The sequence below is a fragment of the Sphingorhabdus sp. genome, from assembly GCF_046154385.1.
GTDB lineage: Bacteria > Pseudomonadota > Alphaproteobacteria > Sphingomonadales > Sphingomonadaceae > Sphingorhabdus_B.
The window spans coordinates 1-53,040 of the sequence record NZ_JBJXFW010000036.1; the positions used below are offsets into that span (position 1 = coordinate 1).

General features: G+C 55.8%; 52 protein-coding genes. 27 read left to right on the forward strand and 25 right to left on the reverse strand.

Going from position 1 to position 53,040, the window contains the following annotated elements:
* Positions 1–396 precede the first annotated feature (396 nt).
* The gene (locus ACKVOS_RS06360; RefSeq protein ID WP_409211178.1) at positions 397–555 is read left to right on the forward strand and encodes a hypothetical protein; all 159 of its coding nucleotides are present in this window, start codon (positions 397–399) and stop codon (positions 553–555) included.
* Positions 556–940: 385 nt separating this feature from the next.
* On the opposite strand, the gene ACKVOS_RS06365 is transcribed toward ACKVOS_RS06360, so the two are convergent.
* Entirely contained in the window at positions 941–1,585 is a 645-nt protein-coding gene (locus ACKVOS_RS06365; RefSeq protein ID WP_409211179.1) for a hypothetical protein, read from the reverse strand.
* A gap of 233 nt (positions 1,586–1,818) precedes the next feature.
* On the reverse strand, positions 1,819–2,055 hold the full coding sequence (locus tag ACKVOS_RS06370; protein WP_409211180.1) for a hypothetical protein: 237 nt from the start codon (positions 2,053–2,055) through the stop codon (positions 1,819–1,821).
* A gap of 161 nt (positions 2,056–2,216) precedes the next feature.
* Between ACKVOS_RS06370 and ACKVOS_RS06375 the strand changes: the two genes are divergently transcribed.
* A complete protein-coding gene (locus ACKVOS_RS06375; RefSeq protein WP_409211181.1) occupies positions 2,217–2,606 on the forward strand; it encodes a membrane lipoprotein lipid attachment site-containing protein in 390 nt (129 codons plus the stop codon).
* A 155-nt stretch (positions 2,607–2,761) separates the two neighbouring features.
* Here the strand turns inward: ACKVOS_RS06375 and yghX are convergent, their stop codons facing one another.
* Genes yghX through ACKVOS_RS06390 form a run of 3 tightly spaced genes read right to left on the reverse strand, consistent with a single transcriptional unit; the run spans position 2,762 to position 5,620 of the window.
* Positions 2,762–3,670, reverse strand: a complete 909-nt coding sequence (gene yghX / locus ACKVOS_RS06380; protein ID WP_409211182.1) for a YghX family hydrolase — start codon at positions 3,668–3,670, stop codon at positions 2,762–2,764.
* A 16-nt stretch (positions 3,671–3,686) separates the two neighbouring features.
* Positions 3,687–4,487, reverse strand: a complete 801-nt coding sequence (locus ACKVOS_RS06385; protein ID WP_409211183.1) for a LytR/AlgR family response regulator transcription factor — start codon at positions 4,485–4,487, stop codon at positions 3,687–3,689.
* Positions 4,484–5,620 carry a sensor histidine kinase gene (locus ACKVOS_RS06390; protein WP_409211184.1) on the reverse strand — a complete coding sequence of 379 codons (1,137 nt, stop codon included), beginning with the start codon at positions 5,618–5,620 and terminating at the stop codon, positions 4,484–4,486. The genes ACKVOS_RS06385 and ACKVOS_RS06390 overlap by 4 nt, the downstream gene beginning before the upstream one ends.
* Before the next feature lie 89 nt (positions 5,621–5,709).
* On the opposite strand from ACKVOS_RS06390, the gene ACKVOS_RS06395 reads away from it, so the two are divergent.
* The 3 genes from ACKVOS_RS06395 (at position 5,710) to ACKVOS_RS06405 (ending at position 7,537) form a co-directional block, all read left to right on the forward strand.
* Positions 5,710–6,309, forward strand: coding sequence for an HD domain-containing protein (locus tag ACKVOS_RS06395; RefSeq protein WP_409211185.1), 600 nt, complete (start codon positions 5,710–5,712; stop codon positions 6,307–6,309).
* A 183-nt stretch (positions 6,310–6,492) separates the two neighbouring features.
* Entirely contained in the window at positions 6,493–7,392 is a 900-nt protein-coding gene (locus tag ACKVOS_RS06400) for a beta-1,6-N-acetylglucosaminyltransferase (RefSeq protein ID WP_409211186.1), read from the forward strand.
* 16 nt (positions 7,393–7,408) lie between these two features.
* A complete protein-coding gene (locus ACKVOS_RS06405) occupies positions 7,409–7,537 on the forward strand; it encodes a hypothetical protein (RefSeq protein WP_281347000.1) in 129 nt (42 codons plus the stop codon).
* A gap of 4 nt (positions 7,538–7,541) precedes the next feature.
* Here ACKVOS_RS06405 and ACKVOS_RS06410 read toward each other — a convergent pair whose 3' ends face one another.
* A complete protein-coding gene (locus ACKVOS_RS06410) occupies positions 7,542–12,191 on the reverse strand; it encodes an NAD-glutamate dehydrogenase (protein ID WP_409211187.1) in 4,650 nt (1,549 codons plus the stop codon).
* Between the two features lie 185 nt (positions 12,192–12,376).
* Here ACKVOS_RS06410 and ACKVOS_RS06415 point away from each other — a divergent pair, with 185 nt between their 5' ends.
* Positions 12,377–13,720 carry a dicarboxylate/amino acid:cation symporter gene (locus ACKVOS_RS06415; protein ID WP_409211188.1) on the forward strand — a complete coding sequence of 448 codons (1,344 nt, stop codon included), beginning with the start codon at positions 12,377–12,379 and terminating at the stop codon, positions 13,718–13,720.
* 2 nt (positions 13,721–13,722) lie between these two features.
* On the opposite strand, the gene ACKVOS_RS06420 is transcribed toward ACKVOS_RS06415, so the two are convergent.
* Entirely contained in the window at positions 13,723–14,460 is a 738-nt protein-coding gene (locus ACKVOS_RS06420; RefSeq protein ID WP_409211189.1) for a class I SAM-dependent methyltransferase, read from the reverse strand.
* 184 nt (positions 14,461–14,644) lie between these two features.
* On the opposite strand from ACKVOS_RS06420, the gene ACKVOS_RS06425 reads away from it, so the two are divergent.
* Positions 14,645–15,943, forward strand: coding sequence for a spinster family MFS transporter (locus tag ACKVOS_RS06425; RefSeq protein WP_409211190.1), 1,299 nt, complete (start codon positions 14,645–14,647; stop codon positions 15,941–15,943).
* Positions 15,944–16,238: 295 nt separating this feature from the next.
* On the opposite strand, the gene ACKVOS_RS06430 is transcribed toward ACKVOS_RS06425, so the two are convergent.
* Positions 16,239–17,528 carry an adenylosuccinate synthase gene (locus tag ACKVOS_RS06430; protein WP_409211191.1) on the reverse strand — a complete coding sequence of 430 codons (1,290 nt, stop codon included), beginning with the start codon at positions 17,526–17,528 and terminating at the stop codon, positions 16,239–16,241.
* Between the two features lie 162 nt (positions 17,529–17,690).
* Between ACKVOS_RS06430 and ACKVOS_RS06435 the strand changes: the two genes are divergently transcribed.
* Positions 17,691–18,542, forward strand: a complete 852-nt coding sequence (locus ACKVOS_RS06435) for an alpha/beta hydrolase (RefSeq protein ID WP_409211225.1) — start codon at positions 17,691–17,693, stop codon at positions 18,540–18,542.
* A 315-nt stretch (positions 18,543–18,857) separates the two neighbouring features.
* On the opposite strand, the gene ACKVOS_RS06440 is transcribed toward ACKVOS_RS06435, so the two are convergent.
* The 5 genes from ACKVOS_RS06440 to ACKVOS_RS06460 form a co-directional block, all read right to left on the reverse strand.
* Positions 18,858–19,976 carry an ATP phosphoribosyltransferase regulatory subunit gene (locus ACKVOS_RS06440; protein ID WP_409211192.1) on the reverse strand — a complete coding sequence of 373 codons (1,119 nt, stop codon included), beginning with the start codon at positions 19,974–19,976 and terminating at the stop codon, positions 18,858–18,860.
* A gap of 41 nt (positions 19,977–20,017) precedes the next feature.
* Complete coding sequence (gene serA, locus ACKVOS_RS06445; RefSeq protein ID WP_409211193.1) at positions 20,018–21,601, reverse strand: phosphoglycerate dehydrogenase; 1,584 nt, start codon at positions 21,599–21,601, stop codon at positions 20,018–20,020.
* A gap of 125 nt (positions 21,602–21,726) precedes the next feature.
* Positions 21,727–22,851 carry a phosphoserine transaminase gene (locus ACKVOS_RS06450; protein ID WP_409211194.1) on the reverse strand — a complete coding sequence of 375 codons (1,125 nt, stop codon included), beginning with the start codon at positions 22,849–22,851 and terminating at the stop codon, positions 21,727–21,729.
* A gap of 103 nt (positions 22,852–22,954) precedes the next feature.
* On the reverse strand, positions 22,955–23,269 hold the full coding sequence (locus ACKVOS_RS06455; RefSeq protein WP_409211195.1) for a PepSY domain-containing protein: 315 nt from the start codon (positions 23,267–23,269) through the stop codon (positions 22,955–22,957).
* A 2-nt stretch (positions 23,270–23,271) separates the two neighbouring features.
* On the reverse strand, positions 23,272–23,859 hold the full coding sequence (locus ACKVOS_RS06460) for a sulfite oxidase heme-binding subunit YedZ (RefSeq protein WP_409211196.1): 588 nt from the start codon (positions 23,857–23,859) through the stop codon (positions 23,272–23,274).
* Positions 23,860–24,018: 159 nt separating this feature from the next.
* Between ACKVOS_RS06460 and ACKVOS_RS06465 the strand changes: the two genes are divergently transcribed.
* Together ACKVOS_RS06465 and ACKVOS_RS06470 are read left to right on the forward strand one after the other, a co-directional pair.
* Positions 24,019–24,681, forward strand: coding sequence for an extensin family protein (locus ACKVOS_RS06465; RefSeq protein WP_409211197.1), 663 nt, complete (start codon positions 24,019–24,021; stop codon positions 24,679–24,681).
* Between the two features lie 40 nt (positions 24,682–24,721).
* The gene (locus tag ACKVOS_RS06470; RefSeq protein ID WP_409211198.1) at positions 24,722–25,582 is read left to right on the forward strand and encodes an LOG family protein; all 861 of its coding nucleotides are present in this window, start codon (positions 24,722–24,724) and stop codon (positions 25,580–25,582) included.
* A gap of 66 nt (positions 25,583–25,648) precedes the next feature.
* Here the strand turns inward: ACKVOS_RS06470 and ACKVOS_RS06475 are convergent, their stop codons facing one another.
* Positions 25,649–26,266 (reverse strand): c-type cytochrome, encoded by a 618-nt coding sequence (locus ACKVOS_RS06475; protein WP_409211199.1) that lies wholly within the window; start codon positions 26,264–26,266, stop codon positions 25,649–25,651.
* Between the two features lie 145 nt (positions 26,267–26,411).
* On the opposite strand from ACKVOS_RS06475, the gene ACKVOS_RS06480 reads away from it, so the two are divergent.
* Positions 26,412–27,305, forward strand: coding sequence for a prephenate dehydratase (locus tag ACKVOS_RS06480; RefSeq protein ID WP_409211200.1), 894 nt, complete (start codon positions 26,412–26,414; stop codon positions 27,303–27,305).
* Here the strand turns inward: ACKVOS_RS06480 and ACKVOS_RS06485 are convergent.
* From ACKVOS_RS06485 to ACKVOS_RS06500, 4 genes are all read right to left on the reverse strand, one after another.
* Entirely contained in the window at positions 27,302–28,360 is a 1,059-nt protein-coding gene (locus ACKVOS_RS06485; RefSeq protein ID WP_409211201.1) for a glycosyltransferase family 4 protein, read from the reverse strand. The genes ACKVOS_RS06480 and ACKVOS_RS06485 overlap by 4 nt on opposite strands.
* Entirely contained in the window at positions 28,357–29,181 is an 825-nt protein-coding gene (locus ACKVOS_RS06490) for a UDP-2,3-diacylglucosamine diphosphatase (RefSeq protein WP_409211226.1), read from the reverse strand. Before ACKVOS_RS06490 ends, ACKVOS_RS06485 begins: the two co-directional genes overlap by 4 nt.
* 207 nt (positions 29,182–29,388) lie before the next feature.
* On the reverse strand, positions 29,389–30,699 hold the full coding sequence (locus ACKVOS_RS06495) for an ammonium transporter (protein WP_409211202.1): 1,311 nt from the start codon (positions 30,697–30,699) through the stop codon (positions 29,389–29,391).
* Positions 30,700–30,802: 103 nt separating this feature from the next.
* Complete coding sequence (locus ACKVOS_RS06500; RefSeq protein WP_409211203.1) at positions 30,803–31,801, reverse strand: 2-hydroxyacid dehydrogenase; 999 nt, start codon at positions 31,799–31,801, stop codon at positions 30,803–30,805.
* A 95-nt stretch (positions 31,802–31,896) separates the two neighbouring features.
* Between ACKVOS_RS06500 and ACKVOS_RS06505 the strand changes: the two genes are divergently transcribed.
* Positions 31,897–32,382 carry an SH3 domain-containing protein gene (locus ACKVOS_RS06505; RefSeq protein ID WP_409211204.1) on the forward strand — a complete coding sequence of 162 codons (486 nt, stop codon included), beginning with the start codon at positions 31,897–31,899 and terminating at the stop codon, positions 32,380–32,382.
* 84 nt (positions 32,383–32,466) lie between these two features.
* Here ACKVOS_RS06505 and ACKVOS_RS06510 read toward each other — a convergent pair whose 3' ends face one another.
* Together ACKVOS_RS06510 and ACKVOS_RS06515 are read right to left on the reverse strand one after the other, a co-directional pair.
* Positions 32,467–33,279 carry a sterol desaturase family protein gene (locus ACKVOS_RS06510; protein ID WP_409211205.1) on the reverse strand — a complete coding sequence of 271 codons (813 nt, stop codon included), beginning with the start codon at positions 33,277–33,279 and terminating at the stop codon, positions 32,467–32,469.
* A gap of 92 nt (positions 33,280–33,371) precedes the next feature.
* The gene (locus ACKVOS_RS06515) at positions 33,372–34,415 is read right to left on the reverse strand and encodes a helix-turn-helix domain-containing protein (RefSeq protein WP_409211206.1); all 1,044 of its coding nucleotides are present in this window, start codon (positions 34,413–34,415) and stop codon (positions 33,372–33,374) included.
* A 108-nt stretch (positions 34,416–34,523) separates the two neighbouring features.
* On the opposite strand from ACKVOS_RS06515, the gene polA reads away from it, so the two are divergent.
* Positions 34,524–37,340, forward strand: coding sequence for a DNA polymerase I (gene polA, locus ACKVOS_RS06520; protein ID WP_409211207.1), 2,817 nt, complete (start codon positions 34,524–34,526; stop codon positions 37,338–37,340).
* Between the two features lie 19 nt (positions 37,341–37,359).
* On the opposite strand, the gene ACKVOS_RS06525 is transcribed toward polA, so the two are convergent.
* From ACKVOS_RS06525 to ACKVOS_RS06540, 4 genes are all read right to left on the reverse strand, one after another.
* Entirely contained in the window at positions 37,360–38,520 is a 1,161-nt protein-coding gene (locus ACKVOS_RS06525) for an acyl-CoA dehydrogenase family protein (protein WP_409211208.1), read from the reverse strand.
* A 58-nt stretch (positions 38,521–38,578) separates the two neighbouring features.
* Positions 38,579–38,914 (reverse strand): PilZ domain-containing protein, encoded by a 336-nt coding sequence (locus ACKVOS_RS06530; RefSeq protein WP_409211209.1) that lies wholly within the window; start codon positions 38,912–38,914, stop codon positions 38,579–38,581.
* Between the two features lie 60 nt (positions 38,915–38,974).
* Positions 38,975–40,378, reverse strand: coding sequence for an NAD(P)H-dependent flavin oxidoreductase (locus ACKVOS_RS06535; protein WP_409211210.1), 1,404 nt, complete (start codon positions 40,376–40,378; stop codon positions 38,975–38,977).
* 81 nt (positions 40,379–40,459) lie between these two features.
* Positions 40,460–41,608, reverse strand: coding sequence for a glycosyltransferase family 4 protein (locus ACKVOS_RS06540; protein ID WP_409211211.1), 1,149 nt, complete (start codon positions 41,606–41,608; stop codon positions 40,460–40,462).
* Between the two features lie 37 nt (positions 41,609–41,645).
* Between ACKVOS_RS06540 and ACKVOS_RS06545 the strand changes: the two genes are divergently transcribed.
* The 7 genes from ACKVOS_RS06545 (at position 41,646) to ACKVOS_RS06575 (ending at position 48,736) form a co-directional block, all read left to right on the forward strand.
* Positions 41,646–43,031 (forward strand): protein adenylyltransferase SelO family protein, encoded by a 1,386-nt coding sequence (locus tag ACKVOS_RS06545; RefSeq protein ID WP_409211212.1) that lies wholly within the window; start codon positions 41,646–41,648, stop codon positions 43,029–43,031.
* An 86-nt stretch (positions 43,032–43,117) separates the two neighbouring features.
* Positions 43,118–44,548, forward strand: coding sequence for a succinylglutamate-semialdehyde dehydrogenase (gene astD, locus ACKVOS_RS06550; protein WP_409211213.1), 1,431 nt, complete (start codon positions 43,118–43,120; stop codon positions 44,546–44,548).
* Between the two features lie 217 nt (positions 44,549–44,765).
* Positions 44,766–45,533, forward strand: coding sequence for a uroporphyrinogen-III C-methyltransferase (gene cobA, locus ACKVOS_RS06555; RefSeq protein WP_409211214.1), 768 nt, complete (start codon positions 44,766–44,768; stop codon positions 45,531–45,533).
* The gene (locus ACKVOS_RS06560; protein WP_409211215.1) at positions 45,530–45,826 is read left to right on the forward strand and encodes a DUF2849 domain-containing protein; all 297 of its coding nucleotides are present in this window, start codon (positions 45,530–45,532) and stop codon (positions 45,824–45,826) included. The genes cobA and ACKVOS_RS06560 overlap by 4 nt, the downstream gene beginning before the upstream one ends.
* A gap of 1 nt (position 45,827) precedes the next feature.
* Positions 45,828–47,456, forward strand: coding sequence for a nitrite/sulfite reductase (locus tag ACKVOS_RS06565; RefSeq protein ID WP_409211216.1), 1,629 nt, complete (start codon positions 45,828–45,830; stop codon positions 47,454–47,456).
* Positions 47,449–47,871 (forward strand): DUF934 domain-containing protein, encoded by a 423-nt coding sequence (locus tag ACKVOS_RS06570; RefSeq protein WP_409211217.1) that lies wholly within the window; start codon positions 47,449–47,451, stop codon positions 47,869–47,871. Before ACKVOS_RS06565 ends, ACKVOS_RS06570 begins: the two co-directional genes overlap by 8 nt.
* 112 nt (positions 47,872–47,983) lie before the next feature.
* Positions 47,984–48,736, forward strand: coding sequence for a phosphoadenylyl-sulfate reductase (locus ACKVOS_RS06575; protein WP_409211227.1), 753 nt, complete (start codon positions 47,984–47,986; stop codon positions 48,734–48,736).
* Positions 48,737–48,833: 97 nt separating this feature from the next.
* Here the strand turns inward: ACKVOS_RS06575 and ACKVOS_RS06580 are convergent, their stop codons facing one another.
* Positions 48,834–49,235 (reverse strand): acyl-CoA thioesterase, encoded by a 402-nt coding sequence (locus ACKVOS_RS06580; RefSeq protein ID WP_409211218.1) that lies wholly within the window; start codon positions 49,233–49,235, stop codon positions 48,834–48,836.
* A gap of 171 nt (positions 49,236–49,406) precedes the next feature.
* Between ACKVOS_RS06580 and ACKVOS_RS06585 the strand changes: the two genes are divergently transcribed.
* The 7 genes from ACKVOS_RS06585 to yihA all read left to right on the forward strand — a co-directional run.
* Complete coding sequence (locus ACKVOS_RS06585; RefSeq protein WP_409211219.1) at positions 49,407–49,745, forward strand: hypothetical protein; 339 nt, start codon at positions 49,407–49,409, stop codon at positions 49,743–49,745.
* 115 nt (positions 49,746–49,860) lie between these two features.
* Positions 49,861–49,995, forward strand: a complete 135-nt coding sequence (gene rpmH, locus ACKVOS_RS06590; RefSeq protein ID WP_125230634.1) for a 50S ribosomal protein L34 — start codon at positions 49,861–49,863, stop codon at positions 49,993–49,995.
* A gap of 23 nt (positions 49,996–50,018) precedes the next feature.
* Positions 50,019–50,354 (forward strand): ribonuclease P protein component, encoded by a 336-nt coding sequence (rnpA, locus tag ACKVOS_RS06595; RefSeq protein WP_409211220.1) that lies wholly within the window; start codon positions 50,019–50,021, stop codon positions 50,352–50,354.
* Complete coding sequence (gene yidD / locus ACKVOS_RS06600) at positions 50,351–50,563, forward strand: membrane protein insertion efficiency factor YidD (RefSeq protein WP_409211221.1); 213 nt, start codon at positions 50,351–50,353, stop codon at positions 50,561–50,563. The genes rnpA and yidD overlap by 4 nt, the downstream gene beginning before the upstream one ends.
* Before the next feature lie 36 nt (positions 50,564–50,599).
* Complete coding sequence (yidC, locus tag ACKVOS_RS06605; RefSeq protein WP_409211222.1) at positions 50,600–52,369, forward strand: membrane protein insertase YidC; 1,770 nt, start codon at positions 50,600–50,602, stop codon at positions 52,367–52,369.
* On the forward strand, positions 52,366–52,515 hold the full coding sequence (locus tag ACKVOS_RS06610; RefSeq protein ID WP_409211223.1) for a hypothetical protein: 150 nt from the start codon (positions 52,366–52,368) through the stop codon (positions 52,513–52,515). Before yidC ends, ACKVOS_RS06610 begins: the two co-directional genes overlap by 4 nt.
* Before the next feature lie 10 nt (positions 52,516–52,525).
* Positions 52,526–53,040: ribosome biogenesis GTP-binding protein YihA/YsxC (gene yihA / locus ACKVOS_RS06615; protein WP_409211224.1), on the forward strand; the 515-nt coding region annotated here is incomplete at its 3' end.

Consider the following 53,040-nt stretch of genomic DNA (forward strand, 5'->3'; position numbering starts at 1 on the left):
TCCAGTTAGTCCGCTTTTGTTGCAAATTGCTCGATAGCCGACATTCGTTCATATGATGAACAAACGGCAGGTAACGAGGTCTTGAAATTGTTGTCTGTATGGCTGGAAAGTTGTGGGGAGCGGACATCGACAAGGTTTTGATGCCGAGCGTAATTTCAGTTATCTATAGTGTGAGTAAAGCTATGACCGGATTACGTTTTTGTTGGTGGTTCCAATTACTGCTGATCAGTAGCAGCAACACAAGTGAGGCGTGCAATGCCATTTAAAATATTTGCAGTACTCGGATGTATATCGCTCTGTTTCGGATGCACCAGTCCCAAAATAACGGCGGCCGCTGGTAACATCTCACAACTTCAGGTGGACGAAATTCTTCGCAAGTGTGATGCCCCAATATCGATGATGACCTTAGATGATGGCAAGCTGACCATTTACCCAAGCGAAGGCGATAAAGAGCTGGTTACCTTCGGATGTATATTTGATGCACTTATCGCGACGGGGGAGACAGACTTGAAGAAAGTTGGAAACGAGATGCATGTTGTTGGGAAAAAGTCTTAAGGTTTCACGCGCCGGATAGACAAACGTAATGTCACACTAGGCGAACATCCACTTTGTTGTCGTGTCCGGCATGTCTGCTTTGGGAAAACATTGCCAGGAGCCAGTCATAGCCACCAAGTTACGAAGACGTAAAGCAATCCGATGGTGATAGATACCATTGCAATTGCGCATATCCAGGCCGCAAGCAGCCCATATTGCCGCTTGACGTTAGTGATAGTGATTTCGAAGAATGCTTGAACGAGATTGTCCATGGGGTCTCCGCTTTCTACTAGGTCACAATTGCTTCGTTGCCGAAGAATAGCGTGATTGTTAATGTCCGCAATGTTGTCGTTTGCTGACAGTCTGCTTTGGCAGCTTTTTTATGGGGAACTGACGGACCGCTGCCTCAGAAGGCGTTACAATTTTGGCTTTGGGCGTATGATTCTGCCGCCGGTTCAATCAACTCGGCAATGTTTGGCACATAGCCAGAGAGGTCTCGGGCGAGTGCATTAGTTATTACGGCATAATGACATGGCGAATTACCCATCCCAGACACAATACGACCGCCTCTTTTCCTTTCGAAAGCGAGAGATGTTCCGTCAGTCCACCCGCGCGCTTCTCCCCAATAACCGTCAACCTGATTGTCAAAGGCACCAGTCATCCGCAAATAGACAGGTAGAGGAATGGAAAATTGCGAGGTCGATTTAGTTTTGGTCTCTTGATCCCAAATAATTGCTGAGCCTTCGACCTTCTTGCCATTATTCGACAACGCCACAGCGAACCACCTTTTGCCAAACGAAGGCATTGCAGCGAAACGGAGGGAGTCATTAGACAAATCGCGAATTTCGGGAACACCTGCCAGCAGTTGGTGTGCCTCAGATAAAACGGCGCTTTCGTTGCCCTTCGGCAGTGGACCATTTCGCGTGCTATGCGCCTGCATAGTGGCAAAAAGATAAACGATGTAAATGATAGCAACTAAAGCGACGAGGACGCCGAAGGACTTGAGCGAGGTAACCGCAACCTTGCGAAGGCGTAATGACAGCATGCTCACATTGATAATGTGACAGATGTTTCCAATGTCCGCAATGTTGTCGTATCCTGAAAGTCCGCTTTTGTTGCAAATTGCTCGATAGCCGACATTCGTTCATATGATGAACAAACGGCAGGAAACGAGGTCTTGAAATTGTTGTCTGTATGGCTGGAAAGTTGTGGGAAGCCGGCATAGTCCCTTGTTAAAACCTTGGCCTATGTCTTTTGCAAACCCACGGCTAACCTAACGGATTTTCAGCTTTCGCTGTGAATATCAACACCGTTTTCAGTGTTAGTTTCGGTTCCGCGTCCCCATATCGCATGAAGCAGCGCGGTAATTGCAAAAACAATAAACGCTCCAATGGCAACAGGGCCTTTATTCTGGCCCGTCAATATTGTAACCATTATTACTAACCACGCCGGTATTGAAACGAAGAGATAAACCAGTTTCAGCCAGAGCGGCAGAGTTGCCCACCACGTCTTAGTCACCACTTCGGTTTCTCCACAGTGTTATGTTTCACGGCCTTCTTTAGGCGCTTATTCCATGCGGCTTCAATGTCCGCAATGTTGTCGTTTGCCGACAGTCCGGTTCGGCGCATTTGTTGTGGGAAGCTGACGTTGACAAGTTATAGGACCGACGGTTACCGTTAGACATGAAAAAAAGCATAACGACTTTAGTGGGGCTGCTGTTTTTGGCAGGATGCTCGGATGAATGTAACACTACACCCGTCAAAATCTCTAAAGCACCGGACGGCCTTCACACCGCCGTAATTTTTCAGCGCGACTGCGGGGCAACGACTGATTTTTCCACTCAAATTTCGGTATTGGGGGACGGCTACAGCCTGTCCGGAAGTGGGAACGCTTTCGTAGCTGACGCGGACCATGGAACCGCAACTACTGGGGATTGGGGCGGCCCATGGGCGGAAATAGAATGGGTTACGAGCGATCATCTGGTGGTGCGTTACGCGCAGAACTCGCGCATCTTTGAACAAGACGAGCAGGTTTCAGGCGTTCGGATCAGTTACGAACAAACTAACCGTTGAATGTCCGCAATGTTGTCGTTTGCCGACAATCCGCTCTCAGAGAAGATTTCAGATTTCGAGACATAATCCCCTCCCCGGAAAGGGGCAGTGATAATCTTCTAAAACCTTCTTCCTTGTTTCCTTCTTCCTTCTGACGAAAAAAGAAACCGTCCCTCTCAACCCGCCAAATTCGCTTTGAAAAAAGTCAGGGTCCGCGACCAGCTCAACTCGGCCGCCGCCTTGTCATATCGCGGCGTGCTGTCGTTGTGGAAACCGTGCTGGGTGTCTGGATAGAAGTGCACTTCATAACGTTTCTGGCCCGAAATCAGCGCGGCCTGATAGGGGAGCCAGCCTGCATTGATACGTTCATCCGCTTCGGCATAATGGATCAACAGCGGCGCTTTGATCGCGGCGACCTCCTCTGCCCTTGGTTGACGGCCATAATAAGGGACCGATGCGCCAAGGTCGGGATAGGCCACGGCAAGCGCATTGCACACGCCGCCGCCATAGCAAAAACCGACCGCGCCGACTTTTCCGGTGCTGTCACTATGGTCGCGCAAATATTCGAAGCTGGCGAAGAAATCTTCCAACAACATGGCCGGATCAAGCTTTGCCTGAAATTCGCGGCCCATGTCGTCATTGCCGGGATATCCGCCCGCCGATGTCAGCCCGTCCGGTGCCAATGCCAAAAAACCGGCCTTGGCCAAACGGCGTGCCACATCTTCGATATAGGGGTTCAGCCCCCGATTTTCGTGAATCACCAGAACCGCAGGCAGCTTGCCCTTGGCATTTGCCGGGCGCGCGAGCAGGCCGTTGATGGTGCCATGGCCTTCGGGGCTGGGGATGATTACCTTTTTCGTGACGATCGACGGGTCATCCGCCTTCACCTGCTGCGCCAGCGCATAGTCCGGCGCAAGTTGGTTCAGGATCATCAATCCGGTGACGCCGGCAGCGGCAAATTTACCCGCTTCTGTGATAAATTCGCGCTTGGTCAGCTTGCCATGCACATAGCCGTCAAAGATTTCGAGGATATAGGGATGAAAGTCGCTGGCTTTCATCCGGGGTGCGGCGTCGGTTTCGGTCATCCCAATTCTCCTTGGTTCAGTGAACGAAACGCGCAACCACGTCGCGGTAGGACCGGCTTACCTTCACCTGCGCGCCTGATTCGAGCACGAGGAAGCATTCGCCGTTGGTGTGCGGTTTGACCTGACGCACCTGATCCAGATTGACGATGGTGCTGCGGTGCACCCGCTGGAATGTGCGGGGGTCGAGCCGCTTTTCCAGATCTTTCATCGTTTCGCGCAGGATCAGCGAGTTGTCGGCGGTGTAAATGCACATATAATCACCCGCCGCATCAATCCGTTCGATGCTTTCCACATCGACGCGGAAAATCTGCCCGCGATCCTTTACATTGATCAGCTTTTCAAAGCGTGTCGACGTCAGGTCATCTTCCATCGATGGCAGATTATCGGCAGCATTGGGCGCCACTTCGTTGATGACGTTGCGAAGCCGTTCGAGTTCGTCCGTCGTGCGTTTTGTCGCAAGCCGCGTGCGGACGCGTTCCATAGTATCGGCCAGACGGTCCGGTTCAACCGGCTTCATAAGATAATCAATCGCCTGCGCTTCAAACGCCTTTATCGCGTGCTCGGAATAAGCCGTAACAAATACAAAAAGCGGCGGGTCGATATCCATCACCCCTTGCACCACCGAAAAGCCGTCAAAGCCCGGCATCTGGATATCGAGAAACACGAGATCGGGTTTCAATGTTTTAATCTTGCGAATGGCCTCGCGCCCGTTGTGGCACGTGGCGACAATTTCGATATCCTCGAAATCCTGAAGCCTCAATTCCATGCCTTGAATGGCCAATTTCTCGTCGTCGACCAATATTGTACGAATGCTCATGCGGTTATCATTCCTTGCGTTTTTGCCCCCGCTTGATTTTCTTCGACCGGTATGTTCCGTGTTTGATAAGGCAGTTCCAACAAAACTTCAAATCCGCCACTCGCTTTCACGTAAAATTCGAAACGCTGGTCCTCTCCATAGGCCTGCGAAAGCCGCTCGCGCGTGTTCGCCATGCCGACCCCTGTGGACAGGCTGTGGTCTTGTTGCCCGGGCTGCAACCCCGGACCGGTGTCCGATACGGTAACCCGAAGGCGTTGGCCGACGAGTTGCGCTATTACGGATATATCGGCCCCTTCTTCTTTCGGCGTGACCGCATATTTTATAGCATTTTCCACCAGCGGCTGGAGCAACAGCGACGGCACCAGCGCATTTTCAACCGCCGGATCGATCTCGAAAAATGTCCGCAACCGCTCTTCAAAACGCATTTTCTCGATATCGAGATAGAGCTTCAGCGTCTCGATTTCCTGCGTCAACGGCACCTTAGCCGCGGCCTCGTTAATCAAGGTGAAGCGCAGGAAGGACGACAGGCGCGACAGCATCGCGTTCGCCTGCTCGGTCTGTTTCAGCAGGACCAGCGTGGAAATACTGTTCAGCGTGTTGAACAGGAAATGCGGGTTGAGCTGATAGCGCAGCATGGTCAGCTGCGCGCTTGTGGCCTGCGCCTCCAGCCGCATCATCTGGTCCGCCTGCTCTTCGGCGCGGACGAAATAGTTGATCGCGTAATAGAGCGCCGACCAAGCCGCCAAAAGCACCGAGTTGATATAGATCGCCGCCAGCCAAAGCTGCGCAAAGGGCGTTTCATCAACGCCGTCGCGTATCGTCTGCAGCACCCACACGTCGATATACGCATAGCCAATCGTTGCGACCGACATGGCGAGGAACGTCACGCTCCACGTGATGAACGGCCGTTGATCGATCAGGAAACGGTAGACCACCGACAAAACAAGCGTGATGGAATAGCCGGTAACGGCGGAGATCAGGATGGGGACAAGGAAGCTGACAGGCTGCCCTTGCGCAATGCCGGATGCGGCGCGCAAGATAACGGCCCCTGCCCAACCGGCGGAATGCAGGTTCCAGAAAGCCCGGTTCTTGTCCGCGAAAAAGGGTTTATCAGTAAGCTCTAGAACCGCCATTTTTTGGGTCTAGCCGCATTTTGCGCGCGCATGAAGCCCTTGTTTCACACAAAAGCCATGATAGCATGGCGGACGAGAGGAAGAGTCACATGGACAATCACGACGATCGCGCCAGTTTTCACGACATGTCGCTGAGCACGCAGGAAGATTGGCAGATCATCATGCGGCACAATATTCCGTTCGCGCAAAATGGCGGAAAGCGGATCCTGGACCATTTGAAGCTGCTCGACGGCGACTTTGGCGGCTTTGCGGTAGACCGGTTGACTCATTCGCTGCAGACCGCGACCCGCGCCTATCGCGACGGGCGGGACGAGGATTATGTGGTGATGGCCTTGCTGCACGATATCGGCGACACGCTGGGCGCGGCAAACCATCCCGATATCGCGGCGGCGATCCTGAAACCCTTTGTGTCCGAAAAGCTCCTCTGGATTGTCCAGCATCATGGCATCTTCCAGGGGCATAATTTCTTCCACCATCTCGGCCTTGACCGCGACATGCGCGAACAGTTCCGGGGGCATGAATGGTTTGCCGATACCGAAGAGTTTATCGACAAATATGATTGCCCGGCTTTCGACCCCGAATATGACACCCTGCCGCTCGAATTTTTCGAACCCATATTGATGAAGCTGTTCAAATATCCGCTGAACAGCATCTACAAACGGGCAATGGAGACCGAAGCCGCCGAATAATCGGCGGTGGGGCCTTATATAAGGGCGCTTTCATCCCTATATAGGTGGGACTGACAGCCGCCCCGCCCGTGCTGGCCAGTGTCTCTTTCCGGTCGAACTTTCTTTCGCTTGGCGTCCCGAGACGGGTGATACCCGCCGCGCGTCGTCCCTGCAGGTCCGGCGCGCGCACATGGAGTGCGCCTTTTGATCGCCTATTTCATTCTCGTCCATCGCTTTCCCGAACAGTTCAAACGCATGTTCCGCGCCATCTATGTTCCCGGCAACCAGTATCTCATCCACATCGACCGCACCTCCGGCCCCGAAATACAGGCCGACATCACCGCCTTTCTGAAACCCTATCAGGGCACTGCCATATTGGAACCGCGCCCCATGCTATGGGGTGGATACAGCCTGGTCGATGCAGAGCTGCGCGGCATGGCGATGCTGCTGAAGATGAGCAAAAGCTGGACCCATTATATCAATTTGAGCGGACAGGATTTCCCGCTGAAGTCGCAGGAATATATCCGTGGCTTTCTCCGGTTGAACCGCGGCAAACAATATATCCGTGCCGTAAACCAGCATCTGGTCCGGCCCGACACCGTCAACCGGATCAGCCATTATTTTATTGAGGCTTTGGGCCGCATCTTTCGCACGGGCGTCAAACGCCGCCCCATGGCGGATGTCACACCCTTTATCGGCACCCAGTGGAAAGTCGTCACCCGCGCCTTTTGCGAATTCGCTTGCACCGACGCCCGGGTGAAGCCGTTCCGCACCTTTTACCGCCGCTCGCTGATTGCCGACGAAGGCTTTTTCCAAACCCTGATCATGAACAGCGGAAAGCATGGCGAAGTGATCAATGACGATTTGCGCACGATCGACTGGATCCCCGACGGCGACATCAAGCTGCGCCCGCGCACCTTTGTCAAAGCCGATGCCATGCGCTTGAGCCTCAGCCCCGATTTCTTTGCCCGCAAATTTGATGCCGACGAAGATTCGGAAATCTTCACCTTGCTGGAGGCGCATCTGCTGACGCCAGCCGCCAGCCAGTACCGGCCAATTGCGAACAGCAGCCCTCTTACCCCCAAGCCGGCGCTAGCCGCCTAACCACAGGAGAGACGATATGGCGAAGAGCCAAAAGAAAACGAACCGCGAAGCCCGCAAGCCAAAGGCCGAAAAGCCGAAGAAGCAGAACGCCTCCAATCCGTCGACAAAGGGTAGTGTCGCCGGACTGATGGCATCCAAATCCTAACCGCTTAACGCCCCAGCAGCACCCGCGCCTGCCCGGCAATTTGTGCCAGCATGGCGGGGGTGGGCATACCGGCCATCCGCGCACGGTCGACCATCGCTTTAAAGGACCGGACACGATCTTCATTGTCTGCGACCCAGTTTTGTGTGTCGGCGAGCGGCTTCTTCGCGGCGCGGCGGCGGAGGAAATCCAGGCGCATTGCCTGGAAATCACGCGCCAGCCCGGCAACCAGCAGACGCTCCCACGGGTCATGCGGATCCATTTGCATCGCTGTGCCCTGTGCCCAGCCGATGCCCAGCGCGTCGCCCAGTGCGGTAAATGCTTGAGTCAGCGTGGTAACCTCTGCCTTTTGTGTTGTTGACAGGGCCGCCAGTCCAATTGCCCCGTCGAGCTGGGCCATTTTGACTAGCCGGTCGGCAATCTTACGTGGCGCGCCATTTTCGACAAGTCGCGCGCCAAAGCTTTCTGTCTGATGCCTGACATCTGCAGGCAACAGATTATCGAGCGATACGGACAATTTCTGCACCACAGGTGCATAGGCATTGGTTGTCGCCCCAATGTTTCGACCTTCGGCGGAGTTCCGGATGATATCGGCCATTTGGGCGCGCACTTCGACTGCGGTTTGATTGAATAGCAATAGCCGGGTTGCCTCTGGCATTTCGGCGCTATCGATGGCCTGCCACAAGGACGGCAAGTCATAAATTCGCTCCGCTATTGCAAAAGCCGCTGCAACATCGCCGATATCGCAACCTTCTTCTTCGGCCAGTTCAAATGGATGCAACAGACCCAAACGGTTTATCATGCGATTGGCGAGCTTGGTCGCAATAATTTCCTTACGCAAACGGTGCGCCAGGATTGCCGATTTGTGCTTTTTGACCATCGCCTCGGGAAACGCGGCGAGAAGCTCTCCTTCCATGGATACATCGGTGGCCAACGGTGCATATTCGACGCCGTCTTGCGCGGCGAGCTTTGCGGTTGAAAGCAACACAGCCAGTTCGGGTCTGGTCAACCCTTTGCCTTCGCTGGCCCGACGGAAAAGTTCTTCATTGGCGGCAATACCCTCGACCGCGCGATCAAGTCTTCCGTTATTTTCAAAAGTTTCAATCAACCGAACATAAGCCGGCAAGTCTCCAGGTCCGCCAGTTTCCGCGATTGAAAGCGCAAGAGTTTGAAGACGATTGTCCTCCAATACCAAATGGGCGACGGCATCGGTCATGTCCACGAGCAACTTGTTCCGCACCGGCTCCTTCAACTTACCCGCACGCATTTCGGCATTCAGGGCAATTTTGATATTCACTTCATTATCGGAACAATCCACGCCGGCACTGTTGTCGATAAAGTCGGTGTTGATCCGCCCGCCACGCAGCGCAAAGCCGATCCTTCCGGCCTGCGTTACGCCCAAGTTCGCACCTTCTCCAATGACGTTCGCACGTATATCAGAACCGTTGACGCGGATTGCATCATTGCCAGGGTCACCCACATCGAGATGACCCTCGCTCTTATCCTTGATATATGTTCCTATGCCGCCAAACCACAGAAGCTGGACCGGCGCTTTCAATATCGCGGTCATCAAATCGGAAGGTTCAAGCTCTTTGGCATCTATACCCAGTAATGCCCTGATCTCAGGAGTTGTTTTTATGCTCTTCTCGCTGCGCGCAAAAACACCGCCGCCTTTGGAAATCAATTTGGAGTCATAGTCCAGCCAGCTGGATCGCGGCAGGTTGAACAATCGCTGCCGTTCTTTCCAACTGATGGCAGGATCGGGGCTAGGGTCGAAAAAGATGTGGCGGTGGTCAAATGCCGCTACCACTTTCAAGGTTTTAGACAACAGCATTCCATTGCCAAAAACGTCGCCCGACATGTCGCCGACACCTGCAACTGTAACGGGCTCTTTTTGAACATTGATGCCCATTTCGGCAAGGTGACGCTGCACCGAAAGCCAGCCGCCCTTGGCCGTGATGCCCATCGCCTTATGGTCGTAGCCGACCGATCCGCCGCTGGCAAATGCATCGCCAAGCCAGAAATTATGTTCAAGCGCGATAGCGTTGGCCGTGTCCGAAAAGGTCGCCGTTCCCTTATCTGCGGCGACTACGAAATAAGGATCTTCGCCGTCATGGATCACGACAGCTTCGGGGTGCACCACTTTGTCGTTGATGATATTATCGGTTATCGACAACAATGTGCGGATGAACAAACGATAGCTTTCAGTCCCTTCGGCAAACCATGCGTCGCGGTCCACCCGCATATCGGGAAGGCGTTTGGGGTAGAACCCGCCTTTGGCACCTGTTGGAACAATTACCGCATTTTTGACGCGCTGTGCCTTCATAAGACCAAGAACTTCGGTGCGGAAATCGTCGCGCCTGTCCGACCAGCGCAAGCCCCCACGCGCCACCGGACCGGCGCGCAAATGAATACCTTCGACGCGGGGCGAATACACGAAAACTTCCCGCCAGGGTAAAGGCGCGGGAAGCCCGGGAACTTTTGCGCTATCCAGTTTGAACGCGAGCGCGTCGGCCGCAGCAGGCGCAAATGCATTAGTCCGCAGCGTTGCCCGAACAACGCCCAGATAACGGCGCAAAATGCGATCTTCATCAATCGCAGAAACAGCTGCAAGACCTGTATCTATTACCTTGATATATTTTGCGGACTCTTTTTCACGGTCGCCCTTTGCCGCGGGGTCATGCATGACATTGAACAAGGATATTATGGCACGCGTCACGGCGGCATTTTTGGCTAACGCAGCGACAGCCGTAGGCATGCCATAGGTCACCCCCGTTTGACGGAGATAGCGATACCAGGCACGCAACAGGATGACAGACTGCGGCTGCAGCGCCGCCACCGTAACAAGTTGATTGAATACATCATTTTCGGCATCACCGTCCAACACTTGACTGAGTGCACTTTCCAGAACCTGAGCACGCTCCATCACGCTGGCAACGTCGCCGCCGCGCAATCCCAGTTTGAAATCATGAATATAATTGCCGTCATTCAAAGCCGTTGGCGATTCTTCCAACACGTCGAAACCGAAATTCTCAAGTGCGGGAACCATGTCACTCAGAGGCATCGCGCCACCTTCGCTGAATACTTTAAGGCGGAGCATTTCACCGTCGGTCGATAATCGGGTAATCTTGCTATGGTCGCGCTCCATTTGCAAAAGTCCAAGCATATCGCGCGCCGCCTCTTCCGAAGAATAGCGGGTGCGATAGTTGGCCGGAAATTGCGCGCCGTAACGGACAATCATGGCAGCGGCCCGCTTTTCGTCGGTCATCACCGATAGTGCGGCCTCGACCGCTGGTTCCCAACCACGCACCATCAATTCCAACCGGTCGTCGAGTTGTGTTTCATCAACCTTTTGGTTCCGGTCCGGCAGATCAAGGGTATAGCGCAACAGCGCAATACCGCCATCTTCAAGGCCTATGGTCCAACCGAGCATTGCACCGCCCGTCGCTGCGACAAGCATATTTTCGATCTGCTTGCGCATCCCTGTGGAAACATCGTCGCGTGGCAACCAGACGAAAATATATAGATGACGCCCCAAAGGAGACCGTATCGCCAATAATTTGGGCCTTGGGCGGTCGGTCAAGGACATGGCGGTCAATGTAACCCGCTCAAGCTCTGCAAGCTTAAGCGATACCAGCAAATCATGCGGTAACGACGTTAAAACGTGCGTCATCGCTTTACCGGCATGACCCGATGGATCGAATCCGAACCGTTCCATCAAGGTCGCCAAATGGGTCCGCAATACCGGAATGCGATCCGGCGCTGTCGCCAATGCCGCGCTGGTCCAAAGTCCGGCTGAAACGGACAGGCCGGTGATAGCACTGCCGTCGCGCACCGGCACGACCACAAGGTCAAGCTGGACATGGCGGTGAACGCTCGAGACGCGATTGGCCTTGAGGATGAGCGGAGCACGGCCGCCTTCTTCGAACCATTTGATCGCGAGCCCGACACTCAGTTCCGACAGAAGCGGAGCGTTGCTGACACGCGACAGGCCAAGGCGTTTGGAGCTTTTGCCATCACGCGACAATGTTTCATGGCCGAGCACAGTCATGTTGTTTTCGAGGAACCAGCGAACCAGCGCCGCGCCCTCACCATCAGGCAAGCTATCGGCGTCCTCGGACATCGCACCGAGCATCTTGCGCCAATCGGTCACCGCGCCGCGCACATCGCGCAGAACCGCCCGCAGATCATCCTCCAACGCACGCCGCTCTTTTGCATCAACCCGGTCGGTTTCCAAATAGATGAAGGATTCGCGGGTAATCGATGCATCGCGTTTGCGGCTGACGGATTTCAACACCCCGGATTCGTCTCGGGTGGTGCTTAATACCGGATGGATCAGGCGTCTGACGCCGATGCCTTTGGAGGCGACTGCGGCTGAAATCGAATCAACAAGAAACGGCATGTCATCATTGTTCATGGCTATGCGCATTGCCATGCGGCCTTGGGGGTCGGTAAAGCTATCAAGCGCAACCACCGCTGTGCCGATTTTCCGGTCAAGCGACAGCAGAAGCGTAAAACGCGCCGCCTCTTCGCATGCCTTTGTGTCAAACCCTTCATTTTCCCCCGGCAACGCGCTGTCGGCGAAGGCGGTGGCCATTGCTTTCAACAAGCTGTTTTCAATGTTTGAAGTTGGTTTTGACATTTTGGCAGCAGCCATGAAAGTTTCTCCTAAACCCTTAACAATCGGGATTCGCCCATATTGATACGACGCAATCTATTGTAATTTTATTTCAATGCTTATGCCTTCGTTCGGATGGCGATACAAGTTACGACCGTAACTGGTTGCGATGAGCATTCTGCCTGTGTAGCGTCAGCCCAGCCAAAGGGGCCGGAGGGAAGTCTATGGATAAGCGTCTGACATTATGGATATTGATCGGGATGATCGCCGGGATCATCGTTGGATATGCGGTCCATATCGGCGTGGCGCCTGATAGCAGCACTTTTGAAAATTTGACGAAAACGTTCAAATTGCTGTCGGATATTTTCCTGAATCTCATCAAACTTCTGGTCGCACCGCTGATCCTGTCGACGATTGTCGTGGGCATCGCGCATATGGGCGACAGCAGCGCGCTAGGCCGGATCGGGTTTCGCGCAATTACGTGGTTCATTATCGCCAGCTTTATTTCCATTGGCTTAGGGCTTTTGATGGTCAACATCTTCCAACCGGGAGTTGGCGTGCCCTTGGGTGCGGCCGCCGAAGCTGCCGCATCGGTAGGCGAAGTCAAAAAACTGGATGTTTTTGAATTCATATTGTCGGTGTTTCCCAAAAATGTTTTTGAAGCAATGGCGGCTAACAACATTCTGCAGATATTGGTCTTTTCGCTGTTTGCCGGTGTCGCTCTGTCGGCGCTCGGCGAAAAGGGTGCACCGCTGGTCCGCGCGGCCGATGCCCTTGCCGAAATGATGCTGCAAATCACCCATTATGTCATGCGCTATGCACCGGTCGCCGTATTTGGCGCGTTGGCAAAGGTCGTGGCCACCAGCGGGCTCGCTATTCTGTTAAGTTATGCCACGCTGCTCGCCGAATTCTATATGTCGCTTATCATCCTGTGGGTGCTGTTGCTTTCCATCGGCTGGATATTCCTGCGCAACCGGATCTGGACACTGATCCGTTATATCCGCGAACCGCTGCTGATCGCCTTTTCCACCGCATCGTCCGAAGCCGCGCTGCCCAAGCTGTTTGAACAACTCGACCGCTTTGGCGTGCCGCGCCGCATCTCGGGCTTCATGCTGCCTTTGGGCTATAGCTTCAACCTTGACGGCTCGATGATGTATATGAGCTTCGCGACGATCTTCATCGCGCAGGCCTATGGCATTGACCTTCCGATCATGACGCAGATCCTGATTTTGTTGACGCTGATGATCTCGTCCAAGGGCGTGGCGGCGGTTCCGCGTGCTTCGCTGGTCGTGATTACCGGCACGCTGGCGATGTTCGGGCTACCGGTCGAGGGCGTCGCCCTGATCCTCGCCATTGACCAGTTCCTCGACATGGGCCGCACCGCGACCAATGTCGTCGGCAACGCCGTTGCAACCTCGGTCATCACAAAATGGGAAGGCATGCTGGAGGTCGAAGAGCCGGAATTTGTCGAACCCCCGCACGCCCCTGCCCACACCGCAGCTGCAGGCAAGCGCGGGCTGGACCTCGCCGAAGATATGGTCAGCGATACGCGCAGCACCAAAAGCTGAGTTTAGGCGGGAAGCTTGTGTCCGATCAGGGTGCCTTTTGCGCCCTTGCTATCGAGCGTGAAGCGCATCATATGATGTTCACGCCGCCAGCGCCTTGCAACCACGCGCTCGCCGGGGCGGGCCGCATCGTCAAGCAGCACCCGGCCGCCGGGCCGGATGCGCGCAAACAGGCTCGCCGCCGCACCGCGCACATAGGGATGGATGGCCCAAGGCGGGCCGTCGACGATCAGCAAATCTATATCGGTGGGCACATCGCTCAGCTGATACCAATGTCCGGGCCAACCCGCAGGCGATGGCCCCAAGGGCGCATGCCGTATTTCTGCCATCAAACCGTTCTCGCGCACCCATTGCTGCGTGATCGAGGCAAATTCGCCATGCTGATCATAGCTGACCAACGATCCCCCGCCGAACTTCTGGAGCGCGCGGGCGATGATGAATGTCGACGCGCCGCAGCCCAGTTCCACGACCTGCGCCGGACGCATTTCTTCGATGGCGTGCGTGATGTACCACAGGAAATGCGTATCGGCTTTCCAGCTTCCCAAATTGGGCAAGGCATCGGCCGGCAAGTCCAGATATTCCAGCAACGCCGCCTTGTCCGCCTTGCGCCCGCCATGAAGGCTGCGCAACAGCCATGGCCATTGGATCGCACCATAAGCGGTCACCATGGCACGGTCACCCAAAGTGAGATCGAGCCCAATATCGTCAAGCGGCAGCAGGGCCGTAGTTTCGCGTGTTGTCATGTTCCTCGCCCATGCGCCCCGACACCAGATCGAGCAACAAGCTATTTCCGCCCCAGCGTGAATACAGAACGGTTCGAAGCGGATCGTACCGCGAAATCGGGTGGCGCAGCAACAATTTTGGCGCGCACGCTTTGACAAAGGCAAAAATTGCCCGATAACCGTCATGAGAGACAAGGAGAGTTTAATGGACCAAGCGGCATCGATGCGCGGCAAAGTGGCAACGACTCCGCGTTTGATGCTATGGATGCTGCTGATTGTCTACACACTGAACTTTCTGGACCGCCAGATCATCAACATTTTGGCCGAGCCGATCAAGCGAGACCTCGCATTGAGCGACACTGCTCTGGGCTTGCTGGCGGGCCCAGCCTTTGCGGTTTTCTATGCTGTGCTCGGCATCCCCATCGCCCGCTATGCCGACCGCGCCTCCACCAACCGCGTTGCGCTGATATCGGTGTCGCTTGCCCTCTGGTCTGCCATGACTGCCCTATGCGGCGTTGCGCAGAATTTCGTTCAGCTCCTGCTGGCCCGTATCGGCGTCGGCGTCGGCGAAGCGGGATGCACACCTGCGGCCCATTCGCTCATCACCGATAGCGTCCCGCCCGAAAAGCGGTCCTCAGCCATCGCCTTTTTCGGCCTTGGCGTTCCCTTAGGCAGCCTGTTTGGGCTGATCATCGGCGGCATCGTCAACGATCTTTATGGCTGGCGCGCCGCGCTCTTTCTGGTGGGCGCACCGGGATTGTTGCTGGCGCTCATCCTGCCGATGATCATCCGTGAGCCCCGCCGCACTGATGGCCCTGTCCGCGACGCGGCGCAGAACGGGCCAAAGAAAGTCGAGCTGCGCGTCGGCGAGGCGTTTCGCGAAGTCTTCTCCTCGCGCGCCTATCTCTACATCTTCATCGCGGCGTCTTTCACCGCCTTTCTAAGCTACGGCAAGGGTCTGTGGACGATCAGCTTTTTCATCCGCAGCCACGGGCTTTCGACGACCCAGGCCGGTCTCGCTATGGCGGTTGCCTTGGGTATTGCCGGGGTTATCGGCACCCTGCTCGGCGGGAAAATGGCGGACAAATTCGGCAAGGATAACAAGCGCCATCTGCTGACCTTCCCGGCCGTCGGCATGGCGATTGCCGCGCCCATCCTGTTCGCCGGCTATTGGGTGGACGACTGGCGCATTGCGGTTGCGTTGCTGATCGTGCCGACCATCCTCAACTCCGCCTATTACGGACCTGCTTATGCCTGTGTGCAAGGCCTCGTCCGCCCCGAAGCCCGCGCCATGGCCGCATCTATGGTCGTGTTCGGCCAGAATCTGATCGGTCTGGGCATGGGCCCGTTGCTGTTCGGCATGCTGTCCGACGCGCTGATTCCCGTGGCCGGCCAGGACAGCGTCCGCTGGGTCCTGTTCGGCGCAGCATGGCTGGGCATCATCCCCGCCTTCTTCTTCTGGCGCGCAAGCCTGCGCCTGAAGGCGGAGTTGAAGAGCGGTTAGTTCGAAGTAAGTCGAGTGACCTACCCCTACGTTAGACTGCACCCCAGGCTCTCCTGCCCCTTCGTCACCCTGAACTCACACCCCGCCGTCACCCTGAACTTGTTTCAGGGTCCATCGTGCAGCTGCCCCGTTGGCATGTTTAAAAACCAAGCTGTGCGTCACTGCGTGGCGTGTCACTGACTGGACGGAGTGGGCTGACAAATGGACCCTGAAACAAGTTCAGGGTGACGATCAAAAACACTCCGGTTGCTAAACGCGGGCACAGGACACTTTTGCTTCTGGCGTTGATCGCCCCTTAATCCGCAAAAGGATCGCGCACCAAAATCGTGTCTTCGCGTTCGGGCGAGGTGCTGACCAGTGCCACCGGTGTTTCGATCAACTCTTGCACGCGGCTGATATATTTGATCGCCTGCGCCGGAAGGTCGGCCCAGCTGCGCGCGCCTGCGGTGGTTTCCTGCCAGCCGGGCATCTCTTCATAGATCGGCTCGACCGAAGCCTGATCCGCCGCATGGGCAGGCAGATAGTCATATACTTTGCCGTTGAGGCGATAGCCGGTGCAAATCTTGATGGTTTCAAGGCCGTCGAGCACGTCCAGCTTGGTCAGCGCGATTCCGGTCACGCCCGAAACGGCGCAGCTTTGCCGCACGATGACGGCATCAAACCAGCCACAGCGGCGCTTGCGTCCGGTGACGGTGCCAAATTCATGGCCGCGCTCGCCCAGACGCTGGCCGGTTTCGTCTTCCAACTCGGTCGGGAAAGGACCCGATCCCACCCGGGTTGTATAAGCCTTTACAATGCCCAGCACGAACCCGGCAGCGCTTGGTCCCAGACCTGACCCTGACGCAGCAGTGCCCGACACGGTGTTGGAGCTTGTGACAAAGGGATATGTGCCGTGATCAACGTCGAGCAGGACGCCCTGCGCGCCTTCGAACAGGATGCGTGCACCCGCCTTGCGCACCTTGTTCAATCGCTTCCATACCGGCTGCGCATATTCGAGAACGAAGGGCGCAATTTCCTTGAGGTCCGCAATCAGCCGCGCCCGGTCCACAGGCGGCTCGCCGAAACCGGCACGCAGCGCATCATGGTGTGCGCACAGACGGTCAAGCTGCGAATCCAGAGCATCGAGATGCGCCAAATCGCATACGCGGATGGCGCGGCGGCCGACCTTGTCTTCATAAGCCGGGCCAATGCCGCGTCCGGTCGTGCCGATTTTGCCTGAACCCGCCGCTGCCTCACGCAAACCGTCGAGGTCGCGGTGGATTGGCAGGATGAGGGCGCAGTTATCCGCCAGCGCGAAATTTTCTGTCGTAATGGACACGCCCTGCCCGCGCAGCTTCGCCATTTCGTCGCGCAACGCCCATGGGTCAAGCACCACGCCATTACCGATGATCGACAATGTGCCGGTGACTATGCCCGACGGCAGAAGCGACAATTTATAGACATTTTCGCCGACCACCAATGTGTGTCCGGCATTATGGCCGCCCTGGAAACGGACCACGGCATCGGCCCGCTCGGCCAGCCAATCAACAATCTTGCCTTTACCCTCGTCGCCCCATTGGGCGCCGATCACGGTTACGTTCGCCATTCAAAATTCCCTGACTGAAGGGCCTTTTTCTGCGCAGAAGGATTTTTCTGCGAAGGGATTCGCCGTGCGTCCCGTTATGACTATGGACGCAAAACGTCCACCCTAAAGCGTCAAAGGAGGCAAAAGATGCGTAAATGGATTTTAGGTGGCGTGGCACTGACCATGGTTGGCACCTGTGCAGTGGCCCAACGTGGACAGCGGGACGAGGGCAATGCAATTGCCTTGCGCGCCGCAGCAGGCGTCAAAGAAATGGCTTATGGCAGCCATGACTTGCAAAAACTCGATTTCTGGCGTGGCACGAAGGACAAGGCTCCCTTGGTGATTTTCGTCCACGGCGGCGGATGGAAACGCGGCGACAAAAATAACGCCACCGGCCAAAGCAAGGCCCCGCATTATCGCGCGCAAGGCTATGCCTTTGCCAGCATCAATTACCGCCTGGTCCCTGACGCAACGGTCGAACAACAGGCGAGCGACGTCGCCGCAGCTATCGCCTATTTGCGGAACAACGCGCGGCGGCTGGGCATCGACCCCGACAGGATCGTCCTGATGGGCCACAGCGCAGGCGCGCATCTGTCGGCATTGGTCGGCACTGACCCTGTATATCTGCAAAATGTCGGCCTGCGTCCGTCTGCCTTGAAAGGTGTCATCCCGCTGGATGGCGCGGCCTATGATGTTCCCGCGCAAATGCGGGACGGCGTGGCATTTATGGCGAAAACCTATCAACAAGCTTTCGGCCTCGACCCCGCGCGGCAAAGGGCGCTGTCGCCCTATTGGCACGCCCCATCCCCCAACGCGCCCGCCTTCCTGATCCTACACGTCGACCGCAAGGACGGTGCCCGCCAATCCACCGCCCTCGCCGATGCCCTGCGGAAAAACGGCACAGCCGTGAAACTTCAGGCGTTCGAAGGTAAGGGCATGCGCGGACATATGGAGATCAACCGCAAGCTGGGGGAAGCCGACTATCCCGCGACGCCGGTCGTGGATGCGTGGTTGCGGGAGGTTTTTGGGCGATAGGGTGACGTTTCTCTCTTTTCTTTCCGAAACCCCCATGACCCAAAACCCACTGCCCCTTCACCCGAACCCACTCCCCGTCACCCGAACCCACTCCCCGTCACCCTGAACTTGTTTCAGGGTCCATCGTGAAGCGACACCCCTTGCGCCAAAGTACGTACAACCGTGCATCACTGTGTGGCTTGACACGATAGGGCAGGAATGGACTGAAAAATGGACCCTGCAACGAAGTCACCGGAGGTGAAACAAGTTCAGGGTGACGGACAGAGAAAGGACAACCCAGTTACGCTCACTTATTCAGCGGAGGTGGGTTCGACGCTAGACCGGTTCTGCCCGGCCGCTCTTCAGCATAAAAGCACAGTCCAAGGCCTCTGCATCGTCCGCCTCATCGAGCGCCGCGACTGTAATCCAGCCTTCGTTCCGCATTTGAGCTGCTTTGGACGCCAGCGTTCCCAACGGCAGGAACAGGCGGCGGTTTTCTTCTTTTTCCGTTACAAAGTCGATCAACGGGTCAGGATAGAGCGAAAAGCCGGTGGCGACTTCGGCGTCGCGGTCGGTGCGGGAGATGGCATAAGTGCCGCCGCGTCCGAGTGCAGCGGTATAGCCCTTGGCAAAGAGCGTGAAGCCGAACCAGCTTTGATATTCAAAGCCATGCCGCTCGGTAGGGTCGAGGGTGATGGTGGCGCGGTCGCCGAGCGATTCTGCAATAGCTTCCAGCGCGCCAATCCGTGACGCCAGCGCACCGCCAGCGTCGATTGCGCGCAGTTTCTGCACTGCCTCTGCAAAAGGTCCGGTTGCCGCGAGCAGAGGCAAATAGGCATCCGCCCCCAGCGCGCTTAATCCGCCTGCATCTTTCATGTCCAATTCGGACCGCACCGCGTCGATTTTGTCGGGCGAAAGCGGCAATGCCTTGGCGGCCAGCGTTTCGACCAGATCGGGCAAGGTGAAATCGACGGTGATATCCTTGACCCCCGCAGCCTCCAGCGCCTCGATTGCGACGGTCACAATTTCCGACGCGGCAGCGACGCTGTCATTGCCGATCAGTTCGGCGCCCAATTGGGTGATTTCCCGTTCGGGGCGCAATTGGCGCGCACGCAGGCGCAGGATTTGGCCGTGATAGCACAGGCGCAGCGGGCGCGGTGCATCGGCCAACCGGGTTGTCGCAATGCGGCCGACTTGCACGGTGATATCCCCGCGCAAAGCCAGCGTATGGCCCGAAACCGGGTCAGTGAAGCGCAACAGGCTGTTGCGTGTTGCGCCACCGCTGCGGGCCGACAGGCTGGCTTCGAATTCGGCAATGGCGGGGCTAACCCGTGCATAACCGTTCGACGTCATGACGTCGAGCATCGCCCTTGCCACCCGAACCGCGACCTCTGCCTGTAAAGGCAGTCGGTCGCGAAATCCTTCGGGTAGTAAATCGGGGGATATGCTGGTCATGCGGGCTCTTTACGCGAAAACGCCTGTCGGGAAAGCCCCGATCAGAATTTAAGCGCCTTTACCGTTTTCACGCCGGGCAATTTGCATACTTGCCACAAGACTGGCTCTTCGATTTTGGAGTCCATCGACAGCAGCAAAACCGCTTCACCCCCTGCGCTGCGGCGGCCAAGGTGGAAGGTGCCGATGTTCAACCCTGCCTCGCCCAAAGTCGAGCCAACGCGGCCGATGAAGCCGGGCGCGTCTTCGTTGACAATATATAGCATATCACCTTCAAGCTCCGCCTCCAGGCTGATGCCGAAGATCTCGACCAAACGCGCCTCACTATTGGCAAAGAGGGTCCCGGCAACTGAGCGTGGACCTTGGCTGGTGTTAACTGTCACACGGATCAGCGTGTGATATGCACCGGTCTTGTCGTGGCGCACTTCGCGGATATCAAAGCCACGTTCCTTGGCGAGATAGGGCGCGTTGACCATATTCACCGCATCCGAAAAACGGCGCATGAAACCTGAAAGAACCGCAGCTGTAATCGGTTTCATATTGAGCTCCGCCGCCGCTCCTTCGACTTCGATCGCAATGTTGTCGAGATCATCATGCGCGAGTTGGCCGACCAGCGACCCCAGTTTTTGGGCCAAAGTCATATATGGTTTAAGCTTCGGCGCCTCTTCGGCAGACAGGCTGGGCATATTGAGCGCGTTGGTAACGCCGCCGGTGACCAGATAATCTGCCATTTGTTCAGCCACCTGTAGCGCAACATTGACCTGCGCTTCATTGGTCGATGCACCCAGATGCGGGGTGCAGATAAAGTTTGGCGTACCGAACAGCGGCGATTCCTTGGCGGGTTCGATTGCGAACACATCAAGCGCCGCGCCTGCCACTTGGCCACTATCCAGCGCTTCTTTCAGCGCCACTTCGTCAACAAGGCCGCCGCGCGCACAGTTGATGATGCGGACGCCCTTTTTGGTCTTGGCAAGATTTTCCTTCGACAGGATATTGCGGGTCTGGTCGGTCAGCGGCGTGTGCAGCGTGATGAAGTCAGCCTTTGCCAGCAATGTGTCGAGGTCGGCTTTCTCAACGCCCATTTCGACGGCACGCTCTGCGGTCAGGAACGGGTCGAAGGCGACAACCTTCATCTTCAGGCCGAGCGCGCGGCTGGCGACGATGCTACCGATATTGCCGGCACCGATCAGGCCCAGCGTCTTGCCGGTGACTTCAACACCCATGAAGCCGTTTTTCGGCCACAGGCCCGCCTGCGTCTGGGCATTCGCCTCGGGCAATTGGCGCGCGAGGGCGAACATCAAGGCGATGGCGTGCTCGGCGGTGGTGATCGAGTTGCCGAACGGCGTGTTCATCACGACCACGCCCTTGGCCGATGCGGCAGGGATATCGACATTGTCGACCCCGATACCGGCGCGGCCGATGACCTTCAGATTGGTCGCAGCATCCAAAATGGCCTTGGTCACTTTGGTCGAGCTGCGGATGGCAAGACCGTCATAGTCGCCGATTATGGCGGCCAGTTCTTCGGGGGTCTTGTCGGTGATAACGTCAACGTCACAGCCACGCTCGGCAAAGATCTTGGCGGCGTTGGGGTCCATTTTGTCGGAGATAAGTACGCGAGGTTTTGTCATTTTTTTGTTCCGTTCTGAAATGCCGTCATGCTGAACTCGTTTCAGCATCTTAATTTCACCGGCGAAAGTAAGGCCCTGGAACGCAGTCACCGAAGGTGAACCAAGTTCAGGGTGACGGCTTGGAATTAAGAGGTGAGCTGCGAATAGGCCCAGTCGAGCCAGGGTCCGAGCGCCTCGATATCGGCGGTGTCGACGGTCGCACCACACCAGATCCGCAGACCCGGCGGCGCATCGCGGTATCCCGCAATGTCATAGGCGGCACCTTCGGCTTCGAGCAAAGCGGCGAACTTCTTGATGAACGCTTCATCCGCGCCTTCGACCGTCAGGCAGACCGAGGTTTTCGACCGCGTCGCTTCGTCGGCGGCAAGATGGCCAAGCCATGTCCGGTCGGCAACAATCTTGCCAAGCGCAGCGGCATTGGCATCCGAACGGCCCATCAGACTTTGCAATCCGCCCACGCTTTTTGCCCAATCCAGCGCAAAGATCACATCTTCGACTGCGAGCATTGAGGGGGTGTTGATGGTTTCGCCCTTGAACACGCCTTCCGCGAGCGCGCCTTTCGACATCAGACGGAACACCTTCGGCAGCGGCCATGCAGGGGTGTAGTTTTCCAACCGCTCCACAGCGCGTGGGCCGAGGATAAGCACGCCATGCGCGCCCTCGCCGCCCAAAACCTTCTGCCAGGAGAAGGTCGTTACATCGAGCTTGTCCCAAGGCATGTCATAAGCAAACACCGCCGAGGTCGCATCGTTGAAGGTCAGTCCTTCGCGGTCGTCCGCGATCCAGTCGCCATTGGGAACGCGTGCACCCGAGGTGGTGCCGTTCCAGGTGAAGACGACGTCATTGCTGAAATCGACCGCCGACAGATCGGGAATTTCGCCATAAGGCGCATTCAGGACGGTGGCGTTCAGCTTGAGCTGTTTGTTGACATCGGTAACCCAACCTTCACCGAAGCTTTCCCACGCAAGCATCGTGACCGGCCGTGCGCCGAGCATCGTCCACATCGCCATTTCGATGGCGCCGGTGTCCGAACCGGGCACAATGCCGATCCGGTGCGTATCGGGCACCTGCAGCACTTCGCGCATCAGGTCGATCGCAAGTTGCAAACGCGACTTGCCGATCTTGGCGCGGTGCGAACGGCCCAGTGATTCGGTTGCTAATTTGGAAGCTTCCCAACCCGGCGGCTTCGCGCAGGGACCGGAAGAAAAAAACGGACGCGCCGGTGTGTTGGCGGGTTTACTCATAGTCATGTAAGCGTCTCCTTGCAGAGAGCAGCGCGGCGTTGGGACCGCGTGGCCCGAAGCCGCGTTTAAGCGCGGCCCCGGTTTTGTCAACGACTATCGACGCAGACGCTCAATAACCCTGCTTGCGGAACAGCACTTCGCCACGGCGTCCGACATAGAGTTTTTCGAGCGTGACAGGGTGGAAATAGGCTTCGACCCGGTCGCCTTCGGGGGTGGTGCCATAAACTTCATAGCAACCGCCATCGACCTTAGACTTGCGAACAGTCCAGCCTTCCTTGGTCAGCTTCTTAGTCAGTTCGTCCTGTGTTTTCCAGCTGGATACAGGGCCAGCCTTGCACGTGATAACGCCTGTGGCCGAAGCGGGCGCGGATACCAGCGCAACAGCGGCTGCGGCAGCAAGGGTAAGGGGGATAAAGACGCGCATATTCATGCTCCTTTGGGTTGGGGTTTGGGGGAAAGAAAAAAGCGTGCGGCCACCAATAGCGCCAAAGGCACAAAGTGGACGAGCGCCGGAACCAGGTTGTTGTGGATGAATATCCAATGGACCAGAACAAGGACTGCCGCCGGATAGACAAGACGTTGGAGTTGCTTCCAACCAGCCTTCAGCTTCCGCACCGACGCATCATTGCTGGTCAGCGCCAGCGGCACGAACAGCAGCATTGCGGCCCATCCAGTCCAGATGCCCAGCGCCCAGAATTCGGCCAGTATGTCGTCCAAATTGCCCATATCAATCACATAGAAAATCAGATGCAGCACCGCATAAGCAAAGGCTGCCACGCCTAAAGCACGGCGTCGCTGCACCAGCCAGCTTAGCCAGGGCTTCGGTCCCAAAACGGCAACGAGCGGGCTCAATAACATGGCAAAAATCATCAGGCGGGCAGACCATTCGCCCGTCGGGTGCAGCATGTCCATCGCCAGGACATCACTCGACAAGAACCGTTGAAGCATCAACAGCGCAGGAATGCTGAGCAAAAGCCAAAAGAACGGCTTCTTATTAAGAATGAATCGCAACATGGAGCAGGAATAGGAGCCGTACGCAATGCTGGCAATGACGAATTTGTAACAATTTATGTCCGCCATTTTGCGTCCAACGGTTTCTACTGTCGGTCAATCCCATCCTCGGTGTCGATAAATTTAGTGACCAAATTACCGCGATTTGCTAACGTTGAAGTGATGTTGAAGTGCAACTTTCATATCCTGGTGCTGGTCGCCATATCGCTCGTTATTTCTGGATGCGGTGGCAGGGATGGGCGTGATGTACCACGCGCGACAAATGACAGCTTCCGAACCGCTGAATCGCGAAAATGCCTATCGGATTTGCGAGCGAAAGACGTTCGGTTTTCGGTTCTTCCAAATCAAAACAAGGGCGGCGGATGCCGCATGATCGACACTATAAGGATAATGGACTTGGGAACCGAAACCAGCAACCTTGGGCCCATAACATGTCCGCTTGCCGCCAATTTTGCCGCTTGGGCAAAGCACGCTGTTCGACCTGCGGCACAACAATATCTCGGTTCGGACGTGGTCAGGATAGAGACATTTGGCACTTACAGTTGCCGTAACGTCAACAATGGTCGATCGGGTAAATTATCCCAACACGCTTATGCCAACGCGATTGATGTCTCGGCCTTTGTATTGCGTGACGGCCGCCGCGTCACTTTGCTAAGTGGGTGGAACGGCACATCGCAGGAACGCAATTTCCTGAGAAGATTACACCAATCGGCCTGCAAACGCTTTGGCACAGTTCTTGGTCCTGACTATAATGGCGCGCATGCCAACCACTTTCATTTCGACATGGCTAAATCCATGACAGATGGCTCTGCTTATTGCCGATAAGGGGTGGCAAAAGATTGATGGCGCGGCTAAACCCGTCTTGATGACTGACACCAAAATTACCGATCGCCGCTTCTACAAAGCCCAACAAGAAGCCGACTTCGCAGAGCAACAGCTTTCTACTCCGCAAACGTGCAGCAAATCCTATCGGCTTGCATTTCAGGACGCTGAATTTCTTCTTCGCGAAGATTTAAGGCCCGTCCGTTTTCAGTTGGAGCTGCTCAAAACCGAAATGCTTCTGGATGAAGCGAACATCGGATCGATGTTGGTCATTTATGGTTCGGCGCGTATACCGGAACCCGACAAAGCCGAGGAATTGCTGGCTGCGGCGACCGATGACCGATCCAGAATTATTGCCGAGCGCATGCAAGAAAAATCGCGCTTTTATCACGAAGCACGGCAACTTGCTCAATTGGCCAGCCAAGCACACATCACCGATGCAGAGGGGCGTCGCCATTTTGTGGTCTGCTCGGGCGGTGGACCATCGATCATGGAGGCCGCCAATCGCGGTGCACATGATGTCGGCGCTGAATCGGTCGGACTGAATATTGTCTTGCCGCATGAACAAGCCCCCAATCTATACGTGACCCCGCGTTTGAGTTTCCAGTTCCATTATTTTGCCTTACGTAAAATGCACTTCCTCTTGCGCGCGCGCGCCGTTGCGGTTTTCCCGGGCGGCTTTGGTACATTTGATGAATTTTTCGAATTGCTGACGCTGGTACAGACCGGAAAGGTCAAGAAAATGCCGATCCTTTTGTTCGGCAAAGAGTTCTGGAACCGCGTTGTCAATTTCGAAGAACTGATGCTCGAAGGCGTCATCAGCCCGCCTGACCTCGAACTGTTTCGTTTTGTCGAAACCGCCGACGAAGCGTGGAACGCAATCTGCGAATTTTACGAAGTATAGGTTTTCGTGACGACCGCTCGTTAAGGTCTCACCTCCCCTTCAACGAAGGAGAGGCATTTTAAGCCATTATTTCGCCGGAGCTTCGTCCGTCTTTGGCGCGTCCGCAGCCGGTGCAGCTTCACCGCCTGCTTCCTCCGCTGCCGCATTTGCGACCGCAGCTTCAACCGGGGTCGGAAGCGGTATGTTTGAACCCTGGCTGTTCAGATAAAGAAGTACAGCGGCACGCTCTTCCGGATTACCAAGGCCTGCGAAGGTCATCTTGTTTCCGGGCGCATATTTTTTGGGGTTCGATAACCATTCGTTCAACGCCTCGAACGTCCAGGTTCCACCTTTTGACTTCAGCGCATCGGAATAAGCAAATCCGGCATGGCCGGCGAGCGGTTTGCCGACCGTACCCCACAAATTTGGTCCAATACCATTTGCCCCGCCTTGCGCAATCGTATGGCAAGCAACGCATTTTTTAAAAATCGTTTCGCCCTTGGACATATCGGCAGTGGCCATCATATTTCCGATTGGAACGGCCGCAGCCGCACCGGCGCCATCGGCCTCTGCACCTTGAATGGCATAACCGGGTTTTTCAACTTCACCGCGGTGGAAATACATGCCCGACGCGATGGTCAAACCCAAAGCGGCGATGCCACCTGCCAACACCCAACCTGCGATTGTGTTACTGCGATCATCCATTGATTGTCTGCCCTGTTATGCTGTTCACTGCATGCGGCCATGAAGCCGCTGGATTCCCTGCCCCTCTAATAGCCGAACGGAAGCCGTGCAAGAGCGGAAATCCGGTCTTGCCCGATATGTCTCCGTCCCGTAACACGGCGTTACCATGAACAGCTATCCCGCCCCCGCCCTTGCCAAGGTCAAGGAAATGACCGCCGCCGTACATGCCGAACCAGCCCGTGCGGTTGCATTTCAGGGCGCTCCCGGCGCAAATTCGCATTTGGCGGCGCTTGAATTTGACAAAGACTGTTATCCTCTGCCCTGCTTTTCCTTCGAAGATGCCATTGATGCCGTGAAAGACGGAAAGGCCGCGCGCGCCATCATCCCCATCGAAAATTCGTTGCATGGCAGGGTTGCAGACATCCATTTTCTTCTGCCCGAATCGGGGTTGAGCATCATTGCCGAGCATTTCATGCCCATCCGCCATTGCTTGATGGCCAAAGCGGCGGACGCAAAGCTGACCACTGCCATGAGCCACCCGCAAGCGCTTGGCCAATGCCGTCATTATTTGCGCGAGCATGGGATTATCCCGGTCGCATATGCCGACACAGCCGCGGCTGCCGCTTTTGTTGCGGCTAGTGATGACCCGAGCGCAGGCGCAATCGCGCCGCCGATTGCCGCTGAAATGTACGGGCTGGTTGCACTGAACGATGCTGTGCAGGATGATGCGAGCAACATGACCCGCTTTGTCATTTTGTCAAAACAGGCGGTTGACCCGGCAGGTTTGGACGGCACGCTAATGACGACTTTCATCTTTGAGGTAAAAAACATTCCCGCCGCGCTTTACAAGGCAATGGGCGGGTTTGCCACGAACGGTGTCAATATGACGAAGCTGGAAAGCTACCAAAATGGCGCAAGCTTTGCCGCAACCGAATTTTTTGCCGACATCGAAGGCGCGCCGGGCGATATAGCCGTTGACCGGGCGCTTGATGAACTGCGTTTCCATTGCAATTCGGTTCGGCTTTTGGGCACATATCGGCAAACCCGACCCCGCGGTTAAGCCGTCTCCAATATATGCTGGCGGGCCGAATGCAGCGCCGCGAGAAACTGATCGAGCGCATTGTCCCACGTGAAAAGGGCGCCATAAGCGGCGGCATTGTGCCGGTCACACAGCAGGGCATTTTTAATCGCAGTCGGCAAAGATTCCGACACATATCCGACGGGTTTGGACAGGTCATCATAAGGACCACGCCCCTGTCCGCCGATGATATCCAATGGACCGGGTACAGGATATCCAGCAACCGGAACACCGCAGGCCAATGCCTCAATCATCACAAGACCAAATGTATCGGTCTTGCTGGGAAATACAAACACATCCGCCGCGCAATAGGCCTGCGCCAGCTCGTCACCGCTCAGACTGCCGGTAAATATGGCGTCTGGATAGCGCGCTCTCAGTTCCTCCAACGCAGGACCATCCCCCACCACGACCTTCGTACCGGGGACGTCCGCATCAAGAAAACTCTCAAGATTTTTCTCGATGGCGACACGGCCGACCGACAGCAAAATTGGGCGGGGCAAATTGGCCAATGCAGGATGCGGTGCCAATCCCGGTTTGAATATGCCGGTGTCGATGCCTCTGGTCCAGGGGCGGGTATGCGAAATACCCCGGCTTGCAAGCTCTTCGCTTAATCGCGGTGTGGCCGACAAAACCGCACGCGAAGATTTGTGGAAAATTCGCATCACCGGCCAGAAAAAATCCGGTGAAAGCCCGGTTCGCACCGATGCATAGTCCGGAAAACGCGTGTGAAAGGCCGTCGTAAACGGTACCGAATTGACCATGCACCAACGACGTGTGCTCCAACCTATCGGTCCCTCGGTCGAGATGTGGACGATATCGGGGGCAAATTCGGCCAGCTTTTTTCGCAGGCCAAATCGCGGGGCAAGCGCCAACCGTATTTCACCATAGCCCGGACAGGGCACGGTGCGAAACTGATCGGGGCTAATCACGCACACTTCATGCCCGCGTTCGCGCAGCAATTTGACGGTCATTTCAAGGGTGCGGACAACGCCATTGATTTGCGGCCGCCAAGCGTCCGTGGCGATTGCAATTCTCATGCGGGAACGTTCGCAAGCTTGGCAGCATATTTGCGTTGGCGGTTTTCTTCGGCCCAATCGACAATCGACATATTACCGTGCTTGTCTTCGACCAACGCGGTGCAGCTTTCGACCCAATCACCGTCATTATAATAAGTGACACCATCAAAGTCGCGGATTTCCGCATGATGGATATGTCCGCACACAACGCCATCAACGCCGCGCTCGATGGCGGCGCGCGCCACGGCCTCTTCATATTCGCCAATGAAAGCCACTGCGTTTTTGACGCGCATTTTCAGATAGGATGAAAGCGACCAATAGGGCAGATGGAGTCTGCGGCGCACCGCGTTGAGCCAAACGTTAGCCTTCAGCAAAAACGTGTAAGCCGTGTCGCCCAGGAAGGCCAACCATTTGGCGTAAAGCACGACGCTGTCGAACATATCGCCATGGGTGACCAGCAACAAACGGCCATCCGCCGTTTCGTGGATCGCTTCGTGCGCCAGTTCGACCCCGCCAAAGCCAAGACCGACATAATCGCGGAACATTTCGTCATGGTTGCCGGGAACATAGACCACGCGTGTGCCCTTGTGCGCCATTTTCAGGATACGGCGGACCACTTCATTGTGGCTCGACGGCCAATACCAGCCCTTACGAAGCCGCCATCCATCGACAATATCGCCAACGAGATATAGCGTTTCGCATTTGATGCTTTGCAAAAAGTCGAGCAACAATTCCGCATTACAACCCGATGTGCCGAGGTGGATGTCCGAAATCCAGACGGTCCTGTACTTCTTTTTCGGTTGGAAACTGCGGGGTTCTTTTTCATGGAACCAATCCGGCATTTTCGGATCGAAGATGCCCCCGATTTCGTTCTTCTTTGCGACCTTTGTCATGATTTTTCCAGATGTTGCTTCAACTGGAACTGCCGAATAGCCGCCGCAAGTTACGTGTTCACGTCACCAACGTTACAATTTTGGGACAATTGCACCAATGCCAAGCCCGCATTCGGCGCTGAACTCGGCATCACTCTTCGCGGCCTTTGCGTAAAGCTAATCCAGATCCCATGCCCGCTCGCCGTGGCTTGCGATATCCAGACCGTCACGTTCCTGATCCTCGCTAACCCGCATCGGCAGGACCATTGAGACCATGTAGCCGACAATCAACGTCACCACGGCGGAGTAAACGGCGACGATGGCCACAGCTTTTATCTGGATCCAAAGCTGTGCGCCCATGCCGGCGCCTTCGGCATAACCGACACCGCCAAGGCTTTCGCTGGCGAATATTGCGAGCAACACAGAGCCGAGCATTCCGCCAACGCCATGCACGGCGAACACATCGAGAGAGTCATCGATTTTCAACGTGCCCTTAATAAGACCCACACACCAGAAGCACACCAGCCCGGCCAACATCCCGATGATGATAGCACCGCCCGGCCCAACGGTCCCGGCGGCAGGAGTAATCGTCGCCAGACCTGCAACCGCACCCGTGGCAAACCCTACGGCGGTTGATTTTCCTACCTTGAACCGTTCAATCAATATCCACACCAATGCGGCAACCGACGCGGCGACGTGGGTGTTAATGATCGCACTGGCCGCCGCATCATTGGCCGCAAGCGCAGAGCCGCCATTGAAGCCGAACCAGCCGACCCACAACAGGCCGGCACCTGCAACGGTCAACGCGGGGCTGTGCGGCAACATCAATGTTTTGGGGAAACCGATCCGCTTGCCAAGCATCAGGGCGACCACAAGCGCGGAAATTCCTGCCGTCGTGTGCACAACAATGCCACCGGCAAAATCGATAACGCCCTGTTCGGCCAGAAACCCGCCGCCCCATACCCAGCGTGTTACGGGAATATAGACGAGCAACGACCAAAGCGCGCTAAAGGCAACAACCCATCCGAACCGTGCACGTTCAACCCACGCACCGACTATCAGCGCCGGGGTGATGATGGCAAAGGTCATCTGGAACAGGGCAAAGGCCAGTTCACCGATGGACTGGTCCTCTCGCACGGAATCCAGAAGGCCATTAAACATAAAATTTTCAGGGGAGCCGATGAAACTGTTGCCGTTGACCGAAAAAGCAAGGCTGTAGCCGACGGCAATCCAGATGACCGAAGCGACGGCAGCAATTGCACCACATTGCACCAGCACCGACAGGAAATTTTTCGCGCGGACGAGGCCGCCATAAAATAACGCAAGTCCGGGAATAGTCATCATCAGAACGAGCGCCGATGACGTCAATATCCACGCACTGTCACCGCTATCTGCTTCAGGTATAACGAGGGCGCCATCCTGGGCAACGGCAGGAGCAGCCAGCATCGCGCCAGCAGTCAGCAATATATATGTTATTTTTTTGGTCATGTCCGCATCCCGCCCCTTTTTTCTGCGGGTGTCCTAAGGCAGCTTTGGCGGATGCTCAATGCAAAAAATTACAGTTAACGGGCTGTTCACAGCATAAAATTTCTTAAGACCATCCTTCGAGTACTTGATCAGATGGTCGGTGACCATCTGCCCACATCCGGATATTGGCGATTACCCGTTCACCCGATGCACCGCGACCTTCAAAGGTTGCGCTCCCCAAATGGGGGAGGAGGACGACATTGGAAAGCGAGAGTAGCCGGGCATCGACGGCAGGTTCATGCGTATAAACATCCAGTCCGGCACCCGCTATCCGGTCGCTTTCCAGCGCGTCTATCAACGCCTCTTCATCAATCAGTTCGCCGCGTGAGCTATTGATGATATAGGCATCAGGCTTCATTAAGGCGATCCGCTGGGCATTTATAATCTTGTCGGTCTCCGCAGTCAGCGGGCAATGTAGCGAGATAATGTCGGCGCGGCCTACCAAACGATCAAGATCGGGTTCGAAGCCGACGCCCAATTCCTCCTCGACACTCGCGGGCAGGCGGTGGCGTTGGTTGTAAATAATGTTCAACCCGAATGCCTTGGCGCGAATGGCCACGGCCTCTCCTATGCGGCCAAACCCAATTATACCGAGCGTTTTGCCGCCGATCCGGTGACCAAGCATTCCCGTCGGACTCCACCCTTGCCACGCTCCGCTTCGCATCAACCGGTGACCCTCACCCAAGCGGCGCGGTACATTAAGGATCAGGGCCATCGTCAAGTCGGCGGTGTCGTCGGTAAATACACCGGGGGTGTTGGTGACCATGATCCCCTTTGCCTTGGCCGCGGACAGATCGATATGATTTACCCCCGCGCCATAATTGGCGATCAGTTTCAACCGCGGCGGAGCGGCGGAAATGAGATCGGCATCGATGCGATCGGTAACCGTTGGCACTAAAACATCACAATCGGCCATATTATCGGCAAGTTGCGCCTGTGACAAAGGCGTGTCGTCCAAATTGAACGAAGCGTCAAAAAGTTCGGCCATCCTGCGTTCGACCACTGGCAAAAGTTTGCGGGTCACATGGATTTTGGGGCGTTCGATACGGCTAAGTTCTGGCATCCACCGAGTAAAGCGCATTTCGGCCCGACGTCAAGACAGCATGGTTGCGCAGCAGCCGTTGCTTGCCGTATAGAAACTCTGTTTGGGATAAGATTATGGCAATTCGATTGAAATATATATGGCAAAGCGCGGCTCTGATCGGTGTGTTTCTAAGTGCGGCAACAGCAAATAGCCAGACGCAACAAAAGACGCCCTATTGGGCCTCGATAAAACAGCCCGAGGCGAGAATGCGGACAGGCCCCAGCACCGAATTTCCGGTAAAATGGGTCTATAAGCGGGAAAATTTACCAGTTAAAGTTGTCGCAATCCACAGTGTCTGGCGCAAATTAGAGGATCCCGATGGCGATCAAGGTTGGGTCCATGTTCGCTTGCTCAGCCCGAAACGGACGGCGGTCGTTACCGGCAACGCCATAGGTTCTTTGCGGGAAAGCCCGCAAACCACATCGCGAATTTCCTGGCGGGTGGAACCCGGAGTTGTTGGATATATCGAAGACTGCGAAAAAGGTTGGTGCCGTTTTGAAAATGCCGGCCGGTTCGGTTTTATCGAAGTCGGCCGTCTATGGGGCGATGAGGTTCTTTAAAGCGGGGAAGGCGTGCAATCGTGCCAATCAGAATGTGCGCGCGGAACAACTTTGTTACCCCTTCCGCGTCACCCTTTTCCCCTCTTAACGATAAACTGCCACCGCGTCTTCGACCTGCTTGCCGTCACGCCCCACCACCTCGGCAAATTTGGCGTGGTAGTTGGCATTTTCGGTGCCCATCCACTTATCCCACCATGTGAAGTATAAACCGTAGTTGGTGTTGAAGCCGCCATTGTGATGCAGGTCGTGGTGTACCGTTGTGTTAATCCAACTGGTAAGCGGAGTAGAAAGCCACCAGCGCGGGAAGAATTCAAACCCGGCATGACCCATGGCGTTGCGGATGATCTGGAAGTTCAGCCATGTAAACATGACCCAACCAGGTGTTGGTACAAAAAATTGCCATATCGGCACGAACATGAACATCACCACGGCTTCGGGAATGGCGAAGCTATAGGCCGCCCAAGGGGTGGGTGTAATCGACCGGTGATGTGCGCGATGGAAATATTTGAACAGGCTTGGGTGGTGCATTGTTCGGTGTGCCCAATAGAAATAGGCGTCATGGGCGATGACGATTGCCACGAGAATCAAGAGGTCGGTTGCAAGGCCAAAACTGCCATTGAACCATTTGAAGATTCCGTTTTGTGTGCCCCAGACAAGAAATGCGGCACCCAAGGTATACACCATCGCCGATTGCAGCGATTGGAGGACCTCACGCCGCATATCGGCTGCAGTTGCCTCACGCGACTGGATCTTCCGTGCCTTGATGGATGAACGGCGCAGTCCCCAGACAATGGCAAATGTAATCGACGCCGCGATCAGATAGCGTCCAAAATCAAAGGCAAAAATAAAGGGGCCTTTTTCAAGGAGAATATCAAGGGGAGGAATTCCGGTCGTCATTTCATGCTTCCTTGGCAGTTGTGCTGTGCCGGTTGCCAAGTTGCGACAACAGGTGCTGCCCTTTTTCAAAAACTGGCTAGCCGATTTCGAAATCAGCCAGTGTTTCGCGCCCGAAATTCGCTGGGTGTCATACCCTCGGCTTCCCGAAATGCGCGGTTGAAGGGACCGAGCGAGCCAAAGCCTGCATCGAGCGCAATGGTGATGATCGGTACGTCCTTTTGCTGAGGATCGGCCAGTGCGGATTTCACCTCTTCCAAACGATACCCATTCAAAAATGCCGCAAAATTGCGATAGCCAAGCTGCCCATTGATAGTCCGGCGCAACCGGTATTCCTGTTCCCCCAATTGCGATGCAAGTTTGGCAATCGACATGGTTTCGTCGCGATGGGCCATTTCTGTTTTCATAAAGCTCCGTAATTTGACGATGAGGGGATCATCACCCGTGGCTTTCGGCGCGGCGAATTTGACTTCATTGGTCAGGGTGCCGAACAGATCTACCCGACGCATCTGAAACATCGCCGCGCAAAACAGGAATGTAATGAACACGATACTGCTGTTGACCGTGCTTACCAACCAACTCCCCATGCCCAAATTGTAAACCGCAATTTCGCTGACCGCGATCAAAACGACATAGGTTCCTACAGTGGCGACCAATCTTGGCCGCAAACGCCGCCGGCTTTCGATCAAATCCCCATCGCGGCCACGCCATGCTTCCCATAACCCCGCGGCAGCAAAAGCCAGCATTCCAATTCTGAATAGCGTGCCGGTGATCATATTGATCATTGGATAGTCAAAGAAAGTAAGCCGCATGACCAGAATGTTCACGGCGGCCAAAGCGACCAAAACCAAATCCCGCCGTCTGATTTGCTGTTCATCGTTGAACCATGATTTTGCAAATATCCAAAAAATCCCCGGTGTCGAGCTGCCATATAAAGCGAGAATGAGCCCCATTATCGAAGGTCGGCCAAACGAACCAGATGTCACCAAAAGATAGCATAGGATTGCACCGTTCATTGCAACGGCAACCATCGCGGGAAATTGTCCGCGATGGTCTCGGATCAACAGCCAGCTCCACAAAGCCAGCAAGGCAAAGGCACCGCCCCGCGCCATAAGGTCAAACTGGCTGAAAAATAACATGAGCGCTGGCTGCCAGACGAACCGGAACGCGGCAAGTGCTTTTAATAGGTCCTGACCCTAAGCATTTTGGCATAGGCTTGCTTCCTTGCCGATGCTATCGGATGCGCCATGTCCGAACAAAAGCATCTCTACCTCGTTGATGGCTCCGCTTATATATTCCGCGCTTATCACCGCCTGCCACCGCTGACCAACATCCATGGAGAACCGGTGGGTGCAGTCTACGGATACACCACAATGCTATGGAAGCTGGCCGATGATCTGAATCAGGCGGACGGACCGACGCATATGGCGGTCGTGCTGGACAAAAGTTCGCAATCCTTCCGCAATGAAATCTATGATCTGTACAAGGCCAATCGTCCCGAAGCGCCGGAGGATTTGCGCCCCCAATTTCCGATGATCCGCGACGCCACGCGCGCCTTTTCCCTGCCGATGATTGAGGAAGACAATGTCGAGGCGGACGACATGATTGCAAGCTATGCCAAAGCGGCCAGCGCTGCGGGATGGCATGTGACCATTGTTTCGTCCGACAAGGACCTGATGCAGTTGGTCGAACCGTGCGTCGACATGTTCGACACCATGAAAAATGAACGCATCCGCGCCGAGGAAGTCATCGAAAAATTCGGCGTGGGCCCCGAAAAGGTCGGCGATGTGCTGGCGCTAATGGGCGACAGCGTGGACAATGTCCCGGGCGTTCCCGGCGTGGGGCCGAAGACCGCGACAAAGTTGATCCAGGAATTTGGCGACCTTGAAAGTGTCCTTGCCGCCGCGCCCGATATGAAGCCGTCGAAGATGCGCGACAATCTGATCGCACATGCCGACAAGGCGCGGCTGTCAAAGGTCTTGGTGACGCTGAAAGAAGATTGCCCGCTTCCGATCCCCATCGAGGACATGACGCTCGGTGCAATTCCGGAAGAGCCGCTAGCGGCATTTCTGCAGCATCATGGCTTCAACTCGCTCCTGAAGCGCATCGGCCAAGTGGCCAATACCGCCGCGGCAAACAAGGCGATTGCAGGTAACCCCAAGGCGACCAGCACAGGCGATGGTGCCGCAAACGCGCCAGTCGCAGGAAAAGCCGCGCTGCCGTCTGCAATGCCGCCAATTGATGTGAATGCCTATGAATGTGTGACAACGGTCGACCGGCTTGATCACTGGATTTCGCGGGCGATGGAAACGGGACTGGTGGCCTTCGACACCGAAACCGACAGTCTGGAAGCGGTGACGGCGCGCCTTGTCGGGTTCAGCCTAGCCGTGGCGCCGGGGGAAGCTTGCTATGTGCCACTTGGCCATGGAGGCACCGACCTGCTCGCCGAAAATCCGGAGCAGATTCCCTTTGCCGAAGCGCTTGCGCGGTTGAAGCCTTTGCTGGTCGAACCAAGCATTTTGAAGATCGGCCAGAATCTCAAATATGACATCAGCGTATTGGCGCAGCATGGCCTGACGATCGCGCCTTATGACGACACGATGGTCATGAGCTTTGCACTGGATGCGGGCGATCATGGCCATGGCATGGACGAACTGGCGCGTTTGCACCTTGGGCATGAATGCATAAGCTATAAAAGTGTGACCGGCACCGGCAAAAGCCAGATCGGCTTTGCGGAAGTGCCGCTATCCGATGCGACAAAATATGCGGCGGAGGATGCCGATGTTACGTTGCGTCTGTGGCACCATCTGAAATTGCGGCTTAGCCCGGATAAGGTGACAACGGTCTATGAACTGGTCGACCGTCCGTTGGTACCTGTCCTGTCGAAAATGGAATGCACCGGTATCAAGGTGGATCGCGCTGTACTCTCCCGACTGTCGGGCGAATTCGCCGCGCAGATGGAAAGCCTTGAAAAGGAAATCCACGAACTGGCGGGGCAACCCTTTACCATTGGTAGCCCCCAGCAATTGGGCAATATCCTGTTTGAAAAAATGGGGCACAAGGGCGGCAAAAAGGGCAAGTCCGGGCAATATTCGACCGATGTGACCGTGCTTGAAGATCTGGCCGGTCAAGGTGTGGAAATCGCGCGCAAGGTGCTCGACTGGCGGCAATTGGCGAAGCTCAAATCAACCTATACCGACAGTCTGCAGGAACAGATCAACCCCAAAACGGGTCGCGTCCACACCAGCTATTCACTGGTCGGCGCGCAGACCGGGCGGCTGTCCTCGACCGATCCCAATTTGCAGAATATTCCGATCCGCACCGAAATGGGCCGCCAGATCCGCGATGCCTTTGTCGCGGAACCGGGCAATGTCATCCTTTCGGCGGACTATAGCCAGATCGAACTGCGCCTTGCCGCACATTTTGCCGATGTCGCGCCCTTGCGGGATGCCTTTGAAAAGGGTGAGGATATTCACGCGCGCACCGCGCAGGAAATGTTTGGCGAGGTCAATCGCGACACCCGCGGCCGCGCGAAGACCATCAACTTTTCGATCCTCTACGGTATTTCGCGCTGGGGCCTCGCCAAGCGGCTGGAATCCACGCCGGATGAGGCACAGGCCCTGATCGACGCCTATTTCAAACGCTTTCCGGGTATCTCCAACTATATTCAGGAAACGTTGGCATCCGTTCGAGAGTGTGGCCATTCCACGACCTTGTTCGGCCGCAAGACATGGTTCCCGCGCATCAAGTCTGCCAATCAGGCGGAGCGGCAGGGAAGCGAGCGCGCTGCGATCAATGCGCCGATTCAGGGGACAAGTGCGGACATTATCAAGCGCGCCATGGTCCGCATGGGACCGGCTTTGGAAGCAGCCGGGTTGTCCCATGTAAAGATGCTGTTGCAGGTGCATGACGAACTGGTGTTTGAACTGCCCGAAAGCGATGTCAAAGCCGCGAGCGACATTATCAGGGCGGTTATGGCGAACGCATCGGAACCTTTGGTAACGCTCTCGGTTCCATTGGGCGTTGAAATCGGCACTGGGGCGAGCTGGGGTGCGGCGCACTAACGGGAGCGGTTATTGACCATCATCTTCGCTGGTCGAAACGCCTACCAACCATTGCGCTTGCAATGTTGATCTTCTGGATGTCAATCGCCCCGCCAGCAATACCCCAGCCCCATGCATCGCGCATCCGGCGCTCCATCGGATAAGCTGTAGAATAGCCATAGCCACCCATTAACTGGACTGCGTTGCCCGTAACGTTTCGCGCAATCTGGTTTGCAAAGCATTTGGCCGTGCTGCTGTCGAGAATGGAGGGCAAGCCCTGATCGGCATTGACTGCAGCGCGGTAAATCAGCAAGCGGGCGGCCTCTACTTCCATTTGCATTTCGGCCAATTTCATCTGGACGGCCTGAAAATCAGCAAGCGGTTTTCCAAATTGACGGCGTTCCTGAACGTAAGCCAGCACATCTTCCAATGCGCCCGATGCTTGGGCCAGTGCCATGGTTGCATTGCCGCACCGTTCAAGGTCGAACGCCTCCATCAACTTGGCAAAGCCGCCGGCTGGAACAACGATATTGCCTACGGGAACCCGCACATCGTCGAGATAGATATCCGCAGAAGGCACGCCGCGAAATCCCATCAATGTTTCCGCTTCGCCAAAGCTGAGGCCCGACGTGTCTTTTTCAACAAGAACCGCGCCGATGCCCTTGGCCCCCGGTGCATCGGACAGGCGGGTATAAACAAGATATGCGTCGCTATGCCCGCCGCCGGAACACCAGCGTTTCGACCCGTTTAGCGTCACAAACTCGCCGTCAATAACGCCACGCGTTGTCAAATCGGTCAGCGCGGTTCCCGCATTGGGTTCGGACATTGATACCGCAACGATCATATCACCGCGACACACCGCTGGGACAATGCGTTGCTTCAACGCATCCGGTGCGAAATGACGGATCGCGTGTACCGGGCCGACATTAGCCTCAAATGCGGGAAATGCGACCGCGCTCGACACCTTTGCCAGTTCTTCCAGCACAATCAGCGCGTCGAGATTAGACAGGCCCAATCCACCCAATTCTTCAGGGATATTGATCCCCAGAAATCCCATTTCCGCCATGCGTTTGACCATTTGGTGCGGCAAGGCGCTATTTTCGGATTCAAGTTTCGCTGCCAACGGCGTCAGTTCGGCTTGCGCAAAGCTTCGAGCGGATTGCTTGAGTGCCTGTTGTTCTTCGCTAAGACTGAAATCCATGCTGCCTGCCCCTTGATTTAATCGCGTGATTAAATCATGAACGAGCGCACGTGCAGGGTCAACAGCCCTGCAGGGTAAGCTGACGAAATAAAGCCCGATCGAGCATTTCATCAAATTTGCAGCCCAACCGATTGCCTTCGGCCCATACGGCGGTGGCGCTGATCGGATTACTGTTGGCAAGTCGTAACCAGATGCGTTCACCAACTTTGACGCCTCCGTCGATCGAAACGCGGCAGCCATAAACAGATAAGTCTACGAGTCTGGCTTCCAACGTCTCTTTGGCATCTTCATGTACGGTCGCACGGCCGAGTAGCACAGGATGCCGCTGCGCTTCGCGCTGCTCAAGCCGTGCGGGTTCAACTCTCCGATATTGCGACGTCATGTAGCTCATCATCTTCCCCTGCCCCGAAAAAATAACGGGATAAGGTCAATAATCGGTAAATGACGGCAGCAATTAGTCCCCGGTCAGGATGCGATCGACAAGCTGTTTGACGGTCGGAACGAACCCATTGGAATAAAATGGATCCTTGCCGAACAGATATGCGCTGTGCCCTGCAAACATGAGGTTTTCGTCAATCGGCGCGCCATGTGCGATATTCTGAAGTGCCTTTTGAATGCAGAAACTGCGCGGGTCGGCGAGGCGGCCCGTGCTGTTGTTGTCATGGTCTTTCCATGACGAAAAACCGCAGTGCGACAGACAGCCCATGCAGTCCTTCTGGTCTTTGCGGATTACTTCACCCGATGAAGGCGTGACGAAAACAAGGCTATCATCGGGCGTTTTTAGCGCCACCGTAAATCCGCGGGCATGCCATTCGCGCGCCTTCATCAGATCAGCCGGTGTTACCCAGAAATTCTTGCCCTTCACCCCAACATCAAGTTGGAGCGTGTGATCAAGATCAGCCGCTTGGTTGTAAGAAATCTGGCGTTCCGAACGGCCTTGCAATTCTTGCAGGAACGGGTTGATGACCGCGCTTGAATAAAAGCCTGTCGGCGAGAACTGGTGCAGCAAAACCCCGTCTTCGGGGATTTTGGTCAAGGCATCTTTCCATCCCTGCGGAATAGGGCTTTCCTGGGTCAGCAATGGCCGCGTCCCGAATTGGAAAGCAATCTGGCCCAATTCAGGGTTCTCGATCCAATTATCCCAGTCCCGCAAGAACCAGACGCCACCGGCCATGATGATTGGCACATCATCAGAAATGCCCTCGACCCGCATGACATCGCGCAGCGCTTTTACGCGTGGATAGGGATCTTCGGGGCTGCGCGGGTCTTCGGCATTGGACAGACCATTGTGACCGCCGGCCAACCAGGGGTCTTCATAAACCACCGCACCCAGCCATTCGGGAACCTTGTGATAAGCGCGCTTCCAAAGTGCGCGAAATGCGCGCGCCGAACTTATGATCGGAAGGTAATAAACGCCATATTGCGCGGCAATCTCCGATAACTTGTAAGGCATCCCTGCCCCGCAGGTCACGCCTGTGACCATGCCGCGTGTTTCTTCCAAAATGCCATGCAAAATGCGCTGGGCACCGCCCATTTCCCAAAGCACGTTGATATTGATCGCGCCTTTGCCACCCGCAATTTCGTGCGCCAGTTTTACCTGCGCGATACCGCCTTTGATGCCGTAAGCAACCAGCTCTTCATGCCGTTCAGCGCGGGTTTTCCCGTGAAAAACCTGCGGGATCATTTCGCCGTTTTCATCGTAGCTGTCCGCATTGACAGCCGACACCGTTCCGATCCCTCCAGCAGCGGCCCACGCGCCCGAGCTTGCATGATTGGTTGCAGCAACACCCTTGCCGCCTTCGACCAATGGCCAGACTTCGCGGCCACCATAGATAATGGGTTTCAGACCCTTAAACACAAACTCGACCCCTAAACATTATAACGGCGCCCAAAAAGCGCTCTCCCCTACACTATAATATTTCGCCGCTATCCCAAACTATCAAGCTTGTCGCGCAAAATCGGCGCGCTTCATCGCAGAGCCATAAAGCTGCCGATATCGGGCGAACATTGTTGCCTCGTCATATTGTGAACAGGCAATCTTCCGATTGGCGTTGCCGATATTATGACGCAGATCGACATCATTAGCCAGCGTCGCAATCGCATTGGCCAATGCCGCTTCATCATCACGGGCAATGATGAACGGCAGATTTTCCCGCGCGACGATGTTGCGGATATCGCCCACATCGGTTGAAACAGCTGGCAACGCGCTGGTCATCGCCTCGACCAGCGAAATCGGATATTGTTCGCTATCCGAACTGAGCGCGAATATATCGAACAGCCGGATATAGCGCGCCGGGTCCTTCAAAAAACCCGGCATCATGACACGCTCGGCAATCCCCAGCCGCTCGGCCTCGGCCATAATGACGCCCCGCTCCGGTCCCTCACCTGCAATAGCCAGCCTGATATTGGGGCCAGCCGCCGCAACAGCACGGACAAGACGTGGCAGGTTTTTGACTGTCCGAAGCCCCGCAATGGTTCCGACCACAATTTCGCCCTCACGTTTTTGAAAGCCGGGAAATGAACCGCGCTGCGGACGACGATTAAAATGCGCGGTATCAATTCCATTGGGGAACCGGCATATCTTGTCGAGCGGCTGATACCAGACCGTGCGTGCAATTTTCTCGAGCGTTTTCGACGGCACAACCAGAGAGTGCGCTCGCTGCAATGCTATGGTTCGAAACCAGTTACGGCGCTGCTTCAATCGTTCGATTTCGTCATGGTTGAAACCGTCTTCATGGTGGATCAGCGGCGGCAAACCTTGGGCTTGTCCCAACAATGTGCGCGCCATCACACCGTCCATCGCCCCCCAATTATAGCTAAGCACCAGATGGAATCGCTTCATATAAGCGGCCAGCTTGCGATAGCGGCCCATGCCGGGCATTCCGGCCAACGATGGCGCTGCATCCTTTGGCAGGCTAAACTTGATCCGCTTGTCTATCGCGTCTGCCGCGCCAAATGCATCGGGGACAGCCGATAATATGGTATGTTCGGCCTGATCGCCGAAATGGTTGATCAATCGCACCGTGCGCGATTCCTGTCCGCCCAGATTGAAACTGCTGTGCAAATGCAGGATGCGAACTGCCGCCATACTTGCCTTTCCTTTACGCCCCGCCCAAAAAGGAACGATGCATATTAACGTTCTAACATCCCCCTATCGCCCTGATCCGAAAATCGCCAGCCTTGGTGCAAAAATTGGCGATGTGGTTAAAGCTGCGGACTTTCCCGAAACAAAATTGCGGTTCCGAAATGACCGTTGGGCGGCGACCGTCGGGCTCGACAGTCTGACCGACTCTGACTGGGTCAGGCATTTTGGGAGATTTGAACCTCTGCCGGATAATCTGCCCCAACCTTTGGCGCTGCGCTATCACGGCCATCAATTTCGCGTCTATAACCCGGATATTGGTGACGGACGCGGATTCTTGTTCGGACAAATGCGCGACGGCCATGACCGGTTGCTGGATTTGGGAACAAAAGGATCGGGCACCACACCTTATAGCCGCCGTGGCGATGGCCGCTTAACCCTTAAAGGCGGCGTGCGCGAGATCTTGGCGACCGAAATGCTGGAAGCATTGGGCGTCAACACTTCCAAAAGTTTTTCACTGGTTGAAACGGGCGAAGAACTGGTGCGCGGGGACGAACCTTCGCCGACGCGATCGGCGGTTTTGGTCCGGCTTAACCACAGCCACATCCGCATCGGCACGTTCCAGCGGATCGCCGCCGAGGGCGACGCCGATATGATGGCGCAACTGGTGCACTATTGCCTGACGATTTTGTACGATGCAAAGCCGGATCAAGACCCGGCTGCCCAATTGCTGAATCTTGCGGTTGAACGCATCGCTGACTTGGCAGCATCCTATATGGTGGCCGGTTTCGTGCATGGCGTTTTGAACACCGATAATATCAACATTACCGGCGAAAGTTTCGATTACGGCCCCTGGCGCTTCACCGAATTTTGGGACCCGCGTTTCACCGCTGCCTACTTTGACGAAAGCGGGCTTTATGCTTTCGGGCGACAGGCCGAGGCGATGCACTGGAATCTCGGTCAGCTGGCCGTATCGTTGCGGCTGATATGCGAAGCGCCGCCTTTGATTGAGGCGCTTGAACGCTTTCCGTCGCTATTCCAAAATGCGACTGTAAAGCGTTTTCTGTGGCGGCTTGGTGTCCAGTCGCAGGGTGCCGACCGCGACCGCCTGTTGGTCGAAGCGACCGAAAGGGCGATGGTAAAGGGAAAAGTTCCGATTGATGTGTTTTTCCATCATTATCGCGGAGGCAAAATTGGGCGCATTTACCAAGCAACCGAACACAATGCGGAATTTGAAAAATTGCACGCAGAATACCCGCCGCTGGGCGATGCCGGTCATCCCTATTGGTCGGCGTCGATGCCCTGTTCCATGTTGATTGGCGAAGTCGAACAAATATGGGCCGCGATATCCGAGCGTGATGATTGGCAGCCGTTGCACCAAAAAGTGGAATCGATCCGGATCATGGGGCAAGCGCATTCACAGGGTTGAATTTTACAGATTTGATTTACCTGATATAAAATATTTGCATTCACGTTATGGTGAACTGGAATTAACCAAAACACAAAAGGCGTAAAGTGTCCGAACTGATATCTTTCGAACCCGCGACAGGCGCCGAACTTTGGCGCGGGCAGACGAGTGATGTCGATGCCGAAGTTGCAAGGGCGAGATCGGGCTGGCCAAATTGGGCCGCAGCGTCTTTGTCCGAACGCATTGAACGTGTTCGCGGATTTGCAAATCGGGTGCGCGTCGATCTGGAACTTTTTGCAGACGTGATTGCGCGTGAAACCGGCAAACCTTTGTGGGAAGCGCGAACCGAAGTAGAATCGGTGGTCAACAAGGTCGATATTTCGATCAGGGCCTATGCCGACCGGACGGCGCAACGCCGTCTGGATGGCAAGGCGGGAACCCGAAGCGCATTGCGCCACAAACCGCACGGGGTGCTGGCAGTGTTGGGGCCGTATAATTTTCCGGCACATCTTTCGAACGGACATATCATTCCGGCCCTGATTGCCGGTAACGCCATTGTTTTCAAACCGTCGGAAAAAACCCCGGCTTCGGGCCAGATGCTGGTTGATTATTATCATAAAGCGGGAATTCCGGATAATGTCGTGCGTGTCGTGCACGGTGGCCCCGAAACCGGTAAATCCCTGTCGGCGCATCCTGATATCGATGGATTGTTATTTACCGGTTCCGCCCAGACGGGCATTGCGCTGAATCGCCAATTCGCCCATCGCCCGGACAAGATACTCGCGCTTGAAATGGGTGGAAATAATCCGATTATTGTGTGGGACACCCGCGATATTCACAGCGCAGCCGTGTTGGTCGTGCAGTCAGCATTTTTAAGCGCAGGACAAAGATGTACCGCCGCCCGCCGTCTGATTGTGAAGGACGATATTTATGATCTGCTGGTTGGCGAGGTAAAGAAAATTGCGGACCGGCTTATCATTGGCGAACCACATGGCGAACCGCCGCCTTTCATGGGGCCGGTCATTGACAATGATGTATGTGACAATCTGATCGAGAGCTTTCTGGCATTGATGAGCCGGGGAGGACGTCCGATCAAACATATGCGGGTTCCTGTTCTGGGCAGGCCATTTTTGACCCCGGGTATGATTGATGTCACCGAAATGCAGGACCGTCCCGACATAGAGCTTTTCGGTCCATTATTGCAGATCATCCGTGTGGCCGATTTTGGGGCCGCAATCGCCGAAGCAAACAACACCCGGTTTGGACTGTCCGCCTCACTCGTCGGCGGAACCGCCCAGCAATATGACGAATTCTGGGCCAACAGCCGCGCCGGCATCGTCAACTGGAACGCCCCCACAAACGGCGCGTCTTCAGCCGCCCCCTTTGGCGGCATCGGCCTGTCCGGCAACCATCGCCCAAGCGCCTATTACGCCGCAGACTATTGCGCTTATCCCGTTGTGTCCTCCGAAAATGAAGTGCCCAAGGCAATGATCGGTATCGGAATGAATGACGAAGAAGCAGCGCCTTTGGGCGAATGAAAGGCAAAAGAAAAAGCAACCGTGCGTCACTGTGTTGCTTGGCCCCAATTGTTCGGGAATGAACTGACAAATGGACCCTGAAACGAGTTCAGGGTGACGGCGTGAAGAAAAGTTGGTTGCTCTATCTAGCGTGCGGTTGCGAGCGATAAAGTTCTGCTAGGGCAAAGCCAATATATCCTGATTTGAAGCTGTCATAACCGAATGCCATGTTGCGAGAATGGAAAAAGCTCATGTCTATCTGGTCGGTGCAGGCCCCGGTGACCCGGAATTGCTGACACTCAAGGCGGCGCGCCTGATTGCGACGGCGGATGTCGTCGTGCACGATGGCCTCGTCGATGACGCAATCATGGCGATGATCAATCCGGCTGCGCGGCTGATTTCCGTCGCAAAAAGCCGGTCCAAGCACACGGTGCCGCAGGACGGTATCAACGCCATATTGGTGCGCGAGGCACAGGCGGGGCATATGGTTGTCCGGCTTAAAGGTGGCGATCCCTTCATATTCGGGCGGGGCGGCGAAGAGGCCGAAGCCTGCCGCGAGGCCGGAATTGAGGTGGACGTGGTCCCCGGCATTTCCGCCGCAATGGGCGGTGCCGCCGCATCGATGATGCCCCTCACCCACCGCGACGCATCAAGCGCGGTCACCTTCGTGGCTGGACAGTGCAAGGGCCTGACCGACCAGAATTGGGCGGGACTTGCTGGCAAGGGCCGCACGCTTGTCATCTATATGGGCATCGCGACCGCTGCGGACATTACCGAAAAGCTGATTTCGGACGGCCTGTCACCCGACACGCCCGTCGCTGTGCTCGAACGCGTCACGCGGCCCAATTCGCGGGCGGTGCGGACCATCCTGACCGATCTGGGCGATATGATTGCGCGCGAAAAGGTCGCCTCACCGGCGATCATCGTCGTGGGCGATGTCGTCCTGAAATCCGATGCCGAAGACCGGCTCATCCATATTGCTCAACAGGCGGAGGCACTGGCGTGAAATTACTGACCGGAAATGAATTGGGATCAGGTGCCGTCACCTGGTGGACCGGCAGCGGCTGGTCAATCCATGTCGAAGATGCCGTCGACGTCGGTGAAAGCGGCGAATCCATCCTGCACGCCGAAGAAGGCGCCAGGCGGGTGAACGCACCCTATATCATCGACGCGATAGCCACGGCCGAAGGCCCACGCCCCGCACACATCAAGGACCGCGTCCGCGCGCTCGGCCCCACGGTCCGCCCTGACCTCACCCTCAAACCCGCCGACCCGGCCGCGGGCGATTGGATCATTTGATATGTATAAATATGACAATTACGACCAAACCATCGTCGACGCCCGCGTGGCCGAGTTTCGCGATCAGGTGAACCGCCGCATGGCGGGTGAAATCACAGAAGACCAGTTCAAGCCCCTGCGGCTGATGAACGGCCTTTATCTGCAACTGCACGCCTATATGCTGCGCGTTGCGATTCCCTATGGCACGCTCGACAGCCGCCAGATGCGGATGCTAGCGCATATCGCGCGCAAATATGACCGGGATTACGGCCATTTCACGACCCGCCAGAACATCCAGTATAACTGGATCAAGCTGGAAGAATGCGCCGACCTGCTGGAAGAATTGGCGAGCGTCGAAATGCACGCCATCCAGACCAGCGGCAATTGCATCCGCAACATCAGTTCGGACCAATATGCAGGCGCCGCAGCAGACGAAGTCGCCGATCCGCGTCCTTGGGCCGAATTGCTGCGCCAATGGTCGACCTTCCATCCCGAGTTCAGCTATCTGCCCCGCAAGTTCAAGATCGCAGTGATTGCATCGCCCGAAGACCGCGCCGCGATGCGTCTGCACGACATCGGGTTGGAACTGGTGAAGCAGGATGGCGAACTGGGTGCCCGTGTGTTCGTGGGTGGCGGCATGGGCCGGACGCCGATGATCGCGCCCGAGATCAATCCCTTCGTCAAGGCGGACGACCTGCTGAGCTATATCGAGGCCTGCCTGCGCGTTTATAACCGCTATGGCCGTCGCGATAATATCTACAAGGCGCGGATCAAGATCCTCGTGCACGAAATCGGTGCCGACGAATATCGCCGTCAGGTTACCGAAGAATTTGCCCATGTCAAAACGCTTGGCATCGATCCGCCTCTGGCCGAACTGGAACGGATCAGCGCCTTTTTCGCTGCCCCCGCGTTCGATGCAGCCGATGCCGAACCCGACCGTAGCGATCCCGATTTCGCTGTCTGGCTCGACCAGAATGTGAAGCCGCACAAGCAAGCCGGTTACGCCATCGTCAATATCAGCCTGAAACCCATTGGCGGCATCCCCGGCGATGCGTCCTCTGCACAGATAGATGTGATGGCGGACCTTGCCGAGAAGTACAGCTTTGACGAACTGCGCGTCACCCACGCGCAGAACATCGTGCTGCCCCACGTCGCCAAGCGCGACCTCTATACGGTTTGGCAGGCGCTGCGCGAAGCCGATCTGGCCAATGCCAATCTCGACCTCATCAGCGATATCATCGCCTGCCCCGGCCTTGATTATTGCAGCCTCGCCAACGCGCGTTCCATCCCCATCGCCCAGAAGATCGCCACCCGTTTCGCAGATGCCGAACGGCAGCGCGACGTAGGCGAGTTGAAGCTCAAAATCTCGGGATGCATCAACGCCTGCGGCCACCACCATGCCGGCCATATCGGCATTTTGGGCGTCGATAAGAAAGGCGTCGAAAACTACCAGCTGACGCTGGGTGGTTCGGGCGCCGAAGATGTGTCGATCGGCAAGATCACCGGCCCCGGCTTTGACGAGGACGGCATTGTCGATGCGGTCGAAAAGGCCGTCGAAAAATACCGCGAACTGCGCGAAGGCGACGAGCGCTTTGTCGACACCTACCGCCGCGTTGGCATGGACCCGTTCAAGGAGGCGATCTATGGTTGAGTTCCGCTATCGTGAAGATGAAGTCACCGAACAGCCTTCGGTCACACTCGATGCCTTTCTGGACCAATCGAACGCCACGGCAGTGCGGCTGGAACCCGATGACGATGCACGCAAGCTGATCCCATTTCTGGACCGGCTCACGTTAATCGAAGTCGCCTTCCCGAAATTCCGCGACGGACGGGGCTACAGCTCGGCCCGCATATTGCGCGAGGCAGGTTATACCGGCGAATTGCGCGCGCAAGGCGACGTTCTGGTCGACCAGATCGCTTTCATGCGCCGCTGCGGTTTTGACAGCTTTGCACCGGAAGGTTCGCTAAACCCGGACGCAGTGGAACGCGCGCTCTCAACCTATGACCAATTTTACCAGAAAGCGGCCGACGCGGCTGTGCCTGTTTGGAAATTGCGCCATGGGTGAGTCCCAGCTCACCCCCCTCCCGCTTGCGGGAGGGGCCGGGGGAGGGCCACTTCCCTCTCGGTCGCACTCACCCTCCCCTAACCCCTCCCGCAAGCGGGAGGGGAACAGAGCGATCGACCGTATCGACACAAGCCCCCGTTACACAGAGGCGGATGCCGTTCGCCTCAACAATATGTTCCGGGGCCGCGATACGGTAGAGATGCTGACCGTTCTTCTGAAAGAAAATATGCTGGGCGATGCGGCGATCGTGTCGAGTTTCGGCGCCGAAAGTGCCGTATTGCTGCACCTGATCGCCAGCATTGACCCGACTGTGCCGGTCCTGTTCCTTGATACCGGTAAGCATTTTCCCGAAACCATCAGCTACCGCGAAGAATTGCGGGATCTGATCGGATTTACCGACTTGCGTAACCTGACGCCCGATCCCGCCTTGCTTGCGGAAAAAGACGGCACAGGCCTGCGCTGGTCATATGATCCGGACGGTTGCTGCGAAATCCGCAAAATATTGCCGCTGAAAAAGGCTCTCGCTGGATTTGACGCACAATTTACAGGCCGGAAAGCTTTTCAATCATCGACCCGCAAGGCACTGCCGCGCTTCGAGATTGAAGAAGGCCGCCTGAAGGTCAATCCGCTGGCCGATTGGGACAAGACCCGGCTGGACGCCTATATGGCCGACCACAATCTTCCGCCGCATCCGCTGGTGGAACAAGGCTATCCCTCCATCGGCTGCTCGCCCTGCACCACCAAGGTCGCACAGGGCGAAGATCCCCGGTCGGGGCGGTGGAAAGGCTGGGACAAGGTCGAATGCGGCATTCACAGCGACGTGTCGACGCTGGATGATGGCGGGGCTAACGATCCGATTTTCTGATGGTTTGATAGGGACAGTCCCTAAAGGGACAGTCCCCGTTATAATTTAACGGTGGCGTAAATCGGGGACTGTCCCTTTAGGGACTGTCCCCAACACCTCAATCCTTGCGAAAGAAATATTCCTGAATTTCCGCAGCAATCCGGGCAGGACGCAGGGTTTCGGCATCGATGCAGCACCAGCTCGACTTTACCTCGGCCAACACTTCCTCACCGCGCTTGATGACCGTGTCGTAAAAGGAACGGGCACCCTGCACTTTTTCAAGGACAACGGTAGCGATGACATCATCATCGAGGAACGCGGGCTTGCGATACGTAATCTCGTGCTTAAGCGCGACCCACAAATATTTGGTGGCGGTTTCGGGCGGAGCCAATTTGTTCCAATGCGCCAACACCGCATCCTGTACCCAATTCAAATATCGGGCGTTATTTACGTGGCCCATGAAATCAATGTCATCGGGCAAAACACCGATATGGTGCAGGTGGGGGAGAGCAGTGGTCATATTCTGTCCTGTATGACGGTTTTCGCAGGCTGTTGAAAGGGGTTTGCGGCAAGATATCCGCATTTGGTACGAAATTGATTACAGTATTGTAAATTTCATTTCCCAGATCACGAAATATGCAAAAATCGACATGAGCTTGTAACAGCTCTGTGGCTAACCCACATCATGCCCATGCCCGACGCAAAAAGGAAAAGCTGGACGGATTCATCTGCTTACAGATGGGCGATGGTCATTTTGGGTTGGATATTGATTGTCGCGGCACCTCTTATAAGCTGGTTACCCGGCCCCGGCGGTCTTGCGCTGTTTATCATCGGCTTGGGCGTTATCCTCAAACATTCATTGTGGGCCAAGAAGCAATATTCGAGATTTTCGAAACGCCACCCCGAATATGGCCGTTGGGCAGATTGGGCACTGCGACGCAGTAAAGTAACCGGACGACCGCCTTTTCCGAATATCATGCGTGACATTTTGTACCTGTTCCGGCGTGATGATGTCGGGATTAGTCTGTGACTGTGTTGACTTTTTTCCGGTAGAAGCATAATGGCCACGGCAACAAAGGCGGTCGCTGGACAGATTCGGCGACCCTTTTCATTTCATACCGACTAAAAAACTAAGGATTACAGTCATGAAGCGCACTTTCCAGCCGAGCAATCTCGTGCGTGCCCGTCGCCACGGTTTTCGCCTGCGCATGTCGACCGCCGCTGGCCGCAACATCCTGAACGCACGCCGTGCGCGTGGCCGCAAGAAGCTGTCGGCCTGATCCAGACGACGGCAGGCCGCGATATGCGCGGTTATAGCGTCATCAAAAAACGGTCGGATTTTCTGGCCGCCAACCGGGGGAAGCGTTACGCAACTCCCGGTTTTGTTTTGCTGGTAAAGGACCGGCAAGACGAGCGACCCGACATTCGGCTTGGCATTACCATCACCAAAAAGGTGGGAAATGCCGTTGTCCGCAACCGGATGCGCCGCCGCTTTCGCGCGCTCGCACAGGAAATGCTGACCGATAAGGGTAAAGCAGGAGCCGACCATATCCTGATTGGACGCGATGGCGGGATTGAACGGGATTTTGGCGCATTGCGCGCGGATATGGCCAAGGCCTTGGAAAAGCTCTGCCAATGATCGCGCGCATCCTGATATTGATCGCGCGCGGTTGGCAGATTGGCCCATCGCGCATCTTGCCGCCGACATGTCGTTATAGCCCGAGCTGTTCGGCTTATGCGATTACAGCGCTTCAGAAATATGGCGCAATTAAGGGTGGCTGGCTGGCCATCAAACGGCTATTGCGCTGCCAACCTTGGGGCGGACACGGGCATGATCCCGTTCCATAAACATCCCAAAAGATTGAATAACGGGGAAAGTTGAACGTGGACGATAAACGTAACCTGATAATTGCTATATTGCTGACAGGCCTTATCCTGTTCGGCTGGCCTTATGTTGCCAGCACTTTTTTCCCGTCGGCCATTCCAACGGCGGAAACCGCACCGGTCACGACCGAAGGTGCGAAGACCGACACGCCTAGTGGTTCGGCAACATCGGGTGCAGCCATAACATCGGCCGCCGCTGCAAAAAATATTCCTTTGGGTGACGCACTCAAGGGCACTGCACGTATCCTGATCGAGACGCCGAAGCTTAAAGGCTCTGTAAACCTTGAAGGTGCGCGGATCGACGATCTGCTATTGCTGGCACATCGCACGGCACTACCCAAAAATTCGCCGCCTGTTCGCCTGTTCGCTCCATCGGGCACATCAAAAGCGCATTTTGCCCGCTTCGGCTGGGTCGGAAAAGGCATTACGGCACCTGATGACAAAAGCGTCTGGACGCCCAGCGGTGACAAGCTGACGCCAGAGACCCCGGTGACATTAAGCTGGATCAACCCCGAACTTCAAAAGTTTGAAATCATCCTTTCGGTCGACAAATATTACATGATAGCCGCGGAACAACGGTTCACCAATGGTGCGACCGTTGAGGCAGAAGTCGCTCCTTTCGGGCTGTTAAGCCGCAATGGCAAATCACCCGATCCGGACACATGGAACATCCATGTCGGACCGATGGGCGTGTTTGACGGTAAAATTGTGAACATCAACTATGATGAAGTGATCGACGCGCCTAAAAGCGAACTGGATTACAGCACTACGGGCGGCTGGATGGGCGTGACCGAAATGTACTGGCTGACCGCATTGGTCCCCGATCAAAAGGTAAAAACCAACGCTTCGTTCAAGACTGCGGATGGCTATTACTGGACGCAAATGGTGAATGCGAACCAAAGCAAAGTCGCACCTGGCGCAACCATATCCCAGACGTCGCGCTTGTTTGCAGGCGCCAAAGAGGTCGAGACATTGGATATGTATGCCAACAAACAGGGCATACCATTGCTGGATTATGCGATCGATTGGGGCTGGTTCTGGTTTATCGCCATACCGTTCTTCTGGATTTTACACTGGTTGTTCGGTGTATTCGGCAATTTCGGCGTCGCGATCATTGGCCTGACCGTTATCGTCCGCTTGTTCATGTTCCCCGTGGCGCAGCGGCAATTTGCTTCGATGGCCCAAATGCGCGCCGTTCAGCCCAAAATGAAGGCGTTGCAGGAACGGTGGAAGGACGACAAACCTCGCCTGCAACAAGAAATGATGAAGCTGTACAAGGATGAAAAGGTCAATCCGCTTGCCGGTTGCCTGCCGATCATTTTGCAGATTCCAATCTTCTTTGCGCTCTACAAAATTTTGATGCTGAGCATCGAAATGCGTCACCAACCCTTTGCGCTTTGGCTCAAGGATTTGTCGGCGCCCGATCCATTGACTCCGGTCAACCTGTTCGGCCTGATACCCTTTGACCCGCCGACATTCCTTGCGATTGGCGTTTTGCCGATACTGCTTGGCGTGACAATGTGGCTGATGCAGAAACTCAATCCACAGCCGATGGACGAGGTGCAGAAGCAGGTCTTTGCCATCATGCCGTGGTTCCTGATGTTCATTATGGCTCCATTCGCGGCCGGGCTTCAACTCTATTGGGTGATGTCTAACCTGATTTCGATCGCGCAACAGAAATGGCTCTATTCCCGGCATCCGATCCTGAAGGAGCAGATGGCAAAAGAAGCCGAAGAAAAAGCGCGGGAGAAGGCGAAGGGGGCGACGTGACAATCCCGGTCGTCCGAAAAACCGTCATGCTGAACATGTGTCAGCATCTTGCTTTTGGCCGCTTAAGTAAGACCCTGAAACGAGTTCAGGGTGACGGTTTGTTTGTTCAGGGTGAAGGTCTGTTGGTTCGGGGTGGCGGTTTTTGACATGAACGACATGACTTCAAAAATATTCTCGGGCCCGGTGACCTTTTTGAAATCGGCCCCGAAGCTGGAATTTCTACCCGACCCGTCGGTTCCGGAAATTGCCTTCGCGGGACGATCAAATGTCGGCAAGTCGAGCCTGATTAACGCGCTGGTGAACCGAAACAACCTCGCCCGTGCGTCAAACACACCGGGCCGGACGCAGGAATTGAACTTCTTCGACGTCGGCGATCCTGCGTTGTTCCGTATCGTCGATATGCCGGGCTATGGTTATGCCAAGGCGCCTGTAAAAACCGTGCAGCAATGGCGTTATCTGATTAACGACTATCTGCGAGGTCGCGCCGTGCTCAAGCGCGTCTTCGTCCTGATCGACAGCCGCCACGGTATCAAGGAAGTCGACCATGAAATTATGAAAATGCTCGACAGTGCGGCGATTAGTTATCGCATTGTCCTCACTAAGACCGACAAGATTAAAGCCACCGAGCGTGAAGCGGTCGAAGCCGACACGATGACAAAGCTTCGCAAACA

Bases quoted from the DNA above. Each gene is read 5' to 3' on its own strand.
- ACKVOS_RS06360 (WP_409211178.1), top strand. From the start codon at position 397: ATGATGACCTTAGATGATGGCAAGCTGACCATTTACCCAAGCGAAGGC.
- ACKVOS_RS06375 (WP_409211181.1), top strand. From the start codon at position 2,217: ATGAAAAAAAGCATAACGACTTTAGTGGGGCTGCTGTTTTTGGCAGGA.
- yghX (WP_409211182.1), bottom strand. From the start codon at position 3,670: ATGACCGAAACCGACGCCGCACCCCGGATGAAAGCCAGCGACTTTCAT.
- ACKVOS_RS06385 (WP_409211183.1), bottom strand. From the start codon at position 4,487: ATGAGCATTCGTACAATATTGGTCGACGACGAGAAATTGGCCATTCAA.
- ACKVOS_RS06390 (WP_409211184.1), bottom strand. From the start codon at position 5,620: ATGGCGGTTCTAGAGCTTACTGATAAACCCTTTTTCGCGGACAAGAAC.
- ACKVOS_RS06395 (WP_409211185.1), top strand. From the start codon at position 5,710: ATGGACAATCACGACGATCGCGCCAGTTTTCACGACATGTCGCTGAGC.
- ACKVOS_RS06405 (WP_281347000.1), top strand. From the start codon at position 7,409: ATGGCGAAGAGCCAAAAGAAAACGAACCGCGAAGCCCGCAAGCCAAAG.
- ACKVOS_RS06410 (WP_409211187.1), bottom strand. From the start codon at position 12,191: ATGGCTGCTGCCAAAATGTCAAAACCAACTTCAAACATTGAAAACAGC.
- ACKVOS_RS06415 (WP_409211188.1), top strand. From the start codon at position 12,377: ATGGATAAGCGTCTGACATTATGGATATTGATCGGGATGATCGCCGGG.
- ACKVOS_RS06420 (WP_409211189.1), bottom strand. From the start codon at position 14,460: ATGACAACACGCGAAACTACGGCCCTGCTGCCGCTTGACGATATTGGG.
- ACKVOS_RS06425 (WP_409211190.1), top strand. From the start codon at position 14,645: ATGGACCAAGCGGCATCGATGCGCGGCAAAGTGGCAACGACTCCGCGT.
- ACKVOS_RS06430 (WP_409211191.1), bottom strand. From the start codon at position 17,528: ATGGCGAACGTAACCGTGATCGGCGCCCAATGGGGCGACGAGGGTAAA.
- ACKVOS_RS06435 (WP_409211225.1), top strand. From the start codon at position 17,691: ATGGTTGGCACCTGTGCAGTGGCCCAACGTGGACAGCGGGACGAGGGC.
- ACKVOS_RS06440 (WP_409211192.1), bottom strand. From the start codon at position 19,976: ATGACCAGCATATCCCCCGATTTACTACCCGAAGGATTTCGCGACCGA.
- serA (WP_409211193.1), bottom strand. From the start codon at position 21,601: ATGACAAAACCTCGCGTACTTATCTCCGACAAAATGGACCCCAACGCC.
- ACKVOS_RS06450 (WP_409211194.1), bottom strand. From the start codon at position 22,851: ATGACTATGAGTAAACCCGCCAACACACCGGCGCGTCCGTTTTTTTCT.
- ACKVOS_RS06455 (WP_409211195.1), bottom strand. From the start codon at position 23,269: ATGCGCGTCTTTATCCCCCTTACCCTTGCTGCCGCAGCCGCTGTTGCG.
- ACKVOS_RS06460 (WP_409211196.1), bottom strand. From the start codon at position 23,859: ATGTTGCGATTCATTCTTAATAAGAAGCCGTTCTTTTGGCTTTTGCTC.
- ACKVOS_RS06465 (WP_409211197.1), top strand. From the start codon at position 24,019: ATGTTGAAGTGCAACTTTCATATCCTGGTGCTGGTCGCCATATCGCTC.
- ACKVOS_RS06470 (WP_409211198.1), top strand. From the start codon at position 24,722: ATGACTGACACCAAAATTACCGATCGCCGCTTCTACAAAGCCCAACAA.
- ACKVOS_RS06475 (WP_409211199.1), bottom strand. From the start codon at position 26,266: ATGGATGATCGCAGTAACACAATCGCAGGTTGGGTGTTGGCAGGTGGC.
- ACKVOS_RS06480 (WP_409211200.1), top strand. From the start codon at position 26,412: ATGAACAGCTATCCCGCCCCCGCCCTTGCCAAGGTCAAGGAAATGACC.
- ACKVOS_RS06485 (WP_409211201.1), bottom strand. From the start codon at position 28,360: ATGAGAATTGCAATCGCCACGGACGCTTGGCGGCCGCAAATCAATGGC.
- ACKVOS_RS06490 (WP_409211226.1), bottom strand. From the start codon at position 29,181: ATGCCGGATTGGTTCCATGAAAAAGAACCCCGCAGTTTCCAACCGAAA.
- ACKVOS_RS06495 (WP_409211202.1), bottom strand. From the start codon at position 30,699: ATGACCAAAAAAATAACATATATATTGCTGACTGCTGGCGCGATGCTG.
- ACKVOS_RS06500 (WP_409211203.1), bottom strand. From the start codon at position 31,801: ATGCCAGAACTTAGCCGTATCGAACGCCCCAAAATCCATGTGACCCGC.
- ACKVOS_RS06505 (WP_409211204.1), top strand. From the start codon at position 31,897: ATGGCAATTCGATTGAAATATATATGGCAAAGCGCGGCTCTGATCGGT.
- ACKVOS_RS06510 (WP_409211205.1), bottom strand. From the start codon at position 33,279: ATGACGACCGGAATTCCTCCCCTTGATATTCTCCTTGAAAAAGGCCCC.
- ACKVOS_RS06515 (WP_409211206.1), bottom strand. From the start codon at position 34,415: ATGTTATTTTTCAGCCAGTTTGACCTTATGGCGCGGGGCGGTGCCTTT.
- polA (WP_409211207.1), top strand. From the start codon at position 34,524: ATGTCCGAACAAAAGCATCTCTACCTCGTTGATGGCTCCGCTTATATA.
- ACKVOS_RS06525 (WP_409211208.1), bottom strand. From the start codon at position 38,520: ATGGATTTCAGTCTTAGCGAAGAACAACAGGCACTCAAGCAATCCGCT.
- ACKVOS_RS06530 (WP_409211209.1), bottom strand. From the start codon at position 38,914: ATGATGAGCTACATGACGTCGCAATATCGGAGAGTTGAACCCGCACGG.
- ACKVOS_RS06540 (WP_409211211.1), bottom strand. From the start codon at position 41,608: ATGGCGGCAGTTCGCATCCTGCATTTGCACAGCAGTTTCAATCTGGGC.
- ACKVOS_RS06545 (WP_409211212.1), top strand. From the start codon at position 41,646: ATGCATATTAACGTTCTAACATCCCCCTATCGCCCTGATCCGAAAATC.
- cobA (WP_409211214.1), top strand. From the start codon at position 44,766: ATGGAAAAAGCTCATGTCTATCTGGTCGGTGCAGGCCCCGGTGACCCG.
- ACKVOS_RS06565 (WP_409211216.1), top strand. From the start codon at position 45,828: ATGTATAAATATGACAATTACGACCAAACCATCGTCGACGCCCGCGTG.
- ACKVOS_RS06570 (WP_409211217.1), top strand. From the start codon at position 47,449: ATGGTTGAGTTCCGCTATCGTGAAGATGAAGTCACCGAACAGCCTTCG.
- ACKVOS_RS06580 (WP_409211218.1), bottom strand. From the start codon at position 49,235: ATGACCACTGCTCTCCCCCACCTGCACCATATCGGTGTTTTGCCCGAT.
- ACKVOS_RS06585 (WP_409211219.1), top strand. From the start codon at position 49,407: ATGCCCGACGCAAAAAGGAAAAGCTGGACGGATTCATCTGCTTACAGA.
- rpmH (WP_125230634.1), top strand. From the start codon at position 49,861: ATGAAGCGCACTTTCCAGCCGAGCAATCTCGTGCGTGCCCGTCGCCAC.
- rnpA (WP_409211220.1), top strand. From the start codon at position 50,019: ATGCGCGGTTATAGCGTCATCAAAAAACGGTCGGATTTTCTGGCCGCC.
- yidD (WP_409211221.1), top strand. From the start codon at position 50,351: ATGATCGCGCGCATCCTGATATTGATCGCGCGCGGTTGGCAGATTGGC.